Source organism: Mesorhizobium sp. 113-1-2, assembly GCF_016756475.1.
Taxonomy (GTDB): domain Bacteria; phylum Pseudomonadota; class Alphaproteobacteria; order Rhizobiales; family Rhizobiaceae; genus Mesorhizobium; species Mesorhizobium loti_C.
The window spans coordinates 285,290-342,960 of sequence record NZ_AP023242.1 but is presented as its reverse complement, the minus strand read 5'-3'; the positions used below and the strand labels follow the sequence as shown (position 1 = coordinate 342,960).

General features: G+C 64.2%; 51 protein-coding genes, 1 tRNA gene and 1 pseudogene (2 of these 53 running past the window's edge). 29 read left to right on the top strand and 24 right to left on the bottom strand.

Annotation, left to right across the window (positions count from 1 at the left end; all coding sequences use genetic code 11):
- Positions 1-277: the end of a cytochrome P450 gene (locus JN279_RS01570; protein ID WP_096452920.1), read on the top strand. The gene continues 1,097 nt to the left of window position 1, outside the view; 277 of the gene's 1,374 nt are visible here — the last part of the coding sequence; its start codon lies off the left edge, out of view; its stop codon occupies positions 275-277.
- Positions 278-298: 21 nt separating this feature from the next.
- Here JN279_RS01570 and JN279_RS01565 read toward each other — a convergent pair whose 3' ends face one another.
- From JN279_RS01565 to JN279_RS01535, 7 genes are all read right to left on the bottom strand, one after another.
- Positions 299-1,276: a complex I NDUFA9 subunit family protein gene (locus tag JN279_RS01565; protein ID WP_096458386.1), complete on the bottom strand. Its 978-nt coding sequence runs from the start codon at positions 1,274-1,276 to the stop codon at positions 299-301.
- 121 nt (positions 1,277-1,397) lie between these two features.
- Complete coding sequence (locus tag JN279_RS01560) at positions 1,398-1,850, bottom strand: DoxX family protein (protein WP_096452921.1); 453 nt, start codon at positions 1,848-1,850, stop codon at positions 1,398-1,400.
- A gap of 341 nt (positions 1,851-2,191) precedes the next feature.
- The gene (locus tag JN279_RS01555) at positions 2,192-3,193 is read right to left on the bottom strand and encodes an Ldh family oxidoreductase (protein WP_096452922.1); all 1,002 of its coding nucleotides are present in this window, start codon (positions 3,191-3,193) and stop codon (positions 2,192-2,194) included.
- Positions 3,194-3,292: 99 nt separating this feature from the next.
- On the bottom strand, positions 3,293-4,102 hold the full coding sequence (locus tag JN279_RS01550) for an ABC transporter permease (protein ID WP_096458389.1): 810 nt from the start codon (positions 4,100-4,102) through the stop codon (positions 3,293-3,295).
- A complete protein-coding gene (locus tag JN279_RS01545; protein WP_096452923.1) occupies positions 4,102-4,767 on the bottom strand; it encodes an ABC transporter permease in 666 nt (221 codons plus the stop codon). Before JN279_RS01545 ends, JN279_RS01550 begins: the two co-directional genes overlap by 1 nt.
- A gap of 200 nt (positions 4,768-4,967) precedes the next feature.
- Entirely contained in the window at positions 4,968-5,765 is a 798-nt protein-coding gene (locus tag JN279_RS01540; protein WP_096452924.1) for a transporter substrate-binding domain-containing protein, read from the bottom strand.
- Between the two features lie 54 nt (positions 5,766-5,819).
- Complete coding sequence (locus JN279_RS01535) at positions 5,820-6,635, bottom strand: ABC transporter ATP-binding protein (RefSeq protein WP_096452925.1); 816 nt, start codon at positions 6,633-6,635, stop codon at positions 5,820-5,822.
- Positions 6,636-6,848: 213 nt separating this feature from the next.
- Here JN279_RS01535 and JN279_RS01530 point away from each other — a divergent pair, with 213 nt between their 5' ends.
- From JN279_RS01530 to JN279_RS01515, 4 genes are all read left to right on the top strand, one after another.
- Entirely contained in the window at positions 6,849-7,721 is an 873-nt protein-coding gene (locus JN279_RS01530; RefSeq protein ID WP_096452926.1) for a dimethylarginine dimethylaminohydrolase family protein, read from the top strand.
- A complete protein-coding gene (locus JN279_RS01525; RefSeq protein ID WP_244734358.1) occupies positions 7,718-8,365 on the top strand; it encodes a TetR family transcriptional regulator C-terminal domain-containing protein in 648 nt (215 codons plus the stop codon). Before JN279_RS01530 ends, JN279_RS01525 begins: the two co-directional genes overlap by 4 nt.
- Positions 8,362-9,942 (top strand): 5-guanidino-2-oxopentanoate decarboxylase, encoded by a 1,581-nt coding sequence (locus tag JN279_RS01520; protein WP_096452927.1) that lies wholly within the window; start codon positions 8,362-8,364, stop codon positions 9,940-9,942. Before JN279_RS01525 ends, JN279_RS01520 begins: the two co-directional genes overlap by 4 nt.
- Positions 9,943-10,181: 239 nt before the next feature.
- Positions 10,182-10,889 carry an SDR family NAD(P)-dependent oxidoreductase gene (locus JN279_RS01515; protein WP_096452928.1) on the top strand — a complete coding sequence of 236 codons (708 nt, stop codon included), beginning with the start codon at positions 10,182-10,184 and terminating at the stop codon, positions 10,887-10,889.
- Between the two features lie 125 nt (positions 10,890-11,014).
- Here the strand turns inward: JN279_RS01515 and rpsA are convergent, their stop codons facing one another.
- The 3 genes from rpsA to aroA form a co-directional block, all read right to left on the bottom strand.
- Entirely contained in the window at positions 11,015-12,712 is a 1,698-nt protein-coding gene (gene rpsA / locus JN279_RS01510) for a 30S ribosomal protein S1 (protein WP_096452929.1), read from the bottom strand.
- Between the two features lie 207 nt (positions 12,713-12,919).
- A complete protein-coding gene (gene cmk, locus JN279_RS01505) occupies positions 12,920-13,570 on the bottom strand; it encodes a (d)CMP kinase (RefSeq protein ID WP_202351819.1) in 651 nt (216 codons plus the stop codon).
- Between the two features lie 238 nt (positions 13,571-13,808).
- On the bottom strand, positions 13,809-15,167 hold the full coding sequence (aroA, locus tag JN279_RS01500) for a 3-phosphoshikimate 1-carboxyvinyltransferase (RefSeq protein ID WP_202351818.1): 1,359 nt from the start codon (positions 15,165-15,167) through the stop codon (positions 13,809-13,811).
- Positions 15,168-15,373: 206 nt separating this feature from the next.
- Here aroA and JN279_RS01495 point away from each other — a divergent pair, with 206 nt between their 5' ends.
- From JN279_RS01495 to JN279_RS01485, 3 genes are all read left to right on the top strand, one after another.
- The gene (locus JN279_RS01495) at positions 15,374-15,760 is read left to right on the top strand and encodes a TIGR02300 family protein (RefSeq protein WP_095200844.1); all 387 of its coding nucleotides are present in this window, start codon (positions 15,374-15,376) and stop codon (positions 15,758-15,760) included.
- 172 nt (positions 15,761-15,932) lie between these two features.
- A tRNA-Ala gene (locus JN279_RS01490) sits at positions 15,933-16,008 on the top strand.
- Between the two features lie 97 nt (positions 16,009-16,105).
- Positions 16,106-16,471, top strand: a complete 366-nt coding sequence (locus tag JN279_RS01485; RefSeq protein WP_244734679.1) for a 4'-phosphopantetheinyl transferase family protein — start codon at positions 16,106-16,108, stop codon at positions 16,469-16,471.
- Between the two features lie 10 nt (positions 16,472-16,481).
- Here JN279_RS01485 and JN279_RS01480 read toward each other — a convergent pair whose 3' ends face one another.
- A complete protein-coding gene (locus JN279_RS01480) occupies positions 16,482-17,156 on the bottom strand; it encodes a GntR family transcriptional regulator (RefSeq protein ID WP_096452933.1) in 675 nt (224 codons plus the stop codon).
- 308 nt (positions 17,157-17,464) lie between these two features.
- On the opposite strand from JN279_RS01480, the gene ssuD reads away from it, so the two are divergent.
- From ssuD to JN279_RS01425, 11 genes are all read left to right on the top strand, one after another.
- Complete coding sequence (gene ssuD, locus JN279_RS01475; protein ID WP_202351816.1) at positions 17,465-18,637, top strand: FMNH2-dependent alkanesulfonate monooxygenase; 1,173 nt, start codon at positions 17,465-17,467, stop codon at positions 18,635-18,637.
- A complete protein-coding gene (locus JN279_RS01470) occupies positions 18,634-20,145 on the top strand; it encodes an FAD/NAD(P)-binding protein (RefSeq protein ID WP_202351815.1) in 1,512 nt (503 codons plus the stop codon). Before ssuD ends, JN279_RS01470 begins: the two co-directional genes overlap by 4 nt.
- A gap of 115 nt (positions 20,146-20,260) precedes the next feature.
- Positions 20,261-21,364: a dimethylsulfone monooxygenase SfnG gene (gene sfnG / locus JN279_RS01465; RefSeq protein ID WP_202351814.1), complete on the top strand. Its 1,104-nt coding sequence runs from the start codon at positions 20,261-20,263 to the stop codon at positions 21,362-21,364.
- A 121-nt stretch (positions 21,365-21,485) separates the two neighbouring features.
- On the top strand, positions 21,486-22,421 hold the full coding sequence (locus JN279_RS01460; protein ID WP_202351813.1) for an ABC transporter ATP-binding protein: 936 nt from the start codon (positions 21,486-21,488) through the stop codon (positions 22,419-22,421).
- Positions 22,418-23,317, top strand: a complete 900-nt coding sequence (locus JN279_RS01455; RefSeq protein ID WP_202351812.1) for a branched-chain amino acid ABC transporter permease — start codon at positions 22,418-22,420, stop codon at positions 23,315-23,317. Before JN279_RS01460 ends, JN279_RS01455 begins: the two co-directional genes overlap by 4 nt.
- A gap of 3 nt (positions 23,318-23,320) precedes the next feature.
- Positions 23,321-24,361, top strand: a complete 1,041-nt coding sequence (locus JN279_RS01450; RefSeq protein WP_202351811.1) for a branched-chain amino acid ABC transporter permease — start codon at positions 23,321-23,323, stop codon at positions 24,359-24,361.
- An 87-nt stretch (positions 24,362-24,448) separates the two neighbouring features.
- Entirely contained in the window at positions 24,449-25,786 is a 1,338-nt protein-coding gene (locus JN279_RS01445; protein ID WP_202351810.1) for an ABC transporter substrate-binding protein, read from the top strand.
- Between the two features lie 80 nt (positions 25,787-25,866).
- Entirely contained in the window at positions 25,867-26,673 is an 807-nt protein-coding gene (locus JN279_RS01440; RefSeq protein WP_202351809.1) for an ABC transporter ATP-binding protein, read from the top strand.
- A 24-nt stretch (positions 26,674-26,697) separates the two neighbouring features.
- Positions 26,698-27,945, top strand: coding sequence for an SfnB family sulfur acquisition oxidoreductase (locus JN279_RS01435; protein ID WP_202351808.1), 1,248 nt, complete (start codon positions 26,698-26,700; stop codon positions 27,943-27,945).
- A 63-nt stretch (positions 27,946-28,008) separates the two neighbouring features.
- On the top strand, positions 28,009-28,569 hold the full coding sequence (gene msuE / locus JN279_RS01430) for an FMN reductase (protein WP_096452944.1): 561 nt from the start codon (positions 28,009-28,011) through the stop codon (positions 28,567-28,569).
- 99 nt (positions 28,570-28,668) lie between these two features.
- Positions 28,669-29,154 carry a hypothetical protein gene (locus JN279_RS01425; protein ID WP_096452946.1) on the top strand — a complete coding sequence of 162 codons (486 nt, stop codon included), beginning with the start codon at positions 28,669-28,671 and terminating at the stop codon, positions 29,152-29,154.
- Positions 29,155-29,160: 6 nt separating this feature from the next.
- On the opposite strand, the gene JN279_RS01420 is transcribed toward JN279_RS01425, so the two are convergent.
- From JN279_RS01420 to JN279_RS01395, 6 genes and pseudogenes are all read right to left on the bottom strand, one after another.
- Entirely contained in the window at positions 29,161-29,700 is a 540-nt protein-coding gene (locus JN279_RS01420; protein ID WP_096452948.1) for a hypothetical protein, read from the bottom strand.
- Complete coding sequence (locus JN279_RS01415) at positions 29,693-32,578, bottom strand: sarcosine oxidase subunit alpha family protein (RefSeq protein WP_096452950.1); 2,886 nt, start codon at positions 32,576-32,578, stop codon at positions 29,693-29,695. Before JN279_RS01415 ends, JN279_RS01420 begins: the two co-directional genes overlap by 8 nt.
- Positions 32,575-32,841, bottom strand: a complete 267-nt coding sequence (locus JN279_RS01410; protein ID WP_096452952.1) for a sarcosine oxidase subunit delta — start codon at positions 32,839-32,841, stop codon at positions 32,575-32,577. The genes JN279_RS01415 and JN279_RS01410 overlap by 4 nt, the downstream gene beginning before the upstream one ends.
- Positions 32,842-32,849: 8 nt before the next feature.
- Positions 32,850-34,103: a sarcosine oxidase subunit beta family protein gene (locus JN279_RS01405; RefSeq protein WP_096452954.1), complete on the bottom strand. Its 1,254-nt coding sequence runs from the start codon at positions 34,101-34,103 to the stop codon at positions 32,850-32,852.
- 81 nt (positions 34,104-34,184) lie between these two features.
- Positions 34,185-36,517: pseudogene (locus tag JN279_RS01400) on the bottom strand (FAD-dependent oxidoreductase).
- A 417-nt stretch (positions 36,518-36,934) separates the two neighbouring features.
- Positions 36,935-37,594, bottom strand: a complete 660-nt coding sequence (locus JN279_RS01395; RefSeq protein ID WP_202351807.1) for a TetR/AcrR family transcriptional regulator — start codon at positions 37,592-37,594, stop codon at positions 36,935-36,937.
- Positions 37,595-37,868: 274 nt separating this feature from the next.
- Here JN279_RS01395 and JN279_RS01390 point away from each other — a divergent pair, with 274 nt between their 5' ends.
- The 3 genes from JN279_RS01390 (at position 37,869) to JN279_RS01380 (ending at position 41,017) form a co-directional block, all read left to right on the top strand.
- Positions 37,869-39,308: an aldehyde dehydrogenase family protein gene (locus tag JN279_RS01390; protein ID WP_096452962.1), complete on the top strand. Its 1,440-nt coding sequence runs from the start codon at positions 37,869-37,871 to the stop codon at positions 39,306-39,308.
- A gap of 50 nt (positions 39,309-39,358) precedes the next feature.
- On the top strand, positions 39,359-39,934 hold the full coding sequence (locus JN279_RS01385) for a DUF1349 domain-containing protein (RefSeq protein ID WP_096452964.1): 576 nt from the start codon (positions 39,359-39,361) through the stop codon (positions 39,932-39,934).
- 90 nt (positions 39,935-40,024) lie between these two features.
- Positions 40,025-41,017 carry a hypothetical protein gene (locus tag JN279_RS01380; protein ID WP_096458395.1) on the top strand — a complete coding sequence of 331 codons (993 nt, stop codon included), beginning with the start codon at positions 40,025-40,027 and terminating at the stop codon, positions 41,015-41,017.
- On the opposite strand, the gene JN279_RS01375 is transcribed toward JN279_RS01380, so the two are convergent.
- From JN279_RS01375 to JN279_RS01355, 5 genes are all read right to left on the bottom strand, one after another.
- Complete coding sequence (locus JN279_RS01375; RefSeq protein ID WP_096452966.1) at positions 41,000-42,574, bottom strand: glycosyltransferase; 1,575 nt, start codon at positions 42,572-42,574, stop codon at positions 41,000-41,002. The genes JN279_RS01380 and JN279_RS01375 overlap by 18 nt on opposite strands.
- Positions 42,571-43,845, bottom strand: coding sequence for a glycosyltransferase family 4 protein (locus tag JN279_RS01370; RefSeq protein ID WP_244734356.1), 1,275 nt, complete (start codon positions 43,843-43,845; stop codon positions 42,571-42,573). The genes JN279_RS01375 and JN279_RS01370 overlap by 4 nt, the downstream gene beginning before the upstream one ends.
- Positions 43,846-43,962: 117 nt before the next feature.
- The gene (locus JN279_RS01365; RefSeq protein ID WP_202351805.1) at positions 43,963-45,492 is read right to left on the bottom strand and encodes a mercuric reductase; all 1,530 of its coding nucleotides are present in this window, start codon (positions 45,490-45,492) and stop codon (positions 43,963-43,965) included.
- On the bottom strand, positions 45,482-46,831 hold the full coding sequence (locus tag JN279_RS01360; protein WP_096452972.1) for a glucoamylase family protein: 1,350 nt from the start codon (positions 46,829-46,831) through the stop codon (positions 45,482-45,484). The genes JN279_RS01365 and JN279_RS01360 overlap by 11 nt, the downstream gene beginning before the upstream one ends.
- Positions 46,832-47,061: 230 nt before the next feature.
- Positions 47,062-47,814, bottom strand: coding sequence for an SDR family NAD(P)-dependent oxidoreductase (locus tag JN279_RS01355; protein WP_096452974.1), 753 nt, complete (start codon positions 47,812-47,814; stop codon positions 47,062-47,064).
- Positions 47,815-48,013: 199 nt separating this feature from the next.
- Here JN279_RS01355 and JN279_RS01350 point away from each other — a divergent pair, with 199 nt between their 5' ends.
- Together JN279_RS01350 and JN279_RS01345 are read left to right on the top strand one after the other, a co-directional pair.
- Positions 48,014-48,292: a type II toxin-antitoxin system ParD family antitoxin gene (locus JN279_RS01350; protein WP_096452976.1), complete on the top strand. Its 279-nt coding sequence runs from the start codon at positions 48,014-48,016 to the stop codon at positions 48,290-48,292.
- The gene (locus JN279_RS01345) at positions 48,289-48,588 is read left to right on the top strand and encodes a type II toxin-antitoxin system RelE/ParE family toxin (RefSeq protein ID WP_096452978.1); all 300 of its coding nucleotides are present in this window, start codon (positions 48,289-48,291) and stop codon (positions 48,586-48,588) included. The genes JN279_RS01350 and JN279_RS01345 overlap by 4 nt, the downstream gene beginning before the upstream one ends.
- A 45-nt stretch (positions 48,589-48,633) precedes the next feature.
- Here JN279_RS01345 and JN279_RS01340 read toward each other — a convergent pair whose 3' ends face one another.
- A complete protein-coding gene (locus JN279_RS01340; RefSeq protein ID WP_202351804.1) occupies positions 48,634-49,413 on the bottom strand; it encodes a helix-turn-helix transcriptional regulator in 780 nt (259 codons plus the stop codon).
- Positions 49,414-49,523: 110 nt separating this feature from the next.
- Between JN279_RS01340 and JN279_RS01335 the strand changes: the two genes are divergently transcribed.
- The 5 genes from JN279_RS01335 to JN279_RS01315 all read left to right on the top strand — a co-directional run bounded on the left by JN279_RS01335 (position 49,524) and on the right by JN279_RS01315 (position 56,833).
- A complete protein-coding gene (locus tag JN279_RS01335) occupies positions 49,524-51,665 on the top strand; it encodes a hydantoinase/oxoprolinase family protein (protein WP_202351803.1) in 2,142 nt (713 codons plus the stop codon).
- A 14-nt stretch (positions 51,666-51,679) separates the two neighbouring features.
- Positions 51,680-53,884 carry a hydantoinase B/oxoprolinase family protein gene (locus JN279_RS01330; RefSeq protein ID WP_202351802.1) on the top strand — a complete coding sequence of 735 codons (2,205 nt, stop codon included), beginning with the start codon at positions 51,680-51,682 and terminating at the stop codon, positions 53,882-53,884.
- The gene (locus JN279_RS01325) at positions 53,881-54,366 is read left to right on the top strand and encodes an acetone carboxylase subunit gamma (RefSeq protein WP_202351801.1); all 486 of its coding nucleotides are present in this window, start codon (positions 53,881-53,883) and stop codon (positions 54,364-54,366) included. The genes JN279_RS01330 and JN279_RS01325 overlap by 4 nt, the downstream gene beginning before the upstream one ends.
- 69 nt (positions 54,367-54,435) lie before the next feature.
- Positions 54,436-55,263, top strand: coding sequence for an SDR family NAD(P)-dependent oxidoreductase (locus tag JN279_RS01320; RefSeq protein WP_096452988.1), 828 nt, complete (start codon positions 54,436-54,438; stop codon positions 55,261-55,263).
- 256 nt (positions 55,264-55,519) lie between these two features.
- Entirely contained in the window at positions 55,520-56,833 is a 1,314-nt protein-coding gene (locus tag JN279_RS01315; protein ID WP_096452990.1) for an O-antigen ligase family protein, read from the top strand.
- Positions 56,834-57,041: 208 nt separating this feature from the next.
- On the opposite strand, the gene JN279_RS01310 is transcribed toward JN279_RS01315, so the two are convergent.
- On the bottom strand, positions 57,042-57,671 hold the end of the coding sequence (locus JN279_RS01310) for a polysaccharide biosynthesis/export family protein (protein ID WP_202351800.1). Its footprint extends 630 nt past the window's final position; only the last 630 of its 1,260 coding nucleotides appear in the window; the start codon falls outside the window, past its right edge; it ends in the stop codon at positions 57,042-57,044.

Sequence of the window (57,671 nt, the reverse complement as noted above, 5' to 3'; positions counted from 1 at the left end):
GAAGCTGTGGGACAGGCCCGATGCCTTCCTGCCCGAGCGGTTCCACCCGGGAAACCGCGAAAAGATCGACCGCTTCCAGTATCTGCCGTTTGGCGCCGGCCCGCGCGTCTGCATCGGCGCCAGCTTCGCCATGCAGGAGGCGATCATCGCGCTCGCCATCCTGTTGTCGCGCTTCCGCTTCGACACCACGGCCGAGACCAAGCCTTGGCCGGTGCAGAAATTGACGACGCAGCCGCAAGGCGGCCTGCCTATGCAAGTCACGCCCCGCCATCGTTGAGGGGCAGTCCTCTTCTGGAAATTATGCCACGGGTTTGCGCTGCTGGAACTGGCCGGCGGCGCGGAAGCGCCAGAGGTAGCTCGGCAGGATCGTCGCGATCGATTGCGGCTGGATGCCGAGCCCGGCGAGTGTCCGGTTGGCCTTGGCGGCGGCCTCAGAAACGATGTTGTGCTCGCGCAGCTGCATCACCTGATCCTTGGTCAGCAGCGGATTGGGCAACAGGCCGAGGATCGAGGCCTGGATGTTGGCGACCCACCACGGCACCGGAACCAAGAGGCGCTTGCGCTCGATCACGGTGAGCAGCTCTTCCATGCACTCCTTGAAGGTGAGCACATTGGGGCCGCCGAGTTCGTAGATCTGGCCGCCATTGATCTTGCCGTCGACCGAGCGCGCCACCGCCTCGGCGACGTCGCCGACATAAACCGGCTGGAATTTGGTCTGGCCGCCGCCGATCAGCGGCAGCACCGGCGAATAGCGCGCCATATTGGCGAAGCGGTTAAAGAAACTGTCCTCCGGGCCGAAAATGATCGATGGCCGGAAGATCACCGCGTTGGCGATCGTCTCCAGCACGGCCTTCTCGCCAAGCGCCTTGGTGCGGGCGTAGTCCGATTCGGAGTCCGCGTCGGCGCCAAGCGCGGAAATATGGGTCAGCCCTGCACCAACGGAGCGCGCCGCTTCGGCGATGGCGCGGGAGCCGAACTCGTGCACGGCGGAGAATTTCTGCCGGCCGGTCTCATGCAGGATGGCAACCAGGTTGACGACATGGTCAGCGCCTTGCACGGCACGGTCGACCGACCAGCGCATGCGCACATTGGCCTGCACCGGCTGGATCTGGCCGACATTGCCGAGCGGCTGCAGATGGCCGGCAAGGTCGGGCCGCCGGCAGGCGACCCGGATGCGGTAGCCGCGCTTGGCCAGCGCGCGCACGACATGGCGGCCGACAAAGCCAGACCCGCCAAAGACGACGACGAGCTTTGGGGTCTGCAGGATTTCGGTCATGGCTGGCTCCGGCGCACGTTCCAGATGGCTTGGCTGAAGCCGTTTCATAGTCGGTTTTGCGCCAAAGGCAAAGGGTGACGCGTCGTCGCGTCACCCTTGTCTGCGTCAGGACAAAAGCGCTTCAGAACGCCTTGCCGATACGGGCGTCGACCGAGTGACGGTTGCCGCCGCGAATGACGAAGAAGAGCAGGATCGCGGCCCACAAAAGCGACTTTTCGGCACCCGAAAAACCCTGGCCCATGGTGACCCAGTGGAACCAGACCGTCACCAGCAGCACGAACAGGCCGGCAAAGGCGGCCGGGCGCGTCAAAAACCCGATGGCGATGAAAATGCCGCCGAAAAACTCGGTGCAGGCCAGTAGCAACGACCACAAGGCGCCCGGATAGAAGCCGAGGCCTTCGACCATCTCGGCGGCACCGAAAGGATTGGTGATCTTTTGCGAGCCATGGATGGTGAGGAACGCGCCGGCGACGAGGCGCAGCACGGTTTCGCCGGCGTCATGCAGCGACGAATACAGGCGGCCAAGCGCGGGAATGATCAGTCTGCCGCGGGAAGCGTCGGTGGTTACGGACATCGTAGCTCCTGTCTGTGTGAACGTCCCCCCGCAAACGCCCGATGGCCTCCGTCAAGTCAAGTTAACAAAAGTTAACTTCCATAATCATGTTTATTATGTGTTGGACGAAACGCAGAAAACCCCGCCGAAGCGGGGTTTTCCGGGTGAGGTTCATGTCGAAACCAGGGTCCAACGAGGCGGCTGACCTGAGACGGTTCAGCGTGGCGTGAAGCAAGTACGCCCGCCCCAGCCCTGGACGCATCCGACAGAAGACACCGACCGGGCAACCCCGACCCGGACAGCCATTGGTCGTGCGCACGCGCGGGAAGGTTCACAAGGCGCGGAAAAATTCTTCGATTGCTTCAGGAAGAATAACGCTCGGCGAATTCGGAAATGCGCTGCACCACCGCCTTGGGCGCGGTGATGCCGCGCGCCTGTGCCTTCTCGGCGGCTTCCGCCCGGGCTCGGCCCGGCACATGCACGCCATAGCGGCGGCGCAGGCGGTCGAGCTGGTCCTTCATCCGCTGTTCGAAATCCGGATCGAGCAGCTTGGGCTCGACGGCAAGCACGAACAGGCCGGTTCCGGGGCTGTCCGGCCCGCCGCTGAACCATGGCGCGTCGAGCGACCAGTTGGCGCCCGACAGGCCGGCCGCCAGCACTTCGACCATCAGCGCGATGTTGGCGCCGCGCTGGCCGCCAAAGGCCAACATGGCGCCCTTCATGGCGGCCGCCGGGTCGGTGGTCGGGTTGCCGCTCGCATCCAGCGCCCAGCCTTCGGGGATTTTCTTGCCGTCTTCGGCCGCCTTGCGGATGTTGACGAAGGCGGTGGCGCTCGACGACTGGTCGATGACCAGCGGCGCGCCGTCGGCGGCGGGAGCGGCAAACGACATCGGATTGGTGCAGTAGACCGGCTTGACCGAGCCCGAGCCGGCCAGCACGGCCGGGCCGTTGGTCGCGGCGAAGGACACCAGCCCTTGTGCTGCCAACCTGCCGGTGAAATAGCCGAGCGCGCCGCACGTATAGGCGTTCTTCTGCGAGAAGATGGCGACGCCGAACAGTCTTGCCGCCTTGGCAAGGTCGTCGATCGTACGGTCGAAGCCGGTATGCGCCAGCCCGCCGCGTGCGTCGGAGAGATAGACCGCCAGGGCCGGCCTCGTGATCACCGGATCGGCATTGCCGTCGATGCGCCCGGCCTCCAGCGCCTCGAGATAATCGATGAAATGCGACAGGCCGACGCTCGAAAGCCCTTCCGCCTCGGCGGCGATGATCGATGCGGTGAGCGACTGCGCCGCCTCCTCATTGGCGCCGGCGCCGAGTGCTGCCATCCGGCACAGTCCTGTCGCTTGGTCGAGAGAGAGTTGCATCTGGACGCCTTGGTGAACAGTGAATGGTGAATAGTGAATGGCCGTCTTAGACGAGGGCGCGAAAATTGCGACCATTTACCACTTACTATTCACCGTTCACTAGCCGACCTTGACCGGAATCCGCGCCTCGATCCGGCTGAGGGCCAGGACCAGAATGCCGGTGATCGCCATATAGATCAACGCCAGCAGCAGCAAGGGCTCGTAGGTGAGGTAGGTGTCCTGCCGCACCTTGCCAGCGACGGCGAAGATATCGATGACGCTGATCGTCGCCACCAGCGGCGTCGACTTCAACTGCAGCACGGTCTCGCCGGTCAGCGTCGGCAGCGCGCGGTAGAAGGCCTGCGGCAGCCAGATGCGCCGGAAGATCTTCCAGCGGCTCATGCCGAAGGCGCGGGCGGCTTCCAGCTGTCCCTTGGGCACGCCGGCAAAGGCGCCGCGCATCACTTCGCCCTCGTAACCGGCGAAGGACAGGGTCAGTGCCAGAACGCCGTACGGCCAGGCCTGTCTGAGATAGGGCCACATCCAGGAGTCGCGGATCCACGGATATTGCGGGAACAGCGAGCCCAGCCCGTAATAGAGCAGCCATAATTGCAACAGCAGCGGCGTGCCGCGGATGATGGTGCAGAAGACTTTCGCCGGTGCCGCAACCCAGATCGAACCGGCGGCCTGCGCCAGCCCGACCGGCACGGCGATCAGGAAGCCGAGCGCGCAGGTGACGGCCAGGATCCACAGGGCGCGCCAGATGCCCATCAGGCCCATTTCCCAATATTGCGGCAGCCAGTCCCAGCGCATGAAAAAGGCGGCCGACAGCACCAGCCCGAGCGCGATCAGGATGAGGACGATGCGATGCGGCTGCAGCCAGAGCGAGGCGCGCGCCGCCGTGTTGATGATGGCTGCTTCGCCCGCCATCAGCGGGCCTCCTTGATCGAAGGCATGCCGCGCCGCGCCCATTTCTCGGCGCGGCCAAGCAGGAAGTTCGAAAACAGTGTCACCGCGAGATAGAGCACGCCGGCGGCGAGATAGAATATCAGATAGGCCTTGGTGACGCCTGCCGCCTGCCGTGTCGCCAGTGTCAGTTCGAAGAAGCCGACGACGGCCAGAAGCGCGGTGTCCTTGGTCGCGATCAGCCACAGATTGGCGAGACCTGGAATGGCAAAGGGCAGCATCGCCGGCAGCGTGATGCGCCGCAGGAGAAGGCCGGGAGACATGCCGAAGGCGCGGGCGGCTTCGATCTGGCCCTGCGGGATGGCCAGGATCGCGCCGCGCATGACCTCCGTCGAATAGGCGCCCTGGCAGAAGCCGAGCACGGCTATGCCGGCCACCAGCCCGCTAATATCGACACGCTGGTAACCGATCGCGGTCAGCACCTGGTTTATCAGGTCGGTGCCGGCATAATAGAGCAGCAGGATCAGCACCAGTTCCGGCACGGCGCGCACCACGGTGGTGTACACCGCGAGCAGGTCGCGCACGACCGGTCCGCCGTAAAGCTTGCCATAGGCACCGCAGATCCCGATGAGCAGGCCGACGATCGTGGCGCCGACGGCAATCTCCAGCGAATGCAGCAGCCCGAGCATGAGTGTGCCGCCCCAGCCGACGGGCGCGGGCGAGAGGAGTTCGATGATACCGGCCGCCGAGGCCGGAAGAAACGCGTCGATCAGCTTTGCCCCCGAATTGCTGGCTCTATCCGCCGACGGCAGCGGTCAGCGGCAAGCATGCGTGGGAAGGTGGGCATGGCGCCGCCGGCGCCATGCCCTTCGCTCAGGCGTAAGGGTCGTCAGTTCGACTGCGCGTCGGCACCGTAGATGTCGAAATCGAAGTACTTCTTCGAGATCGCGTCATATTTGCCGTTGGCGCGGATTGCCTTGATGCCGGCGTTGATCTTTTCCTTCAGCTCGGTGTCTTCCTTGCGCACGCCGGCGCCGACGCCCGGTCCGAGCACCTCGAGATCCGGAGCCACCATGCCCTTCAGGTCGCAGCAGGCTTTGCCCTGGTCTGACTTGAGGAATTCCCCGAGCGCGATGGAATCGGCCTGCACCGCGTCGAGGCGGCCGGCAGCGAGATCCTGGTTGGCCTCGTCCTGGGTCTGGTATTCCTTGATTTCGGACGCCGTGGCGCCGAAATGCTTCTTGGCGTAGACGGCGTGTACCGTCGACACCTGGACGCCGAGCACCTTGCCCTTGAGGTCGTCAGGCGAGGCGCCGAACTTCTGGTCCTTCGGTCCGATGATCGCCGTCGGCGTGTTGTAGTACTTGTCCGAGAAGTCGATCGTCTTCTTGCGTTCGTCGGTGATCGACATCGACGAGACGATGAGGTCGATCTTCTTGGTGGTCAGCGCCGGGATGATGCCGTCCCAGGCGACAGGCGTGATGACGCAGTCGAGTTTCTCCTCGGCGCACACGGCGTCGATGAACTCGATCTCCCAGCCGACCCATTTGCCCGAAGCGTCCGGCGAGGTGAAGGGCGGATAGGGCTCGGCGGCGACGCCGATCTTGACCGGATCGGCCTTGGCCACGCCCATGGCGGCAACGCCGAGCAGCAGTGCCGCGGCGAATGTCTTCAGAACAGTCTTCATTTCAAACTCCCAGTTTGTTGTTCGTTCCCGGTTTTCTTCCGTCCCGGCCTGTCCCTAGCCGATGTTGCGGATGAACTGCTTGAGCCTTTCGGATTTCGGTGCGCCGAAGATCTGCTCCGGCGGGCCTTCTTCCTCGACCAGCCCGTTGTAGAGATAGACGACGTGGGTCGCGACCTCGCGGGCAAACTTCATCTCATGGGTGACCAGCACCATGGTGCGGCCTTCACGCGCCAGATCGCCGATCACCTTCAGCACCTCGCCGACCAGTTCGGGGTCGAGCGCCGAGGTCGGCTCGTCGAACAGCATGACACGCGGATTGATGGCAAGCGCGCGGGCGATCGCGGCGCGCTGCTGCTGGCCACCCGACAGGTAGGCGGGGTAGACGTCGCGCTTCTCGGCGAGCCCGACGCGCGCCAGCAGCTTTTCGGCCTGGGCGATCGCCTCGTCGCGCTTGACGCCGAGCACATGCACGGGAACCTCGATGACGTTTTCGATCAGCGTCATGTGGCTCCACAGGTTGAAGTTCTGGAACACCATGCCGAGCTTGGAGCGGATGCGCTCGATCTGCCTGCGGTCGGCCGGAACAGTGTGGCCATGGCTGTCCGCCTTGAGCTTGATCTCCTCGCCATTGACGCGGATGATGCCGCTGGTCGGATTTTCCAGGCAGTTGATGCAACGCAGCAGCGTCGATTTGCCCGAACCCGAGCCGCCGATGATGGCGATCACCTCGCCGTCGCGAGCCGACAGCGACACGCCCTTCAGCACATGCAACTGGCCGAATTTCTTGTGCAGGTTTTCGACATGGATGGCTTCGGCGGCGCCGTTCTGCGCCTTGCCGGATTGTGCTGCGGCAGCTTCCACCGCGCTCACCGGCTGGCCTCTGCATCGTCGGCGGCAGTTCGTCGAACGTCTATCCAGCTAATCAACATATACGCTGTACTGCCCCGCTCCAGACTTCAGCATGGACCCAACGGCGCGAGCCCGTCAATCCCGCTCATTACGGCACTTGCGAGCTTGTTGTGCAAGTGTATAAATAGCCTCCCATGAAATTTTTTCGATTTTTTTCAGCTAAAAAGGGCCTCGATGAGCGCTTTCGGATCACAGTCCATGGCTGCGCCGCTGCGACGCGTGCTGATGCGGTCGGCAGCCAACGCCATGCGCAACGCCGACAGAGATGCCTGGCACTATGGCCCAGGATTCAATCCGGCGAAAGCAGCATCGCAGCACGCGCTCCTTGCTGAACTGGTGGCGGCTTCCGGTGCCGAAATCGAATGGATCGAGGACAAGGCCGATGGACTTTCGGATTCGGTGTTCACGCACGACCCATCGCTGATGACCGACCGCGGCGCGCTGATTCTGTCTATGGGCAAGCCTTTGCGAGCCGGCGAGCCCTCGCTGCATGAGGAGACCTATAGAAGACTGGGCATTCCGATCCTCGGCCGCGTCGAGGCCCCTGGCCAGGTCGAAGGCGGTGATTGTGTCTGGCTGGATGCCCGCACGCTGGTGATCGGGCGCGGTGTCCGCTCCAACCAGGAAGGCATCCAGCAGCTTTCCAACCTGCTGACGCCGCTGGGCATTTCCGTCTACGGCTTTGACCTGCCTCTGTGGCAGGGCGAAGAGGCGTGCCTGCATCTGATGTCGGTGATCAGCCCGCTGGCCGACGACCTCGCACTGGTCTATTCACCGCTTTTGCCGGCCCCGTTCTATCAGATGCTGAAGGCACGGGGCATCCGGCTGGTCGAAGGCGACGCCGAAGAGTTCGCGGCTTCCAACGGCCTCAGCCTGAATGTGCTGCCGACCAGCCCACACAAGGTCATTGCCGTTGCAGGCTTTCCAAAGACGAAGGCCGCGATGGAAGCCGCCGGCTGCACGGTCGAAATCTTCGAGGCGGATGCGCTCTGCATCGCCTGCGAGGGTGGGCCGACATGCCTGACGCGGCCGATCCTGCGCCAATGAATGCGCCAACCCGCCGCAGGTTCCGCCGCGAGGGCGAGGAGCGGCGGCGGCAGGATTTGATCGAGGCCACTCTGGACAGCGTGGCCGAACGTGGCCTGCAGGGCGCCACCTTGCGCACCATCGCCTTGCGTGCCGGCGTCACCGCCGGGCTGATCCGGCACTATTTCCCCGGCAAGGAAGAATTGCTGCAGGAAGCCTATATGGCGCTGATGGGCCGCATGACCGAGCAGGCGAAAGCGGCGTTGGTCATGGAAGATGCCTCGCCACGCCAGCGCCTTGCGGCTTTCGTCACCGCCAACCTCAACGTGCCGATCATCGACACGCGGGTGTTTTCGCTCTGGGCAACCTTCATCGGCCGCGCCGGTGCGGATCCGACGCTCGCTCGTGCCCACCGCGAAGGCTACCTTGGCTTTCGCAACGAGGTGGAAGCGGTTGTGGCCGAGGTGCTTGCCGCCGAACGGCGCACGCCGGACGCAAGCCAATTGCGCCACCATGCCATTGCGATCAATGCGATCATCGACGGACTCTGGATTGAAGGCTGTCTGGCCGGCGAGATGTTCTCGCCTGGCGAATTGGCGGCGATTGGCATCAAGACTATCGAGGCCGAACTCGGCCTCGCGCCGGAAAGGGAAAATAATAAATGACGACGCTCGGCGAAGCCCTCATCACCCTGCTCGAAGCGCATGGCGTCGACACCGTCTTCGGCATTCCGGGCGTCCACACGGTCGAGCTCTACCGTGGCCTGGCGCGCTCGAAAATCCGCCACGTCACGCCGCGCCACGAACAGGGCGCCGGCTTCATGGCCGACGGCTATGCTCGCGCCAGCGGCAGGCCGGGCGTCGCCTTTGTCATCACCGGGCCGGGGCTGACCAACACCATCACCGCCATGGGTCAGGCGCGCGCCGATTCGGTGCCGATGCTGGTGATTTCGGGCGTCAACGCCATGCCGACGCTGGGCAAGGGGCTGGGCTTCCTGCATGAGCTGCCGGACCAGCGCGGCATGATGGAAAAGGTGGCGCTGTTGTCGTTGCGCGTCACCGAGGCCAGCGAATTGCCGGGCGCGCTGGCGCAGGCCTTCGCGCTGTTTTCATCCTCGCGACCGGGTCCGGTGCACATCGAGATTCCGACCGATGTCATGGTCAAGCCGGCGGACGATATCGTTGCGCTTCTGAGCAACGCGGCACCGCCGGCGCCGGATGGCGCGGCAATTGCGCGTGCCGCCAAACTTGTCGCCGCGGCGCGCCGTCCATTGATCCTCGCCGGCGGCGGTGCCAAGGGTGCCGAAGCACCCTTGCGGCGTCTGGCCGAGACACTTGGTGCGCCGGTTGTCGAGACCACCAATGCGCGCGGACTGCTGCATCGCCACCCGCTCTGCGTGCCGGCAAGCCCAAGCCTGAAGGCGGTTCGCGCGCTGATGGCCGCGGCCGATCTGGTGATTGCCGCCGGCACCGAATTCGGCCCGACCGATTATGACGGCTATGGCGACGGCGGCTTTGTGCTGCCTTCCAACCTGATTCGCATCGACATCGGCGCCGATCAGCTCGCGCGCCGCCCTGTGACGGTTGGCATCCAGGCCGACTGCACCGAGGCGATCGAAGCCTTGCTGGCCGCGATCGGCCCCGCCCATGCTGCCGCGCCAGACGGTGAGGCACGCGCCGCCGTGGCACGGAAGGCGGCGTTCGCCGAACTCAGCCCGGCCTACGTGGCGCAGGTGCATGCCGTCGAGATGATCCGCGATACGCTGCCGGGCGCGATCATTGTCGGCGATTCGACGCAGCCGATCTACGCCGCGAATCTCTACTACGACCACGACCGGCCGGCCGGCTGGTTCAATGCCGCCACCGGCTTCGGCGCACTTGGCTATGGCCCGCCGGCGGCGATCGGCGCCGCCCTTGCCATGCCCGATGTGCCGGTCGTCTGCCTGACCGGCGACGGCGGCTTCCAGTTCACATTGCCGGAACTGGGTGTCGCACTTGATTCCGACGCGCCGGTCGTCTTCGTGGTCTGGAACAACAGGGGTTATCGCGAGATCGAGACCTCGATGCTCGATGTCGGCGTCGAACCCGTCGGCGTCTCGCCGGCGCCGCCGGATTTCTGCAAGCTGGCCGAAGCCTATGGCATATCAGCCGAACGGCTGGCCGAGATCGACGCCTTGCCGCAAGCCCTGAAGCGCGCCAGGGCAACCGGAATGCCCTGCGTCATCGAAATCGCGGTCGATTGAAGCCTGCAGGCAAGCGTTGATTGTCCAACCTGCGTCGGACCTTTTGCCGGCTCGGCTATTGTGCCGCGACAGCCGCACGGCTGACGGCATCGCCACAATATGCGTTCTGACTCATGCAAAGACGTGACGGCTGCTATGTCGAGATATCAGTTGAGTGATCGCCAGAAAGGCGCGACGCTTCGCGTCGGCGGGGCGCAACAAGCGACAAAATCATAAAAATACGACAGGAGCGGTCCAGGATGACGGAAACACTTCAAGGCAGACATATCGTTGTGACCGGTGGAACCGGCGCGCTCGGTGGTGCGGTGGTTGGCCGGCTGCTGGAACAGGGCGCGATCTGCCATGTGCCGAATGCGCACGCCGCGGCACCCCAGCATTTTCCTTTCGCCGCGCACGACAATGTCAAGCTGGCGCACAATGTCGACCTGTCGGACTCCGCCAAGGTTGAAAGCTTCTATGCCCAGGTTCCTGCCTTGTGGGGATCGATCCATCTGGCCGGCGGTTTCGCCATGGCGCCGGTGGAAAAGATCGAATCGGCGTCCTTTGCCGAGATGATGGACACCAACGCCCGCACCACCTTCCTATGCAGCCGCGCCGCCATCCGCTCGATGCTGGCGTCGGGCACATCAGGCCGTATCGTCAATGTGACCGCGCGCGCGGGCCTCGACCCAAGGCGCGGCGCCGGCATGGTCGCCTACACGGCCAGCAAGGCGGCGGTCGCCGCCATGACGGTGGCGATGGCCGAAGAGCTCAAGGCCAAGGGCATCCTGGTCAATGCCGTGGCGCCGTCGACGCTCGACACGCCGGCAAACCGCGCCGACATGCCGGATGCCGATTTCACCAAATGGGTCAGCCTCGAAGCGGCGGCTGAAGCCATCGCCTATCTCGCCTCGCCGGCCAACCAGGCGATGAGCGGAACGCTGGTGCCGCTCTACGGCCGGGCGTAGCCGCGCCCATCGACCTGGCTTTCGCCAAAAGTCGACCTGGCATTCGCCAAAGAAAAACCCCGCCGGATCGCTCCGGCGGGGTTTTGTTTTCGAGATCACGCGAAGGACTTCGCGTTGCGAAGGACTTAGTTGCCCTGCTTCTTCAGCGCGGCACCCAGGATATCGCCCAGCGAAGCGCCGGAGTCGGTCGAGCCGTACTGAGCGACCGCTTCCTTCTCTTCGGCGATTTCCAGCGCCTTGATCGAGACCTGCAGCTTGCGGGTCTTCTTGTCGAAGGCGATGACGCGGGCGTCGACCTTCTGGCCGACAGTGAAGCGCTCGGGGCGCTGCTCGTCGCGGTCGCGGCTCAGGTCGGAGCGCTTGATGAAGGTCTCGATGCCGCTGTCGACCAGCCGCACTTCCAGACCGCCATCCTTGACGCCGATGACTTCGCAGGTGACGACGGCGTTCTTGCGCAGTTCGCCCGAAGTCGCTGCTTCGCCGACCGTGTCGCGGGCCAGCTGCTTGATGCCGAGCGAGATGCGCTCCTTCTCTATGTCGACGTCGAGCACCTGCGCCTTGACCATGTCGCCGCGATTGTACTCTTCGATGACCTGCTCGCCCGGACGGGTCCAGTCGAGGTCGGAGAGGTGCACCATGCCGTCCACGTCGCCTTCGAGGCCGATGAACAGGCCGAACTCGGTCTTGTTCTTAACCTCGCCCTCGACCTGGCTGCCGACCGGATGGCTGCGCGCGAAGGCTTCCCACGGATTCTCAAGCGTCTGCTTGAGGCCGAGCGAGATGCGGCGCTTGGCCGGATCGACCTCGAGCACCACCACGTCGACTTCCTGGGTCGTCGACAGGATCTTGCCGGGATGCACGTTCTTCTTGGTCCACGACATTTCCGAAACGTGGATGAGGCCTTCGATGCCCGGCTCCAGCTCGACGAACGCGCCGTAGTCGGTGATGTTGGTGACGGTACCCTTGATCTTCTTGCCGATCGGGAACTTGGTGCCGATCTCGGACCACGGATCGCTCTCGAGCTGCTTCATGCCGAGCGAGATGCGGTGGGTTTCCTGGTTGATGCGGATGATCTGCACCTTGACCGTCTGACCGATGTTGAGGATTTCGGTCGGATGGTTGACGCGGCGCCAGGCCATGTCGGTGACATGCAGCAGGCCGTCGATGCCGCCGAGGTCGACGAACGCACCGTAATCGGTGATGTTCTTGACGACGCCTTCGACAACCTGGCCTTCTTCGAGGTTCTGCACGATTTCCGAACGCTGTTCGGCGCGGCTCTCCTCGAGCACGGTGCGGCGCGACACCACGATGTTGCCGCGGCGGCGATCCATCTTGAGGATCTCGAAGGGCTGCGGGTTGTGCATCAGCGGGGAAACGTCGCGGATCGGGCGGATATCGACCTGGCTGCGCGGCAGGAAGGCCACGGCGCCGTCGAGGTCGACGGTGAAGCCGCCCTTGACCTGGTTGAAGATGACGCCTTCGACGCGCTCACCCTTGGTGAATTTCTCTTCGAGACGGACCCAGCTCTCTTCGCGGCGGGCCTTTTCACGGGAAAGCATCGCTTCGCCAAGCGCGTTCTCGATGCGCTCGACATAGACTTCGACGGTGTCACCGACCTTGAGGGTGGTGTCCTTGCCCTTGACGCCGAATTCCTTCAGCGGCACGCGGCCTTCGACCTTGAGGCCGACGTCGATGATGGCCATGTCTTTTTCAATGGCGGTGATGATGCCCTTGACGACCTGGCCTTCGCCGGAATGGCCGGCGGTAAAAGATTCTTCGAGCAGGCTCGCGAAATCATCGCGAGTGGGATTTGCAGCTGACATATTTTCTCCTGGAGTGCCCCGCATCTCTGAGCGGGACGGGCGCCGTGGGTTAGCGTTGCGTTGGCCTGCCGGCGTTCCGGGCTTTAAAAGCCCTGGGCCGCTTTCTAAGCGGCAATTCCGGCGCATGAAGAATGCTGGCAGGCTGGTTCGTGCCCGATATGGGTATTTTCTGCGCTTCCGGCAACGGAAATGCGGAGAAAACCCGGATCAGGCCTTGTTCCTCCTGGCCAGCGCGTCGTCGATGATCGCCATGGCCGCGAGAAACGCGGCTTCTATAGCCATTTCGCTGGTATCAAGCAAGTGCGCGTCGGCGGCCGGCTTCAAGGGCGAGTCGGCGCGGCCCATGTCGCGCTCGTCGCGGCGCACGATATCGGCGAGGATTTCGGCGAAATTGGCGGTGCCGCCGATGCTTTCGATCTCGGCCAGCCGGCGCCTGGCGCGCACCTCCGCACTCGCCGTCACATAGAGTTTGATGTCGGCATCGGGGCAGACGACAGTGCCGATGTCACGACCGTCCAGCACCGCGCCCGGCGGCGTCCTGGCAAAGTCGCGTTGCTTTTCCACGAGAATGCGCCGCACCGTCGGATACACCGCGACCTTCGAGGCTGCCTCGCCGACGGCGTGTGCCGACAGCACCGCCCGGTCGAGCTTGGCCAGATCGACCTGGCGCGCCGCGGTTTCGGCGGCCGAGACATTGTCGAGCGGCAGCGCGTGCTGGATCAGCGCATAGGCCACCGCGCGATAGGTGAGGCCGGTGTCGAGCAGGTTCAGCCGGTAGTGGTCGGCGAGCCGACGGGCGAGCGTGCCCTTGCCGGCGCCGGCGGGCCCGTCGATGGCGATGGTGAAGACGTGGGTCATTGGCGGGCCAGCGAAAGGGTTGGGCGCCGAGATCCTTCACGCCCCTCTCTGTCCTGACGGACATCTCCCCCACGAGGGGGGGGATCGGCCGTTATCGCGGCCTTAGCCAATTGTCTCCGTTGCAGCATTGAGCGAAGCGCCAAAGCTGCCAATCTCCCCCCAAGTGGGGGAGATGTCCGGCAGGACAGAGGGGGGCGCTGGCCCGCCAACGTGCCAAGGCTATTGGTTGCCACGCCCGTCACTCAATCTCCGCGCCCAACCCGGTCATCAGCCCCATGAACTCCGGAAAGCTCGTCGCGATCATCGCCTGGTCATCGATGGTCACCGGCTTCTCTGTCGCCAGTCCCATCACCAGAAAGCTCATGGCGATGCGGTGGTCGAGATGCGTCTTCACGGTGGTGTCCAGACCATTGGGATGCCTGCCCAGCCCCTTGCCGCCCGGCCTGCCGCGCACGGCAAGGGACGCCTCGCCTTCGGTGCAGTCGACGCCGTTGAGCTTCAGCCCGTTGGCGACGGCCGACAGCCGGTCGGATTCCTTCACGCGCAATTCTTCCAGCCCTTGCATCAGCGTCTCGCCCTCGGCGAAGCTCGCGGCGACAGCCAGCACCGGATACTCGTCGATCATCGACGGCGCCCGTTCGGGCGGCACGGCAACGCCCTTGAGCTCGGAATAACGCACGCGCAGGTCGGCGACATCTTCGCCGCCGGCATTGCGCGGGTTCAAGATGTCGATCTGGCCACCCATTTCCTGCAGCGTCAAAAGCAACCCGGTGCGGGTCGGGTTCATAAGCACGTTTTCGATCACGATGTCGGAACCCGGCACGATCAGCGCCGCGACCAGCGGGAAGCCGGCCGAGGACGGGTCGCCAGGCACGGCGATCGTCTGGCCGGTCAGCCTGCCCTGGCCTTCGATGAAGATGTGACGCACGCCGCGTTCGTCGGTCTCGACCGACAGATTGGCGCCAAAACCTTTGAGCATCTTTTCGGTGTGGTCGCGCGTCATGACCGGTTCGATCACGGTGGTAATGCCCGGCGTGTTGAGGCCGGCGAGCAGCACCGCTGACTTCACTTGCGCCGAGGCCATCGGCACGCGGTAGGTGATCGGGGCGGCGTGCTTGGGGCCATGCAGCGTGATCGGCATACGGTCGCCGGGCGTCGCCTTCAGCACCTGTACGCCCATCTGGCGCAGCGGCTCGAGCACGCGGCCCATCGGCCGACCGGACAGCGAGGCGTCGCCGATGAAGGTGGTTTCCATGTCATAGGTGCCGACGAGACCCATGGTCAGCCGCGAGCCGGTGCCGGCATTGCCAAAGTCGAGCGGGCCTTCCGGCTGCAGCAGCGCACCGTTGCCGGTGCCACGGATCACCCATTCGGCACCGCGCTTTTCAATGTGCGCGCCCATCGCCTTCATGGCCGCGCCCGTGCGCATCACATCCTCGCCCTCGAGCAGGCCGGTGATGCGGGTTTCGCCGGAGGCGAGACCGCCGAACATGAAGGAGCGATGCGAGATCGACTTGTCGCCCGGCACGCGGGCGGTGCCGGAAAGGGCTTGAGATTTGCGGGCGGTGGCCGGCTTGGCAGCGGCGGCGTGAGACATGGAATTTCCCTGGACGGAATGCCGGCGGGCCGGCGCTTTTCATTTGTTGCGGCGGTCTCGTATCACGGCGGGGCGAAATGGTCATCCCCATGGTCGTCACTTGGCGCGAGGCCTTTCAGGACTTGGTTTTGTGACGCCGGCTTTTGGCTTTGACAGCGCCGCAAACAGTGGTTAAGGGGACCACTCTTTTATTCACGAGGCTTGCCGTGGCAAAAACCGAACTTGGCACAAAGCGTATCGACCCCGAGACGGGTCGAAAATTCTACGACCTGAACAAGGACCCGATCGTCTCGCCCTACACCGGCAAGACCTATCCGCGTTCCTATTTCGAGGAAGGCAAGATCGCCGCCCTCGAGGAGGAAGAGGAAGTGGCCGAGAAGGAAGTGGACGCCGAGGACGAAGAGGGCGTTGAAGTCGTCTCGCTCGAAGAGGCCGACGAGGACGTCAAGGGCGACGACCTGCCGGATCTCGGCGATGACGAGGACGTTGATCTCGGCGACGAGGAGGATGACACTTTCCTTGCCGATGAAGAAGAAGAAGACGACGACGTTGCCGACATGATCGGCGTCGGCGATGACGACGACGAGGTCTGATCGACCCGGAACGCCAGCGTTTGCAGGCTTTCTCGGCCTGTGAACAAAAAGCCGATATTCAAGGCTTGATATCTTGGAAAGGCGGGGTTAGAAGCCGCCTGCACGTACGGCGCGGTGTTCCAACCCGCGCTGATCTCTTCGCCGGAAACGGCGCCGGCTGACTGCCGGGAGTGGGGCCATAGCTCAGTTGGGAGAGCGCTTGAATGGCATTCAAGAGGTCGTCGGTTCGATTCCGATTGGCTCCACCAAACAGTCTCTTCGGGTCTGCCAACGACAAGCGTCGACGGGCCTGCCCTGCGACAAATCCTCGAAGAAACGCCGCCAGTGACAGCCCAGGCCTCGGTGATGTCGGTCTCACCGAACTGGCCCCGGCGGTCCTTTCACCAAGGGAACGCGCGCGCTTCGAGACCATGGGCGGACAGGCGAGACAGGATTTCTTTTTTCACGCTGTGGACGCTCAAGGAAGCCTATGTGAAAGCGCGCGGCGTGAGCCTCTCCTTGCCGGTGAAGAAGCTTGAACTGGACCTGGAGGTCTCTCCGCCCATTGCCCATTTCGGCGACGAGATCGATGACGATGCCTCGCGTTGGGCATTCCGCAGCCTGCGTCTGACAGACCGGCACATTGTCGGCATCGCTGCCGCCATGCCCGATGGCGAACTTGAGATCGTGCCGAGGCGGACACGGGCCATCAATCCGTCTTTGCATGTCTGATCGTATCGCTTCAGCCGAGCAGCTCGGCGGCGACTTCGAGCGTGTTGCGGAACGACGTTTCGATGTGGTGCTCCATCGCCTGCGCGGCGCCTTCGGCGTCGTGGCGCTTCAGCGCGTCGAGAATGGCCCCGTGCTGCTCAATCGTCTGTTCGCCATAGCCGGGCTTCGGGATGACGAGGTAGCGGCCCCGATCCATCTGCGCCTTGGAGATGTCGACGGCGCGCCAGATTTTCGGCAGGCCGCAGATTTCGGCGATGCTGCGGTGGAAGACGTCGTCGAGCTGGATGGCGGTGGCATATCTGCCGCGCGATATGGCAAGGCGGTGCGCCGCCATATTATCCTCCAGAAGTTCGCCGGCCGACGGCGTGAATTTGACGGCCGCGCGCCTGGCGCTCTCCATCTCCAGGGCACGGCGGATGACATAGGCTTCTTCCAGGTCGACACGATTGATCGGCGCGACATAGGTGCCGGTCTGCGCCAAGATGGTCACGAGGCCCTCGTCACTGATGCGCTTGACCGCTTCGCGCACCGGTGTGCGCGAGACACCAAGGGCTTCGGCGATGGCCACCTCGTTGATGACTTCCCCCGGCTTCATCTGTCCGATGACAATCAGATTGCGGATCTTGTGGTAGATCTGATCGCGGAGCGGAAACGCCCGATTGAGTGTCGAAGGGTCCAGGTCCATGGCAAATCCGCGCTTCGGTCACCAGAATGATCAAGTTATAGTAGGATGTCGGATGAAATGCACTCAACGCGTCGATCGGTGCGCCTTGTCACCAAGGCAGGCATGACAGCATTCAGGCTCGGATTTGAGCGAGCGGAGAGAATTTCCAATTTCGGCGGCGGATTTGGAATAAACTAACTCTACAGAGTTTATAGAATAAGCAAAGTGCGCGGGCGATCTGGTTTTCCCGGACAGGACTCCGCCATGCCCGCCCCACTGCGCCCGTTTTCAACCCTGTCAGGCCGCCGCCGCATTGCGGGGGACCGGCCATGACCAAGGACGTTCCCGACCGCATCAAGGTTCTCTGGTTCCTGCCGACGCATGGCGACAGCCGTTACCTCGGCACCGCCGAAGGCGGCCGATCGGTCGATCTGCCCTATCTGACGCAAGTGGCGAAGGCCGCCGACACGTTGGGTTATTACGGCGTGCTGCTGCCGACCGGCCGCTCGTGCGAGGATTCCTGGGTGATTGCCTCGGCGCTGGTACCGCAGACGGAGCGGCTGCGTTTCCTCGTCGCCGTGCGGCCGGGCCTGCAGTCGCCGACGCTCGCCGCGCGCATGACCGCCACGCTTGACCGCATTTCCAATGGCCGCTTGCTGATCAATGTCGTCACCGGCGGCGATCCGCTGGAGAACATGGGCGACGGCATTTTCCTCTCGCATGCCGAGCGCTACGAGGTGACGCAGGAATTCCTGCGGATCTACAAGCGCGTGCTGAGCGGCGAGACGGTCGAACACCAGGGCAAGCATTTCCACATCGAGGACGGCCGGCTGCTGTTTCCGCCGGTGCAGACGCCCTATCCGCCGCTCTATTTTGGCGGTTCGTCCGATGCCGGGTCGACAGTGGCGGCGCAAGAGATCGACAAATATCTGACCTGGGGCGAACCGCCCGCCGATGTCGAGCGCAAGCTGGACGCCGTTCGAGAGCTGGCCGAGAAGGCCGGCCGAAAACTCTCCTTCGGCATTCGTCTGCATGTCATTGCGCGGGAAACCACCGAGGAGGCCTGGGCCGCCGCCGACCGGCTGATCAGCCGGCTCGACGACGCAACGATCGCTTCGGCCCAAAAGGTCTTTGCCCGCATGGATTCGGTCGGCCAGGCGCGCATGAGCGCGCTGCATGGCGGCGACCGCGCCAAGCTTGAGATAGCGCCCAATCTGTGGGCCGGGGTCGGCCTGGTGCGCGGCGGCGCGGGGACGGCCCTGGTCGGCGACCCCGACACCATTGCCGAGCGGATCGACGAATACCGGCGCCTCGGCATCGATACCTTCATCCTGTCCGGCTATCCGCATCTGGAAGAAGCCTATCGTTTCGGCGAACTCGTGTTGCCGAAGCTGCCGACAGATCATCCGGTCAAATCAGCCAGCTCGTCCGTCAACACCGGACCGTTCGGCGAGACCATCGCCGGCGACCACCGGCCGAAGTCGCTCGCCAGCGCCTCGTGAACGCGCTGCCGCCGGCCCGCCGCTTGCGCGTCGCCATCATCGGCGGCGGCTTCTCCGGCGCGGCCGTAGCCTGGCATCTGGCGCAAGCACATCGGCCGGAGCGTCTGTCGATCTCCGTGATCGAGCCGCGTCCAGCGCTCGGCGGCGGCCTGGCCTATTCCAGCGAAGAGCCATCGCACCGGGTCAATGTCCCGGCTATCAGAATGAGCATGGCTCCCGACGACCCGGAGCATTTTGCACGCTGGTTGGCCGGCAGCGGTGAACTCGAGCGCGACGGGGATGCCATTTGGAAGAATGGCGATGCCTATCCGCGTCGCCGTGTGTTTGGCCGTTACGTCGCCGAGCACCTCGCGCCCTATATCGAGACCGGCGCTGTCAGCCACGTCGAAGGCCAAGCCACGCGGGTCATACGAGAAGCCGACGGTGAGGGCTGGACCGTGCATACCTCCGCCGGTCCCGTCGCCGCCGACATCGTCATCCTCGCCATGACGCATCCTGCCCCCGCAATCCCGGCGGCGCTTGCCTCCCTGGCCGAAGCGCCAGGCTTCGTCGCCGATCCCTACGCCGCGTCGGCACTTGCCGGGATCGATCCAGACGCCTCTGTGCTGATCGTCGGCTCCGGGCTGACCTCGGCCGACATGGTGGCCGAGCTTGATCGTCGCGGCCATCGCGGCCGCATCCTGGCGCTGTCGCGCCGTGGGTTGCGCTCGCGCGGCCATCCCGATGCCAGAGGCGAGCCCTTTGGCGATTTTGCCTCGGCGCCCGCCACATCGACGCTTGGCCTGCTTCGCAACATTCGTGCGACGCTGGCGGCGGCGCGCGACGCCAATGTCAACTGGCAGTCCGTCTTCGACCAGCTGCGTCTGCAGGGGCCGGCGCTGTGGGCCGCCCTTGCTCCATCAGAACGGGCAAGGCTGGTCCGCCAGCTGCGGGTGTTCTGGGACGTGCATCGTTTCAGGATCGCCCCGCAAATTGCCTCCGTGCTCGACCGCCGCCAGGCCGCCGGCACCTTCGACACCATCGCCGCCAGGCTTGTGGCGTCGAACGATGAGGGCGAGAGCCTCGCGGTCAGCTTTCAGCGGCGCGGCCAGACGCGGATCGAGACGGCGCGCTTCGATGTCGTCGTCAACACGACGGGGCCTGCTCACGGGCAGGCGCTTCAGCTCAATCCGGCGCTGCGCTCCCTGGCTGAAGCCGGGCTGATCGGGGTCGACGCCTACGGGCTCGGCATCGCGACAAATCTCGACAGCCGCGCCATCGGCCAGGATGGTGGAGCGGTCGCCGGGCTCTTCGTCGCCGGTCCGCTGGCGCGAGGCACCTTTGGCGAGCTCATGGGCCTGCCGGAGGTCGCTCGCCATGCCCAGCTGGTCGCGGGAGAGATCGCGAGGCTGGTCGACACGCTCCCATTATCCGAGGCTTTCGGCGCCGATGCCGGGGACCTTGCGGTCGCGCGCCGACAGGCGAAAGCCAGCCTGGACAGGGAAAATTGGTATTTCCGTCCCAAGTGAGCGCCAAAAACGGAAAATCCTACTTTGTATATATAATCAGTAGACATAATAAATGTTGGCGAAATCCGGCTGCGCCCGGACCGATCAACGACACGGCCTGAATGGGAGACAGTTCATGGCACACGCAGAAACCGACGCGGTCAAGTTCGCCTACTGGGTGCCGAATGTTTCGGGCGGCCTGGTGATTTCCAACATCGAGCAGCGCACCAACCATTCGGCCGAGTACAACCGCAAGCTGGCGCAGATCGCCGAGAAGGCCGGCTTCGATTATGCGCTGAGCCAGATCCGCTTCACCGCCGGCTACGGCGCCGACGAACAGCATGAATCGGTTGCCTTCAGCCATGATCTGCTGGCGGCCACCACGACGCTCAAGGTCATCGCGGCGATCCTGCCCGGCCCCTGGAACCCGGCGCTGGCGGCCAAGCAACTCGCCACCATCAGCTATCTGACCAACGGCCGTGTCGCCATCAACCTCGTCTCCGGCTGGTTCCGCGGCGAGTTCCACGCCATCGGCGAGCATTGGCTCGACCACGACGAGCGCTACCGCCGTTCGGAGGAATTCATCCGTGCGCTGCGCGGAATCTGGACGGAAGACAGCTTCACCTTCCGCGGCGATTTCTACCGCTTCAACGAATATTCGCTGAAGCCGAAACCGCCGCAGCCGTTGCCCGAGATCTTCCAGGGTGGCTCCTCGCGCGCCGCGCGCGACATGGCTTCGCGTGTCTCGGACTGGTACTTCACCAACGGCAACACGCCGGCCGAGATCGCCAAGCAGGTGGACGACATCAGGGCCAAGGCGAAGGCCAACAACCATTCGGTCAAGGTCGGCGTCAACGCCTTCGCCATCGTCCGTGAGACCGAGGACGAGGCCAAGGCGGTGCTCGCCGAGATCATCGCCAAGGCCAATCCCGAAGCCGTCAACGCTTTTGGCCACGAGGTCAAGAACGCCGGCAAGGCTTCGCCGGAAGGCGAGGGCAATTGGGCGAAGTCCTCCTTCGACGACCTGGTCCAGTACAATGACGGCTTCCGTTCGAACCTGATCGGCACGCCGCGGCAAGTCGCCGAGCGCATCGTCGATCTCAAGCGCGCCGGCGCCGATCTTATCCTGCTCGGCTTCCTGCATTTCCAGGAAGAGGTCGAGTATTTCGGCAAGCATGTCATCCCGCTCGTTCGCGAGCTGGAAGACGCCGAGCAGGCAGCGTCACTCGCAGCGGAATAGCCATTTTCAAAAAAGGCAGGCCGGGTACTCCGGCCTGCAACCGATGAAGGTTCCAGGCGCTCGATGCATCGAGCGTCAACGAGGCCTTGCGCGCCTGCTGAAGCAATCGAGGACGATTGGAATGCCGTTGGCCAGTTATGCCCTTGGAATGATGGAGGCTTCGGTCTATGCGCCGGAGGTCTTTGCGCGCGGCCTGCCGTCGGTACGCCGCCCTGAGCAGTCAACCGAAGGCCAGGCCGAGCCTACGGGGGCGGTCACGACCGCCGCCGCTCCGCTGCTCTCGCTGCAAGGTATCGGCCTGTCGTTCGGCGGCGTCGTCGCACTGGCCGATATCGATCTGTCGGTGAACCCCGGCGAGATCCGCGCCATCATCGGCCCGAACGGCGCCGGCAAGAGTTCGCTGATCAACGTCATCAGCGGCGTCTATCGGCCGGATCGCGGCCATGTTCTTCTCGACGGCACCTCATATGCCCATGTGCCGACGCAGCGCCTGGCGCGTCTCGGCGTCGCCAGGACTTTTCAGAACCTTGCTCTGTTCAAGGGTCTCAGCGTCCTCGACAATGTCGCGTCCGGCCTCGCCTACAAGGTCCGCTCCAATTTCGCCGGGCAGGTGCTCGGCATCGGCCGCTCGCGTGGCGAGCGGCGCGACTCCCTGAGCCGCGCCGACCAGATCTTAGAATTCCTCGACCTCACGGCGGTTCGCGATCGTCTCGCCGGCACGCTGCCTTACGGGCTGCAGAAGCGGGTCGAACTGGCCCGCGCGCTGGTCGCCGAGCCGCGCTTGCTCTTGCTCGACGAACCGATGGCCGGCATGACCGCCGGCGAGAAAAGCGAGATGGCCGGATTCGTCCGTGCCGCGCGCGACCGCTTCGCCACCACCGTCGTTTTGATCGAGCATGATGTCGGCGTCGTCATGGGCCTGTCCGACCGCATCGCCGTTCTCGATTACGGCCGCAAGATCGCCGACGCCACACCCGACGAAGTCCGCAACGACCAGCGCGTCATCGATGCCTATCTCGGCGTCGCCTCCGACAACGAGGACGGGGCAGGCATATGATCGCCGATTTCGACTACCAGTTCTTTATCGAAGTGCTCATCGGCGGCCTGCTCTCCGGCGTCATGTACTCCTTGGTCGCGATCGGTTTCGTGCTGATCTACAAGACATCAGGCGTGCTGAACTTCGCGCAAGGCGCGCTGCTGCTGTTCGCGGCACTCACCTTCGTCAGCTTTGTCGAGCGCGGTGTTCCCTTCGCCCTGGCCTTGGTGGCCACCTTCGCCATCATGGTGGCGATCGGCATCGCCATCGAGCGCACGGTGCTGAGACCGCTGACCAACAAGCCGCCGATCACGCTGTTCATGGCGACACTCGGGCTGTCGTATATCATCGAGGGCGCCGCCCAATTGATCTGGGGCACGCAGGTCCATGGCCTCGACCTCGGCATCGAGGACGTGCCGCTGGAAGTCGGCGGCGTGCTGATCAGCCAGTTCGACATGTTCGCGGCGGTGGTTGCCGCCGGCATGGTTCTGCTGCTGTCGCTGTTCTTCCGCTACACCCGCATCGGCCTCTCCTTCCGCGCCGTTGCCGACGACCAATTCGCAGCACTCGCGGTAGGCCTCAGGCTGCCGTTGATCTGGGGCACCGTCTGGGCCGCGGCCGGGCTCGTCGCGCTTGTCGCCGGGCTGCTCTGGGGTGCTCGCCTCGGCGTGCAGTTCTCGCTGTCGCTGGTGGTGCTCAAGGCGCTGCCTGTGCTGGTGCTCGGCGGCTTCGATTCCATCCTTGGCGCCATTGTCGGCGGGCTGTTGATCGGCGCCAGCGAGAAGCTCGCCGAGGTCTATATCGGCGACTATTTCGGCGGCGGCATCGAGAGCTGGTTCGCCTACGTCGTAGCCCTCGTCTTCCTCTTGATCCGTCCCTCCGGCCTGTTCGGCCAGAAGCTCGTGGAAAGGGTCTGAGCCATGGCCGCGATCACAAGCGATTTCTCCGCGGCGCCGGCCCTGCCGAAATGGATCGTGCCCGTGCTGCTGCTCGCCTTTGCCTATGGCGTCGTGCCGCTGATCGGCTCGAGCTATCTGTTCGAGGCCATCCTGCTGCCGTTCCTGGCGCTCAGCCTTGCCGGCGTGGGCTTGAACATCCTCACCGGCTATGCCGGCCAGGTCTCGCTGGGCAGCGCCGCCTTCATGGCGGCGGGCGCCTTCGCCGCCTATAATTTCAACTTGCGCGTCGAAGGCCTGCCGCTCATCGGCAGCATTTTTTTCGCCGGCATCGTCGCCGCCGCGATCGGCATCGTCTTCGGCCTGCCCAGCCTGCGGCTGAAGGGCTTTTATCTCGCCGTCTCGACGCTCGCAGCCCAGTTCTTCGTGCAATGGGCGCTGACCAAGTTCAGCTGGTTCTCCAACGATTCGGCGTCCGGCGTCATCGACGCGCCGAAGCTGTCGATTTCAGGCTTCGCGTTCGACGGCGCCGTCGGCCGCTATCTCTTCGCGCTGACCATCGTCAGCATCCTCACCTTCCTTGCCTATCGGCTGGTCTCGTCGCAGACCGGGCGCAACTTCATCGCCATCCGCGACAATGAAACCGCTGCCCGCATCATCGGCATTCCGGTGCTGAAGACCAAGCTTCTGGCCTTCGCCATCTCCTCCTTCATCATTGGCGTCGCCGGCGTCATCTGGGCCTTCGCGTATCTGCGGACCGTCGAGCCGGACGGCTTCGATCTTGACCGCTCCTTCCAGATCCTCTTCATCATCATCATTGGTGGCCTCGCCTCGATCCGCGGCGCCTTCTTCGGTGCCGCTTTGATCGTCGTCTTTCCGCTTGGCTTGTCGCGTCTTGGCGGCTTCCTGCTCGGCGACGTCTTTGACTCCGGCGTGCTCGACATGAGCCAGCGCATCGTGCTCGGCGCCCTCATCATCCTGTTTCTGATCCTCGAACCGGACGGGCTGGTGGCCCTGTGGGACAGGGTCCGAAGACGGCTCCTGTTCGCCTGGCAGTCGACCTGAGCCCTGCGGGGCAACCCGCACCGAACTGAAATCCGAAAATGAACCAGAGGCCGAACCAAGACGGCCCATACCGGGAGTACCCTGACAATGACCTTCTTCAGCACCATCAAGGCGGCGGCGCTGTCCGCGGCGATGATCGTGTCGGTGGCCTTGCCGGCCGCCCACGCCGACGAACAGTATTTCCCGCTGCAAAGCTATCGCGTCGGACCCTATGCGGCCGGCGGCACCGGCTTCTTCGGCGGCTTCATCGACTATCTCAACCTCATCAACATCCGCGACGGCGGCGTCAACGGCGTCAAGCTGACCTGGGACGAATGCGAGACCCAGTACGAGGTCGAGCGCGGCGTCGAATGCTACGAGCGGCAGAAGAGCCATGCCGGTGCCGCCGCCTGGAATCCGCTTTCGGTCGGCATCGCCTATGCCATGATCGACCGCATCACTGCCGACAAGGTGCCGCTGATCACGGTCAACCACGGCCGCACCGATTCCACCGACGGTCGTGTCTTCCCCTATGTCTTCCCGCTGCTGCTCAACCCCTACAGCGAGACGTCGGGCATCGTGAACTACATCGCCTCGAAGGAAGGCGGCATCGACAAGCTCAAGGGCAAGAAGATCGTCGTGCTCTATCACGGCTCGCCCTACGGCAAGGAGACCATCCCGATCTATGAACTGCTGGCGCAGAAATACGGCTTCACCGTGCAGCAGATCGAAGTGCCGCATCCCGGCAACGAGCAGCAGTCGCAGTGGCTGACCATCCGCCGCGCCAAGCCGGACTTCGTCGTCCTGCGCGGCTGGGGCGTGATGAACCCGGTGGCGCTGAAGACGGCGGTCAAGATCGGCTATCCCGTCGACCACATCGTCGGCAATGTCTGGTCGAATTCGGAAGAGGACGTCATCCCGGCCGGCGACGCCGCCAAGGGTTACACCGCCATCACCACCCAGGCTTCCGGTAACGCCTATCCGGTGGTGCAGGAGATCGTGAAGACGGTCTACGGCGCCGGCAAGGGCAATCTGGAAGACAAGTCGCGCATCGGCTCGGTCTACCACAATCTCGGCATCGTCAACGGCATCCTGAATGTCGAGGCAATCCGCGTCGCGCAGGAGAAGTTCGGCCATCGCACGCTGACCGGCGACGAAGTCCGCTGGGGCTTTGAACACCTCAAGCTCGATCCGGCCAAGGTCGAGGGGCTCGGCGCCAAGGACCTCTTCCACTCAATCAACGTCAGCTGGGACAACCACGAGGGCGAAGGCTACGTGACCTTCCAGCAGTGGGACGGCAAGAAGTGGAACGTCGTCTCCGACTGGATCGCGCCGGACTGGGCGCTGCTGCGGCCGATCATCGAGAAGTCGGCCGAGGCCTATGCCGCCGAGAAGGGCATCAAGCTGCGCACCGCCGATGATGCCAACGCCGTGACCACCAACTGATCAGCCAATGCCGGGTGCCGCGGATCGGTTTCCGCGGCGCCTGGCCCTTTACGGTTCCTCGAACCGCGGAAGAAGAGCCCATGCCGGACAATGACGTCATCCTTGCGGTGGACACGGTCCATGCCACCTACAATCACGCCATCACGGCGCTGCATGGCGTCAGTTTCGAGATCCGGCGCGGCGAGATCCTGGCGCTGCTCGGCGCCAACGGTGCCGGCAAGACCACAACGCTGAAGGCCGTCTCCAACCTGCTGCCGGCCGAGCGCGGCCAGGTCAACGCCGGCACCATCCGCTATGACGGCGCCGATGTCTCGCGCCGCAAACCGGGCGACCTCGTGCGCGCCGGCCTGGTTCCGGTGCTGGAAGGCCGTCACTGCTTCAAGAGCCTCACCGTCGAGGAGAATCTGGTCGCCGGCGGCATCGGCCGCAGCGGCCGCCGTGCCGAGATCAATCAGGATCTTGAGCGGATCTATGGCTATTTTCCCCGGCTGAAGGAGAAGCGCCGGACATCATCCGGCCTGACCTCCGGCGGCGAACAGCAGATGACCGCCATCGGCCGGGCGCTGATGTCGCGGCCGCGCCTGCTGGTCCTCGACGAACCGTCGATGGGGCTGGCTCCGCTTATCGTCCAGGACATCTTTCAGACGCTGAGAAAGCTGAACCGCGAGTCCGGCCTGTCGATCCTGGTCGCCGAGCAGAACTCGGCGGTCGCGCTGCGCTATGCCGACCACGCCACGGTGCTCGAAAACGGCGTCTCCGTTCTCTCCGGCGCCGCTGCCGATCTTCGCCAACGCGAGGATGTGCGCGCCTTCTATCTCGGTCAATCGACCACCGGCCAACAACCATCGCCGGCTGCGAAGCCAACCCATCTCCATGCCGTTGCCTGAAACGAAATCTCTAGGAGCAGCAATATGACCGTCTCGACCGTCAAGACAGACCACGCCTCCGCCGCCGTGCCGCCCGTCGCAAGGCCATCGGCGCCGGCTCACATCATCAAGGACGATGCCGAGGCGATTGCGGTCGCCCACGCGCTCGCCGCCGAATTCGTCAAGGACTCCTCCAGGCGCGACCGTGAGCGCATCTGGCCGGTTGCCGAGCTCGACGCCTTCTCGCAAAGCGGCTTGTGGTCGATCAATGTGCCCAAGGCCTTCGGCGGGCCGGAAGTGTCCTACGTGACGCTGGCCAAGGTGATCGAGATCATCTCGGCGGCGGATTCCTCCATCGGCCAGATCGCGCAGAACCATCTCGGCGTCGTCGCCGCCATCCGCACCGTTTCCGACGCGGAACAGCAGAAGCTGCTGTTTGCCGAAGCGCTGAAGGGCACGCGGTTCGGCAACGCCTTTTCCGAGTTCGGCTCCAAACGCGCCGCCGATTTCGAGACGCGCTTCACCGATGCCGGCGACCATGTCGTCGTCAACGGCCGCAAATTCTATTCCTCCGGCGCGCTGCTTGCGCATCTGGTGCCGATCGTGGCGCTCGATGACGAGGGCCGTGCCTGGTATGCGATCGCCGACCGTGGCGCGCCCGGCCTGACCGTCATCGACGACTGGTCGAGCTTCGGCCAGCGCACGACCTTGTCGGGCACCGTCATCATCGACAACGTCAAGGTGCCGAAGACGCATCTCGTGCCCGGCTACAAAGGCTACGACAAGCCGACCGCCGACGGCGCCATCTTCCAGATCATCCAGGTGGCGGTCGACACCGGCGTCGCCCAGGCGGCGATCGACGAGACGGTTCACTTCGTCAGGACGAAGAGCCGCGCCTGGATCGACAGCGGTGTCGACAAGGCATGGGACGATCCCTACACCATCCAGGCGATCGGCGACCTGACGCTGCGCCTGCACGCCGCGCAGGCGCTGCTGGAAAAGGCCGGCTTGGCGATCGACAAGGCGGTGGCCGAGCCGACGGCGGAGACGGTGGCGCATGCGCAGATCGTCACCGCGGAAGCAAAAATCCTGTCGACCGAGATCGCGATTGCCGCGACAAACAAGCTGTTCGAACTGGCCGGCACGCGCTCGACGCTGGCCGAGCACAATCTCGACAGGCACTGGCGCAATGCCCGCACCCACACGCTGCACGATCCGGTACGCTGGAAGTACGCGATCCTCGGCAAGTATTTCCTCAACGGCGAAAACCCGCCGCTGCACGCCTGGAGCTGATTCCCCATCGGCGGGCCGGGTGGCCCGCCACTTCAAACTTCGACATCCAAGAGGCCCACTGCCATGTCAAACCCCACAGTCGTCGGCTTTTCCGGCAACATCACCCGGCCGTCAAAGACGCGCGCCTTCGTCGACCTCGTCACCAGGGACATCGCCGCGCGCCATGGCCTTTCGGCTGTCACCTACGACATCGAGGATGTCGGCCCTTCGCTCGGCACGGCACGGTGGGCGCGCGACCTCGACGGCCAGGCGCAGCCGATCCTGGCGCAGATCCTCGCGGCTGACGTGCTGGTGGTCGGCTCGCCGACCTACAAGGGCAGCTATACCGGCCTGTTCAAGCACTTCTTCGACCTCATCGATCCCTCGGCGTTGCGGGGCAAGCCCATCGTGCTGACGGCGACCGGCGGCGGCGAACGCCACGCTCTGATCGTCGAGCATCAGCTGCGGCCGTTGTTCGGTTTCTTCGAGGCTTTTGCCTTGCCGACCGCTGTCTACGCCACCGACAAGGATTTCACCGACGGCGTGCTGCGCTCCGAGGCGATCCTGAAGCGCGCGGCGCAGGCGGTGGACGAGGTCGGCTTCGTGCTGGCCAACCGATCGGCAGGCAGGGTCGCCGCCGAGTAGCAGCCGATCGAAATCCGCACCGGCGGCACCCTCGCTTACGTGCAATTTACGGCCGCCCGTTACAAAGTTCCTGTCTGATTCGCCCGGGACAGGAACACCATGAGCAAAGCCCTCACGACCTTCGCACTTGTCGCCGTCCTGACCGCTTTGCTGATGGCGCTGAGCCTGGCAGTGGCGCGCCACGGCTATCCCTATGGCGCGATCGGCGTCAGGCGTCTCGACGGCATCGCCGATGCCGGAACCTTCATTCCGTTGGCTGCCGTCTTTTTCTTCAGCGCCCTGTTGATGATGATCCTGCCGATCAGGGCGGCCAGCATCGTGCTGACCCATTGCGCCGACGCGATTTTCTGGACGGTGATCGTGCTGTTCGCCACCATCGTCGGCGGCCTGCTCGCCCGATGGGCGTTCGGTCAGGGCAGCGCAATGCTCGCATTGCTGAACTGGCGGTTCCTGTTCGCCGTCGCGGTCGTCGGCTGTCACTTCGTCATGAACGAACTGCGCCGCAACGTGCTGTTGCGCAGCCTCTTCTTTGTGATCTTCGCCGCCGCGACGCTGGCCTGCCTGTTCTGGTCGTTCAGCCTCTGAGCGTGATCACGGCTGGTTGCCGGCCGCGATGTGGCCGGCAGCCTGCTCCATCCACGTCCAAAGATAGGCCGCAAGACCACGGTCAACCTGGATGCGCAGCTTGCTTTCATGGCGATAGACGATGGCGCCGATGCCGGCGAAGGAAAGTGCCGCGCTGGCGCTTGGCTGCCTGGGATCAAGCGTCGTCCCGCGTGCGATGACGGCTTCAAGCGCTGGGCCTTCGACCTCGAACACCTGCAGCCCGGCGCTGATCTCCGTCACGGCGAACCCCTCGGGCGACCACCCGGTGGCCATGCCGATGGGCGTGGTGGACACGGCAAGCAGGCGGTCGCGTGCCAGGCGCACCGAATAGCGTATGCCTTCCGCCAGGCCGAATGCCCCGACGGCCGGTCCGTCGAAGCCGGAAGCCTCGGCCCACGCGGGAAGATCGCCACTGACTAGGCGTTGGTGCAGCCCGGTAACGGCGCCTATTTTGAGCCCCGGCACTTCGATCGTGGCGGTTCGCCAGTCCGGCGCGACCGACCATTTTTCCGCGAGATCACGCATGGAGCCGCTCTCCTGCCAGGTCGAAGGCGCAAGGCGCGGCGATCGTCGCCGTGCGGACCTTGCCGAGATGCTGGATTTCGATCGTCTCGCCATGGCGCGCCGCGCCGCGTTCGATCAGTCCGAGAGCGATGGGCCGGCCAAGCGTCGGGCTCTGGTAGCTCGAGGTGACGAAGCCCTGGCTGTGCAGCCTGCCATCCTCCCGCTTGATGCCATGTGCGCCGGTTGGCAAAGGCGCTTCGCCTTGCGGCACCGTCAGGCCGACAAGCTGCAGGCGATCGCCGCGCGAAGCCTCCTCGGTGAACAGCGAGCGGCGGCCGACATATTCGCTCTGGCGTTTGACGCGGGGCCCTTCGGAGCCGAGGTCGTGCGGCAGCGTGGTGCCGTCCGTGTCCTTGCCGATGACGATGAAGCCTTTCTCTGCGCGCAGGATCATCAGCGCTTCGAGGCCGATGATGACAGCGTCGAACGCCTGGCCTGCCCGGCGCAGACGTGCCCAGAGCGGCTCGGCGCGATCCGCAGGGACGGAGACCTCATAACTCCTGTCGCCGGTGAAGCTGACGCGGGCGATGCGCACCGCGTCACCGCCATAGCTGCCATGGCCGACCGCCATATGTGGCAGGTCGGCCTCGTCGAGCGAGAGGCCAAGATCGACCGTTTCGAGCAGCTTCCTTGCATTCGGTCCGGAGACGGTCAGCGTCGCCATGTCCGAGGTGGCGTTGTGGATATAGACGGCGTCGCGGCCGAAGCGATCCTGACGCCATTCCTCCAGCCGCGCATGCACCGCCGCGACATGCGAGGACGAGCAGGAGACGACGAAGCGATGCTCGTCGAGCCGCACCAGAACGCCGTCATCGAAGACCACGCCGTTTTCCGACAGCATGAAGCCGTAGCGGCAGCGGCCCGGCTTCAGCGTCGACATGGTGTTGTAATAGAGGAAATCGACGAATGCGGCGGCCTGCGGGCCGATCACCTCGATCTTGCCCAGCGTCGAGCCGTCGAACAGCGCCACCGACCGGCGCGCGCGCAACGCCTCGTCCTGGATGGCGCGATCCGCATCGGCGTCCCGGCCACCATAGTGAGCCGGCCGCAGCCAGCCGCCATATTCCTGGAAGACCGCGCCGCTGTCGCGATGCACATTCTCCAGCGGCAGGCGGCGCACCGGCGCCATCAACTCGCCAACGCGCGCGCCGGCAAAGCTTGCCAGCGGCACCGGCGTGAAGGGTGGGCGGTATGTGGTGGTGCCGACCTCCGGCACCGTGCGTCCGGTAATCCCGGCCATCAGCGCCAGGCCGAGCAGGTTGGAGGTCTTGCCCTGGTCGGTCGCCATGCCGAGCGTGGTGTAGCGCTTGAGATGCTCGACCGAGACGAAGTTTTCGCGCGCCGCCAGTTCGACATCCTTCACCGTCACATCGTTCTGATAGTCGATCCAGATGCGCCCTTTCGAGCCGGGCACCGGCCACGCGGCCGTTATGCCGCCCGTCGCCTCCGGCCCCGTGCTGCGCGGCACTGCGGCTTTCGTTTTGCCGAGCGAGGCAACAGCCTTCTCCGAAGTAGCGAACACCTCCGACAAGGAAACCGCGCCGGCGGCGGCGCCGGCCACGGAAATGCCATCGACCGGATCGCCCGGCAGGAAGGCGGCACGTGCCTCGCTCCAGGCAAGCTTGCCCCTGGCCTGGCCGAAGAGATGAATGGTCGGCGTCCAGCCGCCCGAGACCAGCACGCAGTCGGCATCGAGCCTGGTGCCGTCATCCAGCGTCACGCCCTCGACGCGCAGCCTGCCCTTGGCGGCGGCAAGCGCCCGCCCTTTGACCAGCCGCACTTTGGTTGGCGCGTCGGGCATGCCGTCAAGCCTGATGTCGACCAGCGTGATGTCGGATCCAGCTTCGGCGAGTGCTCCTGCGACCTCGTAGGCACTGTCATTGTTGGTCGCGACGACGACGCGGCGGCCGACCAGCACCGCATGGCGCCCGAGATAGGCGAGCGCCGCATCCGCCGACAGGATGCCCGGCAGGTCGTTATTGGCGAAGGGCAGCGGCCGCTCGATGGCGCCGGTTGCCAGCACGATCTGGCGCGGCCGGACCCGCCACAGCGTGTCGCGCCGGCCATCGAAATGACGCTGGTTCAGCCCGACCAGATTGTGGTCGTAGATGCCGAAGGCGGTGGTCGCAGGCAGGATCAGGTGACCGCCGGCGGAAAGTTCGGCAACCGTCTCCTCGACCCAAATCGCCGCCGGCTTGCCGTCGATCTCGCCGGCACGATGGCCGAGCGATCCGCCCGGCTTCCGCTGGTCGTCGACCAGCACGACGGATAGACCAGCGTCGGCCGCCAGCCTGGCCGCCGCCAGTCCGGCCGGTCCCGCACCCACCACCAGCACATCGCAATGATGGTTGACCTGGTCCGCCGTACCCGGCGCGGTCCATTCCGTATCGACCTTGCCCAGCCCGGCCATGGCGCGGATGCGCGGCTCGAACATGTGCCAGTCCGGCCACATGAAGGTCTTGTAGTAGAACGCCGCCGGAATGAAGCGCGAGAAACGGTCGAGGAAGGCGTTGCGATCGGTCAGCGCGCTCGGCGTCGCGTTGACGCTTTTCGCCACCAGCCCGTCGCGTGCCGGCTCGGTCGTGGCCCGCGTGTTCGGCGTCGCCTGCGGGCTGCCGACATCGACCAGCGCGTTCGGCTCCTCGACGCCGGCGCCCCAGATGCCGCGCGGCCGGTGATATTTGAAGCTGCGGCCGACCACCGCGACATCGTTGGCCAGCAGCGCGGAGGCGATGGTGTCGCCGGCAAAGCCTTGCACGGTGGCGCCATCGAAGCTGAAGCGGATCGGCTGCGAGCGGTCGATGGCGCTGCCGCCTGTGGCGAGACGCGAGGCGGTCACGCCGCGTGCTCCCCGCCAAGCGCTGTCGAGGACAGCACCTTGTGCGTAACCGTGTCGCGTTCCATGACAAAGAACTCGCCGCAATTCATGTGCACCCAGATTTCGCGCGCCGTGCCCTTCGGGTTGCTGCGCAGGTAGAGATATCCGGCCCAGCGCTCGATCGGCACATCGGCGCCCTCCGGCCTGGCATTGCCGGCATCGCCGCCATAGTGGAATTCGGTCTCGTCGCGCGGGCCGCAGAACGGGCAAGGGAAAAGCTGCATAAGGACCTCTAATGCGCGATGCCGGAGCCGGCCGCTTCGTCGATCAGCCGTCCGGTGGCGAAGCGGTCGAGATCGAAGGGCCGGCTGATGTCGTTGTGCTTGCCCGTCGCCAGCAGATTGGCCAGCAGCGTGCCGCCGGCCGGAATGGCCTTGAAGCCGCCCGTGCCCCAGCCGCAGTTGAGGAACAGATTGGGCAGCGGCGATTCGCCGATGATTGGCGAGGAGTCCGGCACGACGTCGACAATGCCGGCCCACTGTCGCATCAGCTTCAACTGGCCGAAGATCGGGAACATTTCCAGCAGCCCTGCAATCACCGTTTCCAGCGTCGGCAGATTGCCGCGCTGCGCGTATGAAGGAATACGGTCGAGCCCACCGCCGATGACGATCTCGCCCTTGTCCGACTGGCTGACATAGACGCCGCAGCCGGGCGACAGCACCACCGTGTCGAGGATCGGCTTCACCGGCTCGGAAACGCAGGCCTGCAGCGCATAGGAATTGATCGGCAGCCGGAAACCGGCCTTGGCCGCCAGCACCGAGGAATGCCCGGCCACCGCCATCCCGATGCGCTCGGAGCGGATGGCGCCACGGCTCGTCTGGACACCGCGGCAGCGGCCGCCCTCGATGATGAAATCGGTGATCTCGCAATTCTGGATGATGTCGACGCCGAGCCGGCTCGCCGCCCGCGCATAGCCCCAGGCGACTGCGTCGTGGCGTGCAGTGCCAGCGCGGCCCTGCCAGATGCCGCCGAAGACGGGGAAACGCGCGTCAGGCGAAAAATTGTAGATCGGCGCCACGCGGCGCACATCCTCGGGTGAAAACAGTTCGGCATCGATGCCGTTGATCTGCATGGCGTTGACGGTGCGCGCGCCGATTTCCATTTCGGCGGTCGAGTGGCAGAGATTGACCATGCCGCGCTGCGACAGCATGACGTTGTAGTTCAAATCCTTCGCCAGGCCTTCATACAGCCGGTGCGCCAGCCCGTAGAGCTCGACGCTTTCGGGATAATAATAGTTGGAGCGCACCACGGTGGTGTTGCGGCCGGTGTTGCCGCCGCCGATCCAGCCCTTTTCCACCACGGCCACCCTGGAAATGTTGTGGTTCTTGGCCAGGTAATAGGCCGTCGCCAACCCATGGCCGCCGCCGCCGATGATGATCGCGTCATAGGACGGCTTCGGCTCGGGCGAGCGCCAGGCCTGCTTCCAGCCGGTCTGGCCGGCCAGGCCCTCCTTGAATAGCGACAGGGCGGAATAGCGTCTGGTCATGGTGTACCGGACAGGCCTGATTTCGGGCAAGGGGCTTGGATCATGGCAGGGTCTTCCGCAGGATGGCAGCGGTTCGTTCGGTCATGCCCGCATCGCCTTGCCCAGCGGATCGTAGGGCGACGAAGCGATGACGCGCGCACTTCTTTCGACGCCGACGATATGGGTTGTCAACTCGGTATCGGTTCCGGCCGCATCGCGCTCGACAAGCGCCATGGCAAGGCTTTTGCCGACCGTATGGCCATAACCGCCCGAGGTGACGAAGCCGGCAAGCTTGCCTCTGCTCCAGACCGGCTCGTAGCCGCTGGCATCGGCATCCGCTGCGTCGATTTCGAGCGTCACCAGCTTGCGCCTGGCGCCGGCCTGCTGCTTTTTCCGCGCCGCATCGCGTCCGATGAAGTCGCCCTTGTCGAACGCGATCCAGCGATCCATGCCGGTTTCATCAGGCGTATAGTCTTGCGTGAACTCGCGCGACCAGATGCCGAAACTCTTTTCGAGCCGCAGCGAATTGACCGCGCCAAAGCCGTATTCGGTGATGCCGAGGTCGCTGCCTGCCGAAAGCAGCGCGCGGCGCAGCCCGGCATGCTCATTGGCGCCGCAATGGATCTCGTAGCCGAGTTCGCCGATGACAGAGAGCCGCCCGACCTTGGCCCGCACCAGGCCGACATCGAGCGTCTTGCAGGCGAGGAAGCCGAAGGCTTCGTGCGAGACATCCTGGTGCGTCAGCCGTTCCAGCAGCCGGCGCGCATTGGGGCCGGCCAGCGAAAAGCCGACGACCGCGTCCGAAATGTCACGAACGCTGACACCGTCGGCGAGATGCTGTTCGAACCAGCGCATATGCCATTGCCGCAGATAATAGGACCCCATGATCCACCAGCAGCCGTCGCCCCAGTTGAAGACGGTGAGGTCGCCCTTGAGCTTGCCGTTCTCGCCCAGCATCGGCGCGAGTTTCGCGCGGCCGGGCTTTGGCAGCGCACAGGCGAGCAGCCGGTCGAGCCAGGCTTCCGCTTGCGGTCCGCTGACCTCGTAGCGCGAGAAGGCGGTGATATCGAGCAGGCCGACGCCTTCGCGCACCTTGCGGCATTCCCGGGCGACGATGTCGAAGGCGTTGGAGCGCTTCAGCGTCGGTGTTTCGACGAAGCCTTGCGGCGCGAAATAAAGCGGCACTTCCATGCCCCAGGAACTGCCCCAGCGTGCGCCGGCGGCATCCATGGCGTCACGCGCGCCTGCGGTTTTCAGCGGACGCCCCGCCGGGAGGCGAAGTCGCCGTAACGGGCGATGTCCATGCCGTAGACGTCCGCTTCCGGCTCGCCATGGATCATCCATTCAGCCAGCGACTTGCCGACGCCACCGCCTTGCAGGAAGCCGGCCATGACGCCGCAGGCCACCCAGTAGTTGGGGACGCCGCGCACCGGGCCGACCAGCGGATTGCCGTCGGGCGAGAAGGTGAAGGCGCCGTTCACCCAGCGCTTGATGCCGGCGGTCTCCAGGCAGGGGTAACGGTTGAAGCCGAGCGCCAGCTCGTTGGCGATGCGGTCGGTGTCCTCCTGGATAAGCTCGATGCCGTAGTTCCACGGCGCGCCGTCCATATTCCAGTGCTTGTGGTTGATCTCGTAGATGCCGAGCAGCAGGCCCTTCTGCTCCTGGCGCATATAGGTGAAACCTTCGAGGTCGACGACCAGCGGCAATTCCCGGTCGAGCGCCTGGATCTCGGGCAGCGCATCGGTGACGAGGTAATGATGCTCCATCGGCGAAACGGGCAGGTCGATGCCGGCCATCCGGCCGACCTGCTTGGCCCACAGGCCGCCGGCATTGACGACGTGCTCGGCAATAACCGTGCCTCTCTCGGTGACCACGTCCCAGCTGCCGTCGGCACGCCGGTTGAGCTCCAACACACGGTTGTGCTCGATGATCTCCGCGCCGCGCTTCCTTGCCGCCTTGGCATAGGCATGGACGACGCCCGAGGGGTCGATATGACCTTCGCGCGCCGCATAGAGGCCGCCCAGCATGCCGTCGGTGTTGAGGATCGGGCAGCGCTGCTTGATCTCGTCGACGCCGACCAGATGGACATCGTCTATGCCCATGGTCTGAAAAATGCGGTAGGAGGCCTTGAGCCATTCCCAGCGCTCCGGCGCGGAAGCGACCGAGATGCCGCCGGTCATGTGCATGCCGATGTTCTGGCCCGATTCCGTCTCGACCTCCGACAAAAGGTCGATCGTATAGGCCTGCAGCGCGGCGATGTTGGGGTCGGCGTTCAAGGCGTGGAAGCCGCCCGCCGCGTGCCAGCTGGAGCCGGCGGTCAGCACCTCGCGTTCGATCAGCGCGACATCGCTCCAGCCGAACTTCGCCAGATGATAGAGCACCGAGGCCCCAACCACGCCGCCGCCGATAACGATCGCCCTGTATTGGGATTTCATCCTGCCGCACTCCATCAGGTGATGACGCGCACCTTAATGGCGTTGTACACATGTGTCTAGTACATTGCGGGGAGCAGATTGCATGGTCACCAAGGAGGTTTTTACGGGTCGGATGTGTCTGCGTTGAGAGACGAAGATGAGCAGGAGCGCCCATCGCTTCGTCATCCTGGGGCGTAGCAAGGAGCGCAGCGACGCCGCGCAGACCCCAGGATCCATGCCGGGACTCGGAAGCGTCGCCACGGTGCAGAATTCCCGCTCCGCTGCAGTGCTTGTTGAAGGTCACGGAATGGATCCCAGGGTCTCCGCGACGGCGCTTCGCGCCTGCTTCGCCCAGGGATGACCACGTGGGGGAGGCTTCGGCCAATCTTGCATGGCGTCGGGCGGGATTATCAGGCCGAGGCGGCCCATGCCTGGCGTCTACCGTTTGCCGGAAAGCGTCTTCTCGACGTAGCGCGCAAAATCCTCGACATCCTCTGCCGGAGGTTCCTGGCCGGTGAAGCTGCGCAGATAGGAGGCGACCTGGGCCAGGCGGGTGCTCATCGGCTCGTTGAGCTCGAGCGAGTAGTAGCCGATCTGCATGAAATAGAGCACGCGGGCCCGCACGAACGCATCTTCGTCCTCATAGCCATGGCGCTTGAACATGTCGCGTATGGCATTGACGCGTTCTTCGTCGGCCTCATCGAGCGCGCGCCGGATGGCGGGCGAACGGCGGGCCCAGGCCCTGATGGCGAAATCCAGCCGTGGGTCGAACAGTTTCTCGTCGACCCAGCATTCGAAAATGCTCATCACGCCGCGGATGACGGTCGCGGAAGGCCGGTTGGCGCGCTCGACGATGAACCTGGTGTTGGTCTGCCGCCAATAGTCCAGCAACTGGTCGAGCAGATCCTGCCGGCTCTTGAAATACCAGTAGAAGCTGGAGCGCGAGACATCGAGCTGCTGGCCAAGCGTCAGCACGCGGACGCGTTCGACACCATCCGAGATCAGTGTTTCAAGCGCCAGCTTCAGCCAGTCTTCACGCGTGGCCTTGATGTTGCCGGTGGCGCCGGCGCGCTGGATCGTCGTTTCGATTGCTGCCATCAGCACGACGCATGACACGCCGGATCAGGCAAATCAAGGCTATGGACATGTCTGTACAGGGCAATTCGTTTGGGCTTGGAGAACGTCTCGCGGACATTAGCCGGTCAGCTATCGATGGGCGCCATCGCCGCCGCACGATTTGGCGTAATGGCAGGCCTGGGGATTTTTGTCGCGGCCGTTCGGCCAGTGCGTGCTTTCCCGCAAGGCATTTGTCTGGCAAATACCAGTTCAGACAGATGCCGCCGCGCGGCCAACCAGCAGGAAAGACCAGGACATGGCGCAGTTTCGAAAGAACCTCATCGATGGTGAATGGGTTGGCGATGCCGGCTCCCGCAACATCAACCCCTCGGATACCGGCGATGTCGTCGGCGAATATGCCTCGGCGGGTGTCGAACAGGCCAAGCAGGCGATCGCGGCGGCCAAGGCGGCGTTTCCGGCATGGTCGCGCTCCGGTCCATTGGCGCGCCATGCGGTGTTGAAGAAGGCGTCCGACGAGATCATGGCGCGCAAGGACGAGATCGGCCGCAATCTGGCGCGCGAAGAAGGCAAGACGCTGGCCGAGGGCATTGGCGAGACCATTCGTGCCGCCCAGATATTCGATTTCTTTGCCGGCGAAACATTGCGCCTGACCGGGGAGATGGTGCCGAGCGTGCGGCCGGGCGTCGGCGTCGAGATCACCCGCGAGGCCGTCGGCGTGGTCGGCATCATCACGCCGTGGAATTTCCCCATCGCCATTCCGGCCTGGAAGATCGCGCCGGCGCTCGCCCATGGCAACACCATCGTCTTCAAGCCGGCCGAGCTGGTTCCGGAGAGCGCCTGGTCGATCGTCGACATCCTGCATCGCGCCGGCCTGCCCAAGGGCGTGCTCAACCTCGTTATGGGCAAGGGCTCGGTGGTCGGCCAGGCGATGCTCGACAGCCCCGATGTCAATGCCATCACCTTCACCGGCTCGGTCGGCACGGGAAAACGCGTCGCGGCGGCAAGTGTCGAGCACATGCGCAAGTTCCAGCTCGAAATGGGCGGCAAGAACCCGCTGGTCGTGCTTGACGACGCCGATCTCGCGGTCGCCGTCGACTGCGCGCTCAACGGCGCCTTCTTCTCGACCGGCCAGCGCTGCACCGCCTCGTCCAGGCTGATCGTGACCGAAGGCATCCATGACCGTTTCGTCGACGCGCTGAAGGAGCGGATGGCCAAGCTGGTGATCGGCGATGCACTCGATGCGCAGACCCAGATCGGCCCGGTCGTCGACGCGACCCAGCTGAAGCAGGACGAGGATTACATCGCCATCGGCGTCAGGGAAGGCGCCACGCTCGCCTTCGGCGGCGAACGGCTCGATCGCAAGACGCCCGGCTTCTATCTCAGCCCGGCCCTGCTGACCGAAGCCACCAACGCCATGCGCAGCTCGCGCGAGGAGATTTTTGGCCCTGTCGCCAGCGTCATCCGCGTCAAGGATTACGACGAGGCGCTTGCCGTCGCCAACGACACGCCGTTCGGGCTCACCTCGGGCATCTGCACCACGAGCCTCAAGCACGCCACGCACTTCAAGCGCAATTCGGAGGCCGGCATGGTGATGGTCAACCTGCCGACGGCAGGCGTCGACTTCCATGTCCCCTTCGGCGGCCGCAAGGGCTCGAGCTACGGCCCGCGCGAACAGGGCCGCTATGCCATGGAGTTCTACACCACGGTGAAGACCGCTTATACATTCGCAGGCTGATCGGGCGCCGGCTTATCGGGCCGGCGAACCTTCACCACGGAACCGAGGCAATGACGTTGCAGGACCTGACCTGGCTCAACCCGCCGCCGCATCACGCCATGTCAGGCGATGCGGTGCGCGTTCGCACCGGCAAGGAGACCGATTTCTGGCGCGAGACTTTTTACGGTTTCTGGCGCGACAACGGCCATTTCCTGCATCGGCCGGTCGAGGGCGATTTCACCGCCGAAGTCACCGTCAGGGGTGATTACAGGGTGCTTTACGACCAGGCCGGGCTGATGGTCCGGCTCAGCGAAACGCATTGGATCAAGGCCGGCATCGAATACACCGACGGCCTCGCCTATTTCTCCGTCGTCGTCACCAACGACACGTCGGACTGGTCACTGGTGGCAATTCATGCCGATCCGAACGGCGTGAAGATCCGCCTGACCCGTCATGGCGAGGCGATCCGCGTCCAGTATCTCGATGCTTCGGACGGCCAGTGGAAACCGGTGCGGCTCGCCTATTTCCCGGTCTCGAAGACGGTCGCTGTCGGCATGATGTGCTGTTCGCCGCAGCGCGAGGGTTTCGAGGTCACATTCTCCGGATTTTCGGTCGGCCCGCCGATTTCACGGGAACTCCACGACTGACATTCCGGCCGGGACCGGGCTTGCGTGGCCCGCGCGCGCCGCAGGTCATTGCGGCCGCGACGGCGTCTGGGCTAAGCGTTGCCGATGGGCATGTCGCGTTGGCGGGCAAAACTCAAAAGGGCGGTCCGTTCCGGGGCGCTGAGATTCCTCGGCGTTCCTTCCGTGCTGTGGTCGCAAGGCATCGCTCACTTCTGCGACTTCGCCGGACCCGATTGGTATCGCAACGCGCCGACCGAATCGACGCAGAGCGAGGCCTTTTTCCGCGACCACTATAGTGGCGCGCATGGCATCGTCTGGGTTCGGCTGAGCACATTGGCCAGGGAGCGGCGAAACTGCGACCTCGATACGTTCGCCAGGGTTGCCTTGCCGACCATCAAGGCCCCCTTCATCCTGCTGACGACCGACGGCGATGCCTCGGTTCCGTCGGACTTGGCGAAGGACACCGTCGAGCGGCTTCTCGCCAACCCCTATCTGGTGTCCTGGTACAGCCAGAACAGCGATGGTGGTCACCCCAGGATCAAGCCGTTCCCGATCGGGCTGGATCTCCATACGCCGCGCTCCCTTGCAACGCCTGCCGGTCTGGTGCGGCAGCTGCAAACCCTGCGGGACCGGCAAGGCAATGCGGATCACCGTCAGCCCAGGATATTCTGCGATTTCAGCGTCAGCAGGGGCTCCAGCCAGCGTCGGGAGCTGCTTGATGCGCTGGACGGATGCCCGCATGTCGACTTCCTGAAGAGACGCGTTTCGCAGCGCGGCATCTGGCAGCTGTATGCGCAATATCCGCTCGTGCTTTCGAGCACGGGAAACGGCCTCGATTGCCATCGCACATGGGAGCTGCTCTATCTCGGCTGCATCGTGGTGACCAAGACCTCGCCGCTCGACCCTCTCTACGAAGGCCTGCCGGTCATCATCGTCGAGGATTGGCACGAGGTCAGGGATCCGCAAGCGCCACAGCGCTGGATCGGCAAGGTCGCGCATCTGACGGAGCGGGACTATTTGTGGCGGCGTCTGCGGCCACAGGCCTATCTGGAGCCCCTCAGGCTGGAACTTCGGCAAGCTGCCGCTTCACCAGGGGACGTGTAGGATCTCCAGCTTCGGCAGGCCGACCGGCCGGATGCCGAGATCGTTGGCGAGCACCCCAAAGGCCTCGGTCTCGATCAGGTCGCGGTAGGGAATTTCGGGGAAGCGAAGGCCGCCGCGATGCAGAGCGGCATCGACCAGAAGCATGGTTCCGCCGACCGCGTCGAGGCCGATGATGTCGAGATGCCTGACATCGCTCAGGTGATAGCGATACGGTGTCTGCTTGGGAGGCTGGTGCAGACCGCCGCGTATCTCGCGGTAATAGCGATAATCCCTGGTCTGCCGTCGGATAACGAAGCTGTTGAGGTCGAAGCTGTCGCCGCCGGCGATCTTCACGCAGTTGGGCACCGCGATGCGATGCCGCGTGGCGATCAGCCGGTTCAGCACATCGCCGGGAAAGCGCCAGACGTCGATATCGATCCACAGCGCCCAGTCGTCGTCTTCCTTCAGCCCATGGTCGATCAGGCAATTTCGTACCTTGGCAATCGCGCCGCGCCTGACGCGTTGCATCCTCGGCTTGGCCCGTCTTGCCCTATCGAGCCTGGTGCCGATATGTCTTTGCAGAAGCACAATGTCGCGATATTTGCCGGCCAGTCCCGCCGTCGCGGCCCGCAGCCGTTCCCAGCTGCCATCCAGGCTGTCGCCTTCGCAGAACACCAGCTTGATCCTGTCCTTGGGGTAGTCGAGCCCGTCCAGCGCATCGAGAAAGGGTTGGATGAGGTCGGCGGCGTCGCGAAGTGGCACCAGAACAGCGATGTTTTGACCCGAAGGCGGCGGCGCCGCCAGAACAACCTTGTCGACGCCGGCTCTCGCCACGGCCTCATCCAGATACGCCCCGCGCGTCATGTGGTACCAAAGCCCATAGGCGCGGTTGCGCAGCCTGGTCGTCCATTTCGGCGGCGGTTCGGGGATCCACCATGTGCCGGCCCAGTGATGGATCGACAGTGCTGCCGTATCGTCGCTGCCCTCGCGCTCCATGCTCCCGGCGGAGGTCACCGGCGTGAACAGGCCGGAAGGGTGAAGGGCGAAGGCTTCTTGATCGCTATAACCGCGCTGCGCGGAGGTCAAAAGGCAAGGGCCGGTTGCGTCGAGCACATCCTTGGCGCCGGCGAGCCCGGGCATCATGGACAACAGATGCATCCAGAAGGGATGCCCGGGCGGGCTCGCGATTGTTCCGTTGAACAGAAGATAGGGCAGGCCCCGGAAATCCGCCTGGACGGCCGCATGCGACGCCGGCTCCTTGCACAGCACGATCCGGGTTTCGTCCATGATCGGATCGAAGGCTGCGACGCATTCGCAGTCGATGTCGGCATAGACCCCGCCAAAATGATGCAGCAGCATGTAGCGGGCCGCATCCGAGCGCTGCACGCCCATCGTGTAGCCGCAGAACATCGGCAGGAAATCAGGGTAGTGCTCGGCCACGAATTCGAGGAGTATCCGGTCGCTCCAGAACATCACCGTCCAGTGCGGATTGTGCCGCTTCCAGCTGTCGGCATATGGCTGGAAGCGCGCGGGAATGGTGTCGCCCTTCCAGGTCTGGTGCAGGATCGCCGGAATCATCCGGCGGCGCCGTTTGGTCCAAGCCCGTCGCGAACGGCGTCGCGGATCGCTTGCGGGCCGAACCTTGCCCATACCGCCTGATGCGCTCGAAGGCGTTGCCGTGCCCTGCGTTCGGGATCGAGACAGAGTCCGATCGCCATCTCGGCAAGCGTTCCGTCGGATTGAGACAGCAGCACCTCGTCGTTTTCGATCAGGTCCAGGCCTTCGGCCGCGATCGGCGTGGCGACCACCGGCACGCCGGCGGCCATGGCTTCAAGGATCTTGATGCGTGTGCCGCCGCCCGCCGTCAGCGGGACGATGGTGAGATGCGCGCTGGACAACAGCGGCGCCACATCCGCGGGATCTTCGATGAGCTCCACGCCAGGCAATCTGGCCAATGCCTGCACCTCCGGTTTTGGGGTGCGTCCAGCCAGGATGAGCCTGGCACCCGGCAGGGCGTTTCGGATACGGGGCAGTATGAAACTGGCCAGGCGCTGGGCGGCATCGACGTTTGGCGGATAGGCGAGATGGCCGATGAACACGATCACCGGAAAGCCGTTGCCGGTCGACGGTTCGGCGGGCAGGCGCCCGAGACCATCCCCGGCTTGCGGAATTCCGTTCGGAACAACGTCGATCGGGATCTCGTGCCGGGAAAGCGTCATCAGCTTCTGGCGATCCGGGTTCGAACAAACCCACACCCTGTCGACAAGGGACAGCGCTTTTCTTTCAAGGTACCGGACGCCGAATGCTGCTGCGCTTCGCCTGGCGCTGAGGCGCCTGATCTGTCCGGCCAGGTCGGACTCGACATTGTGCATGTCGAGAATGAGCTGCGCCGCCAGCGGCCGCAGGGGCCGCAGCAGCTTGAACAGGCCGACACCCTCGACAATGATGGTGTCAGGGCGGAATTCACGGGCGAGCGCCTCAAGCCGCGGCAGCGCGGAACGCGGTATGCGATTCTCTAACCTTGAGCGCCACCAACCGATCGAGGCCGTGCGGGGCTCCCCCTCGATCGACAGGGCCTCGACCCGGATCAATGGATCAGGCGCATTCTTTACTTTGTTCGGCTTGACCGAAACCAGGCAGACCGGTCCGAACCTGGCGGCCGCTTCGGCGTTGCGGTAGTTTCTCAGATCCGAACCTGAAGCCGGCGGAAAGCCCGGGTCGTGCGACACGATCAGCGTGCGCCTCTGGGCCGCCCGCTCAGGCTTGCCGACAGCCGGTTGCGCGCCTGTGCCGTTCAATGCGGATGGCTGGGGCTTTGCGCCAGGCAGGGGGCCCAATTCAGATGGCATTCAGTACGATTCCGTGATCACAAGCATCAGCGCCACCTTGTTTAGCTGAACAAGGCTTTCGTCAAGCACTGTATCTTTTGAATACTGTCGCTTCGAGTCCTCGGCGCGCAGCCAGGCTCATCGCCTCGACCAGGCCAGCCAGCGCGCCGCCAGACGCCGGCGCAAGGAGGTGAACCGGGTTCGCCTGTAGGCGTCTCCCGCCATCTTGATGCCTTGTGCCTGCGTCGGAAAGGGATGGATGACATCGGCCAGGGCATGCAATCCCATGCCCGACCTTATGGCGAGCGTCACCGCATTGATCATCTCGCCGGCATGGGCGGCGACGACCGTCGCCCCCAGGATGCGGTCGGATCCCTCCCGGACATGGATCTTGACGAACCCTTCCTCCTCGCCGTCCATCACGGCGCGGGCGACATCATGCATCAGCACCGTATAGGTCTTGACCGGGATGCCGTTCCGCCGTGCCTCGATCGGATAGAGCCCGACATGCGCGATCTCCGGATCGGTATAGGTGCACCAGGGAACGACGAGGTCGCTGAGCCTTTCGCGGCCGCGAAACAGGGCATTGCGCACGACGATGCGTGCCGTCGCTTCGGCGGTATGGGTGAACTTGTACTCCAGGCACACATCGCCCGCCGCGTAGATGTGCGGATTTGTGGTTCTCAGGTGATCGTCCACCTTGATGCCGTTGGCATCATACGCCACCCCGGCCTCTTCCAGGCCGAGACCCCTGACATTGGGCGAACGGCCGACGCCGGTGATGATCTCGTCGACGGAGATCGTCGTCGTGTCGCCGTCCCGCAAAAGGTCGGCGAACTTCTTGCCGCCTTCCCTGCGCACCGCCACCACTTCGGTGTTCAGGCGCACCTCGATCCCTTCGCGTGCCAGCGCGTCCGAAAGGATCTGCGCGGCGTCACGTTCCTCGCCGGGCAGGAACATCGGATCGCTCTGCGCCAGGATGACCTTCGACCCGAGCAGGCAGAAGGCCTGCGCCGTCTCGCAGCCAAGCGGCCCGCCGCCGATGACCAGCAGCCGCTCAGGACATTTTGTGAGGTTGAACATGCTCTCATTGTCGAGATAGCCGGCCTCGGCAAGTCCAGAGATCGCCGGCCCGCTCGGATGCGCACCGGTCGCGACCAGTGCCTTCGTGAACCGCAGCGTCTTGCCGGCGACATCAACCGTGTCCGGCCCACCAAAGCGCGCTTCGCCGAAATAGAGGTCGATGCCTTCTGAAGCGATCACCGCGGCCGAATCGGCGCGGCTGAGCCGCTGCCGGATCTGCCGCATCCGCATCATCGCCCGCTCGAAGTCGACAGGAAGACGCGTCGGCGTGTCGCCGCCGAAATTCTCGGCATCGCGCATGTCGGCATAGAGCCTGGCCGTGCGGATGATCGACTTCGACGGGATGCCGCCGACATTGATGCAGGCGCCGCCGATCAGCCCGCGCTCGATCAGCGCGACTTTGGCGCCAAGGCTCGCGGCGTCACGCGCCGCGGTCAGCCCGGCCGGCCCGGCGCCGATGACGACGAGATTGTACTGGCCGTCGGGGGTCGGGTTCTTCCAATGCGGCGGATGCGCGGCCCGGACCAGGTCGACGTCGTTGCGGTCGACAGGGAAAGCGGCGGCCTTTGTCCGTTCACGCGACATTATGGGCCCCCGATGCGGAGCCTGAAGGCTGTGCCAGCCAGCCGCCGGTGAAGCCCGCCTTGCCCAGGCCGCGGCGGATGTGGGGATTGGAGCCCATCAGCTCCCAGATCAGGCGCGAGCGGTGGTTCTCGATCATCATCACCACGATGCCCTGGTCCAGCCCGTAGTGGCCCTCCGACACCCAGCCGTTGCGGCCGAATTTTCGCCGGTTGGCCAAGGTCGGATTGAAGCCGCTCGGCAGGCGGAAATTGTCGATCACCTCGGGGTAGCGCTCGCCGAGATGGCGCAAGGCGGCGAGGCAGATGTCGGGCGCGAAGGGCAGCGACGCCGGATAGGACCATGGCGCGATCGTCCCGTCATCCGGCCCGAACGGTGCGCCACGCGCCGCATAGCCGGAAAACCGGTGCCGCCGTCGCTCGACACTGGCGCGGAAGCCGCCCGGCCCGTCTCCCGCCGAAAGCCCCCAAAGGTTTTCACCATAGCCGTCAAAGCCATAGGGGTTGTGGCGGGCATAGTCGCGGTGCAGATAGGTCGAACGGCGGCTGTTCTCGAAATAATCCGAGTTCTTCTCGCGCATGAAGGCATCGCGGATGCCGGCGAAATCGATCCAGGCATGCGAGAACTGGTGCATGAACAGCGGGCCGCCATAGAGCACGTCATGGCCGTAGATGTTTTCCCACTGGTAGGTCGCCGTCCAAGCCTCGTAACTGTCGTTGGAGGTCGGGCTGTCGGGTGAAGCCATCGACAATACGTAGAGGATGGTCGCCTCGTTGTAGCCTTCCCAGCCATAGTGGAGGAAACCGCTCTTCGGCTTCCAGCCTTGCCGCAAGGTGGGGCTTTTGCCTTGCGCCCAGCGCCAGTCGACGCGCCGGTAGATCGCTTCGGCCAGTTGGCGGATTTCGGCTTCCTGTTCATTCTCGCCGGAGAAATAGGCGCCGGCCACCAGCATCCCGGCCAACAGCAAGGCGGTGTCCACCATCGACAACTCGCAGCGCCAGACGCGCAGCCCGGTGCGCATGTCGAGGAAGTGGTAGTAGAAACCCTTGTGGCCGGTGACCTCGTCACCACCGCCTTGCGTGCTGGTCGAGAAGAAACGCAGCGCCGCAAGCGTAAGCTCCTTCGCCGCCGCGCGCGTCATCCAGCCGCGCTCGACGCCGATCGGATAGCAGGAGAGGGCGAAACCGACGACGGCGATGCTGGCCGGCGAATTCGGCCGCGACGTGTCGGCGACCAGACCGTTGTCGGGGTTCACAGTCTCCAGGAAATAGCCGAAGGCCGCGCGCTGATAGCGGTCCAGAAGCTCGTCATCAGAGAGTGCTGCAGGATCTGCTTCAGGCAAGCGATACGATCTCCAGCCTGATGGCCGCGACTCCTGTCGATCGCGCGGCGCCGGTGCGGTGGCCATGGGTCATCGCCAAATTGTCTCGTCGTGTCATGGCTTTCCCGCAAATCCTGTTCTGTCGCCGCCCATACAGACATCGGCGACTATACGCCTGTCCAGTTCCGATGGTTGCCTCGTCACGCGGAATTGTAGTTGCACCGGCCAATGTGGGGATGTTCCGGCCCGGATCAATAAGTGGCGCGGCCGCCGGAAACGTCGAAGACGGCGGCGGTCGTGAACGAGCATTCTTCCGAGGCGATCCAGCAGATCAGCGCCGCCACTTCCTCGACTTCGCCAAAGCGCGCCATCGGAATCTTGGACAGCATGAAGTCGATGTGCTCCTGTTTCATCTGCTTGAAGATCGCCGTGCGCACGGCCGCCGGCGTCACGCAATTCACCGTCACCTTGGTCTTGGCCAGTTCCTTGCCGAGCGACTTGGTCAGGCCGATCACCGCGGCCTTGGACGTGCTGTAGGCGGAAGCATTGGGATTGCCTTCCTTGCCGGCGATCGAGGCGATATTGACGATGCGGCCGTAGTTGCGTTCCAGCATGTGCGGCACCAGCGCCTTGTTGCAGTAGAAGACGCCGTTGATGTTGATGTCGATGACCTTTTGCCAATCCTCGACCGAATAGGCCCAGGTCGTCATGTTCGGTCCGGTGATCGCAGCGCTTGTGACCAGGATGTCGACACCGCCAAGCGCTTCAATCGTTCGTACGGCGGCGCCTTGAACGCCGGCGGCGTCGGCGACGTCAATGGCAACACCGTGCAGGCCAGGGATGACAGCCTTCGCCTGTTCGATCTGGGCCGGATCGCGATCCCAGACGCTGACGCGCCCGCCTTCCTCGACGATCCTTTGCGCAACCGCCATGCCGATACCCGAGGCCCCGCCGGTGATGACCGCCGATCGGCTGGCGAAGCGTCCCGCGAAGTTCATCGGCATCTCATTCTCCCTGCATGTCGGCTGATGGCGCCTTCGTGGAGACTGTGGGGGCACGGTCGATCGAGTTCAAGCCGACATGCAGATCGATCGTCTGGGCCAATGAGGCTATGGCGATTCCCTCGATCTGGGACGGACCTCAGATTTCAGGTGCGATCCCTGGTCGGTATGATATTATCACACCACGCTCGCAGGAGACATCATGGCCGCCACCGAAAAACGCACCTTCAGCCTGCCAACGGAGCAGGCTGCCTTCATCGATCGTCTGGTTGAATCAGGTACCTATGCGACGAGCAGCGAAGTGATCCGCGCCGGGCTTCGCGCCCTGCAAGAGCGCGACGCGGCCGTCGAGCGTTGGTTACGCGAGGAGGTCGTGCCGACCTATGACAGATGGAAGGCGGACCCTAACGGTATCTCGCGAGAAGAAATGGCAGAGCGGGCGCGCAAGCGTCACCAAGCGCGTTTGCAGAGGGATGCGTGAAGCAACGGGCTATCATTTATGCCGCCAAAGCCGGCGACGATCTCGACTGGATCTATGACACCATTGCGGACGCTAGCAGCGCCTCCACGGCCGATCGCTACGACCAACGCATCAGGGCATTCTGCGAAAACCTTGAATACGGCTCTGAGCGAGGCTCGCGTAGGAACGACCTGCGGCCGGGGCTTCGCGTAATCGGATTTGAGCGCCGCGTCACCGTTGCTTTCATCGTGGAACCCGACCAAGTGGTAATATTACGCGTGTTCTATGGCGGGGCCAATTGGGAGGATGAGCTGTAAATTGCCACGGGAAAGCCACAAACCGGGTAGGTGCGTAGAGCCTGGTTATCCATCCACCCGATGCTGAAAAAACTGCAAAAACAGCTCCCGCTCGGTGGTGATGTCGAGCTTCTCATAGATGCGCCGGCGATGGTTTTTGACGGTGCCGACCGTGATGCCGAGACGCTCGGCGATGTTGGCGGTCGGATGGCCGGCGAGGATCAACTGGACGAGTTCCCGCTCGCGCAGCGACAGATCCGGCCACAGGCTCATAGGGATGGTGGGTTCCTGCCGCGGCGAGGCGCCGGGGCCAGTCGGCGCCGACGTGCGGAAGAACTCGCGCCCGCGTGCCTTGATGTCCAGCGCGTGCAGCGCCTCGAACACCGGCAGCCGTTCGTCCAGAAGGGCGATCTCGCTGTCCTTGAACGAACTGGTCGAGCGGTCGAGGAAGATGCCCAGGCACCAATCGCCGCCATCGGCCAGCAGGATGCCGACCTCGTCGCAGATTTCCGACTGCGCCAGGAAGCCGGCTATGTACTGGCCGCGTTTGGCTTCTTCGTCCGCCAATCCCTTGAGTGGCAGGATGCCCAGCCTGCGCTCGCGCCGCCACGAGGCATAGAACGGGTCGAAGACATAGTAATTGTCGAGATAGCGTCGCACCATCTCGTCCGAGAAGCGCCGGTGCTTGACGAATTCGGGCGTCTTGGTCGCAGAATATCGGGTGACCGTCACCAAATCATGCACAATGTCGGCGCCGATCAGGTCGATCAGGCAGTCGACATGCCGGTCGGTGCCGGTGGCGGCGATCGCTTTGGCCAGCGGCGCCCAGATATTGCCCATGCGCATGCCCTTTTCTCGGCGAACCGCGCCTGCCCGTCATTGTGCCTTTAGGCATATGGCGCGATCCGACCCCGAGAATCTAGCCTGCGGTCATTCTCGAAGAGGGAAAGCGACCCGTGGACCAGATCACTACAAACCCCATTGTCATCGGCATCGACGCCGGTGGCACCATGACCGACACGATCCTTGTCGATCAGGACGGCCACTTCAAGATCGGCAAGTCGGCGACGACGCCGAAGAACGAGGCCGAGGGCTTCCTCGCCTCGGCGGAGGACGCGGCCGATGCCTGGGGCATCTCGCTGGAGCAGCTGTTTTCCGGCGTCAACGTGGTGCTCTATTCCGGCACCGGCATGCTCAATACGCTGTTGTCGCGAACCGGCCGCCGGCTTGGCCTGATCACCACCAAGGGCCTGGAAGACATGATCCTGATGGGCCGCGGCCTGCAGGCCTGGGCCGACTATTCCTATGCCGACCGCCTGCACGCGGTGACGCATCAGCATCCCGATCCGCTGGTGCCGCGCCGCCGCACCCATGGCGTCACCGAGCGCATCGACCAGTTCGGTGACATCATCCTGCCGCTCTACGAGCATGAGGTCGCGATCGCCGCCAGGAAGCTGATCACCGACAAGGTCGAGGGCATCTGCATCATGACGATCTTCTCGCACGTCAATCCGGTGCACGAGAAGCGTATTGCCGAGATCTGCCGCGAGGAGATCGCCAAGGCCGGCGCCGACATCCTCGTCTACACCAGCCACGAGGTCCGTCCGGTCATCCGCGAGCAGTCGCGGCTGAACTCGGTGCTGATCGAGGCCTATGCCACCTCGCGCGGCCGCAAGCAGCTCAAGGGCATCGAGGACGTCGCCAAGAAATACGGCTTCAAATATGGCGTGCAGACGCTGCTGTCCTTCGGTGGCCTGACCTCGATCAACCATCCGCGCCTGCATGAAACCATGATCTCCGGCCCGATCGGCGGCATTCTGGGCGCGGCCTATGTCGGCAAGCTGATCGGCAACGACTCGCTGATCTGCTCGGATATGGGCGGCACCTCCTTCGACATGGGCGTCATCACCCGTGGCCAGACGCGGATCGAGAACGAGCCGCTGATGGACCGCTTCAAGCTCAACGTGCCGACGCTGCATCTCGACACGATCGGCGCCGGCGCCGGCATGATCCTCAAGGTCGACCCGCTGACCAAGAAGGTCTCGCTCGGGCCGGAAAGCGCCGGTTCCGATCCTGGCCCGATCTGCTTTGCCAAGGGCGGCACCGAACCGACCATCGCCGATTGCGACGCCATCCTCGGCCGCCTCAACCCGCATTATTTCCTCGGCGGCAAGGTCGTGCTGCAGGTCGAGAAGGCCAGGGCAGCCTTCGAGGAGAAATGCTCGCGCCTGCTCGGCGTCGGTGTCGAGGAAGCCGCCGAAGGCATGATCGACATGCTGGAGGCCGACGCCAACAACGCGTTGCGCCGCGTCATCTCCGGCCAGGGCATCCACCCCTCGGAATTCACGCTCCTCTCCTATGGCGGCTCGGGTCCGTTGCATCTGGCCGGCTGCTCCAGGGGCATCGGCTTCAAGGACATCATCACCTTCCAGTTCGCGGCCGCCTTCTCGGCCTTCGGCTGCACCACGGCCGATTTCATGCGCCGGCATTCGGTGTCGACGCAGCACGACATTGGTGCACGCGCCAGCGACGATGAACTGCTCGCCTTCGGCAAAAAGGTCACCAATGTCTGGAATGATCTGACCAAGGCCGCGGTCGACGAGATGATCGAGGACGGCCATGCGCGCGAAAAGATCAAGACCGTGCCGTTCCTGATGATGCGCTACACCGGCCAGCTCGAGGACGTCGAGGTGATGGCGCCGCTGTCGGCTATTCAATCACCCGACGACATGCGCAGGGTTATCGACGAGTTCGAAGCGGTCTATGCCAAGGTCAACCACCGCGTCTCGCGCTATGGCGAAGCCGGCTTCTCGATCACCGAGCTTGGTCTCATCGCCACGGCCGACAAGGTCAAGCCGGTGCTCTTGAAGCGGCCGCTCGGCAAGTCGGATCCGGCATCCGCCCACAAGGGCGTGCGCGACGCCTATATTGGCGGCCGCTGGCACAAGGCCAATCTCTACGAGATGGACTTGCTGCAGCCCGGTCACGAAGTGATCGGGCCGGCCATCATCGAACATCCCGCCACGACGCTCGTCGTTCACCCGCAGGACCGTGTCCATGTCGATGAATGGACGCTGCTGCACTACACCCACGCTTGAGAAGGGCGAACGCCATGCTGGACAAACCCGCCTCCGCCCTGCGCATCCGCGAACGGTTGATCGAATCCGAACGGCTCATGGAAGAGACCGGCTGCTATGACGGCATCACCGAATTGCAGCTGCGCAACCAGGATCCGCTGAAATTCGAGACGCTGCACACCAAGCTGCGCGCCTATTGCGTCTCGGCGCGCGAAATGGCCCGCCGCATCTCGGCGTCGCCGGGTGTCCGAGAAGTCGGCGAAATGGTCGTTGCCATCTACACGCCAGAGGGTGACGCGATCGCGCTCTCCAACGGCATCATGGTGCATGTGCACACGATGAGCCGCTTCATCAAATGGATGATCCGCAACGGCTACGAGGAAAACCCCTGCATCCGCGACGGCGATATCTTCGCCAACAACGACGCCTTCATCGGCACCGTGCAGGTGCCTGATGTGATGGACGTCGTGCCGATCTTCCATTCGGGCAAGCTGGTCGGCTGGGCGGGCGCGGTCTGCCACGAACTCGAGGCCGGCGGCATCACCCCCGGCGGCGACGTGGCCCTGGCCCAGGAGCGTTTCACCGAGGGCCTGTTCGTCTGCGCCGAAAAGGTCGGCGAGAACGACGAGATCCGCCGTGACTATGTCATCCGCTGCGAGCGCAATCTCAGGATGCCGATCTACTGGGTGCTCGACGAGAAGGCCAAGGTCGCCTCCTGCATCGACATGCGTGAAAGCGTCAAGGCGCTGATCGACGAGATCGGCTTGGACTACTGGATGCAGGTGTCGAAGGAGTTCATCGAGGAAGGCCGCCGCGCCCAGCTCGCCCGCACCCGCCAGCTCACCGTGCCAGGCATCTATCGCGGCCACACTTTTTACGGCCATGTCACCAAGGGCAAGCCGGGCTACCAGCCGCTCGGCGATCCCGACTGGCTGTACAACATGCCGATCGAGATGGAGATCACCACCGATGGCAAGATCATCATGGATTTCGAGGGCACGCAGCCCTGGGGCTACCATTCGATGAACTGCACGCCGGCCGGCATGGATGGCGGCATGTTCGTGACGCTGACCCAGCACATGAACTTCGAAGGCCTGGTCAATGACGGCGCCTGGATGGCGACCGAGCTGAAACTGCCGCACGGCACCTGGACCAACCCGGACAATGAAATGGTGGCGACCGCCACCTCATGGGCACTGCTTTTGCCGGCCTATGGTGTGTTCCAGCGGCTGTTGTCGCGCGCCTTCATCGGGCGCGGCTTTGTCGAGGAAGCCTTCGTCGGTCAGGTCAACAGCCCGATGATCGAGATGGGCGGCACCAGCCAGTATGGCAAGCTGTTCGGTATGGCGCATTTCGAATGCGCGGCCGCCGGCTCCGGCGCGCTGGCGATCAAGGATGGGCTCGACACCGCCTATGTCGGCTGGAACCCCGAATCCGACATGGGCAATATCGAGATCTGGGAACAGAACATGCCGATGCTCTATATCGGCCGCTCCATCGTTCCCAACTCCGGCGGCGCCGGCAAATATCGCGGCGGCTGCTCCTTCGTCTCGACCTGGCTGGTCAGCAAAACCGACCATCTCAGGCTGGTTACGTCGGAACATTCCTCCCGCGTGTTCGACAATGGCGGCATGTGCGGCGGCTATCCGGCGCCGACCTGCCAGAAGCACCGCGCGGTGCGCAACTCCAACATCTTCGAACTCGCCGAAAAGCGGGCGCCGCTGGCGCATCACACCGGCACCAACCCGCATCGTTCGGAGCTCGAACTGCGGTTGCAGGGCGAGCATGTGACCATGGAAGGGCCCTACATCACCGCCCCGCACAAGACCGGCGACGTCTTCACCCATTCCTACAATGGCGGCGGCGGTTACGGCGACGTGCTGGAGCGCGATCCGCTCAAGACGGCCATGGATGTCGAGAACGGCTATCTCACCAAGGAAGCGGCGGAGGGCATCTTCGGCATCATGCTGGATGAGGATGCGGACGGCTATCCCGTCGCCAACCTCGAGGCCACCAAGCGTCACCGCGCCGAAATGCGTGCCAGGCGCCTCGCTCAAGCACAGCCCGTCTCGGAATGGATCGCCAGCGAGCGCAGCCGTGTCGAGAAGGCCGATTTCGCCCCCGAAGTGAAGAAAATGTATGCCAGCGCCATCAAGCTGTCGTCGCGCTTCACCAGGGAATTCAGCGAATTCTGGAACGTCGACGCCAAATCGATCTTCATGCCGGGAGCAAAGCCATGACCTCGTACAGCAAGGAAGTCATTGCCGATCTGGTCGCGGGCACGCTGCCCTGGCCACAGACGCGCCGCGTCATGAGCGCCTACAAGGACGACGACCGCTTCTTCAAATATGTCGCCGTGCTGCAGGATCGTGTCGGCTGGAAGGATCCGATCCTGCTGCCGGTCTCGGATCATCTGTTCATCTGCCAGAGCGGCGACAAGCGGGTGACACGCTGCGAGTGCGGCCATTCCTTCGGCGACTATCGCAAGAACTGGAAGCTGAAGGCCGCGATCATCGTGCGCAACACCGAGGAATCGCTGCGCGAGATCTATCCCAACAGCGATATCCCCGACCCGCAATGGATGGAAATCCGCGAATTCATCTGCCCGGAGTGCGGCACCATGCACGAGGTGGAAGCGGCAGCGCCCGGCTATCCCATCGTGCACGACTTCCAGCCGGATCTCGAAGGCTTCTATCGTGAATGGCTGGGCAAGCTGCTGTAGGGGAAGGGAACCGCGTCGACAAAGACTCCGGAACCTGATTGCCTGCCCCAACCATTGGAGAAGCACGCGATGACAAACCTTGCTGGGCGCGCTGCAATCGTCACCGGCGGCTTTTCGGGCATGGGCTTCGCTATTGCCACGGCCTTGGCCGAAGCCGGCGCCAATGTCGCCGTCGGCTCCTACATCGCGCCTGCCGGCGCCGACAGATCCGACGCCGCCTATTATCCGGGCGTCGACGAAATCGAGCGCGTACGCTCGACCCTCTCGGCCCATGGCACCGGGGTGCACGCTGCCCACCTCGACGTCCGTGACAGCGAGGTCACCAACCGTTTCGTCGCCGAAGCCGAGGCCGCCATCGGTCCTGCCGACATCCTGGTCAACGCGGCCGGCACCACCGCCGAGCAACCGGTCTGCGGCCATTCCGACGCGCTGTGGGACAAGATCGTCGACACCAACCTGACCGGCGCCTTCCGCGCCACCCGTGCGGTGCTGCCCGGCATGATCGGGCGCGGCTGGGGCCGCATCGTCAACATCGGCTCGACCGCGGCCTCCGTCGGCTGGAAGGACAACCCCGCCTACTGCGCCTCCAAGGCCGGCCTGCTCGGCCTCACCCGCTGCGTGGCGCTGGAGGGGGCCGCACACGGCGTCACCTGTGTCATGATCAGCCCGACCTGGGTCGAGACCGAACTGATGCGCCGCAACGTGGCGCAGGTCGTCGAGCGCGAGGGCAAGGGGCGCACCGCGGAGGAAGCGATGGCCGAGATCGCAAGGGGCAACCCGCAGCAGCGCATGCTGCAGCCGCAGGAAATCGCCGCCCTGGCCGTGTTCCTGTGCTCGGACTTGGCGAAGGGCATCACCATGGAAAACATCCAGATCACCGGCGGAGCGTTGTGGTAGCGTATTTCGCAGGATGGTCGCGGCCTTCATGAGAAGCGGCGGCGTGGATGAGGTCCTGGCGGGGCGGGCCACCGGTTGATCTCTCCCCGTTCGCGTTCCTGTAAGACAAGGTGACCGGATTTGCCATTGAGCATGCGGTGCGATAGGTTATATTGCACTGCACAATGGAGATGCCGTTTATTGCACGCCCCTGTTTGCGGACATGCCGGCCGGCTTGCGGCCTACCGGGCCTGGGTTGCGTCGGCGGGACTCTGAGATGAAAATTCCAAAGTCCCTGCTGGTCGATCCCGAGAAGAACTCGGTCTATGGCGCCTTCGCCGTGGCCGTCTCGATCTGGGCGTTCTCCTACTCGGTCATTTTCGGCCAGGTGCTGATCCTGGCCTACTACGCCGTCTGGCTTCCGCTCATCCTTGTCGACTACCGGCGCTTCCTGCGGCAGCTGTCCAGCGCCTGGCTGCCGCTGCTGTTCGCGGCTTATATCTGTTTTTCCATCTTCTGGTCGCAGGCGCCCGGCGTCACAGCCAGAACGGCGGTCCAATATCTCTCCCACATCGCCTGTGCCTATGTCGCGGCGCGCACCGTCAGCGTGCGCACCCTGACGCTCGGCGCGCTGATCGGGATCTTCTTCGTCATGCTCTATTCGCTCAAGGTCGGCGCCTATTCCGAGGACGTCCTTGATGGCACCTACAATTTCGTCGGCGCCTTTGCCTCCAAGAACCAGATCGGCTTCGTCGGCTCGCTCGGCATCTATTTCTCCGTGGTGTTCCTCGCTTTCCTGCGGCGTGGCCGGCTGAGTTTCATGCTGACCGTGCCCGTCGTGCTGTTGTCGGCCTACCTGCTGGTCATTTCGCATTCCGCCACCTCGATGGCCTCGATACCGGCGGTCCTGGCGCTGATCGCGCTTCTTGCCATGACCAAGCTTTTGTCGCGGCGCTATCGCCGGGTGATCTTCGTGGTCGGCGCCGGCCTGATCGTGGTGGTGGCCTTTGTCGCCCTCAATCTCGGGCTCATGGACTTCGTGCTTGGCATCTTCGGCAAGGATTCGACGCTGACCGGGCGGACCTATCTATGGGAGCAGGGCTGGAACGCAGCGCAGCGTTCGCCGATCCTCGGCGTCGGCTATGCCGCCTATTGGGTGCAGGGTTTCGCCGAGGCCGAGCGGCTGTGGAATGAATTCTACATCACCACCCGCACCGGCTTCCATTTCCACAACACCTATGTCGAGGCGCTTGTCGAACTCGGCTTCACCGGAGCGGTGATGATCTCGCTGATCATGCTGCGCACGCTCTACGGCCATGTCTCGACGGTGATCTTCAAGGCATGGCAGGCCGAATCGGTGGTGCTCTTCGGCGTGATGGTGCTGCTGCTCATCCGTTCCTTCGTCGAGGTCGAAATCCTCAACCCCTACATCATGGGCTCGTTCCTGATGTATTTCAGCTACTTCAAGCTGGCGCGGCTGCCGGTCACCCGCACGCGCTGGGCGCCGGCCTTCGACCCGGCGGATGCGGCAAGGGGCGAGCCAGCCTGGCCCCGGCATATCGGTCGTCCTGCGGCCGCCGACCCGTCATGAGCCCAGACAAGTCGTCCAAAAGCGCATAGGCCTTTGGGCCAACGACATTCGCGTAAGCTCCTTCGAGGGTGGTGTGTTTTATCGTTTCGCGACCTGAAATCGCACATAGCAAAACCTCCGCCAGGCGGGCCTGGCGGAGGTTGAAATTCTCTGCGCTACGGATCGAAAGTACGGATCGAAAGCGCCGAATCGTACCGAAGCCCGAGATCTATTGGCTGGCCAGCGGCGCCAGCTTGACCTTGATCACGTCGCCGGGCAGCACCGGCGTGTCTTCCTTGGCGGCGATTTCGCTGGTCTTGCCGTCGACATTGCGCACCAGCGAATAGAGCAGGGTAGGCTGCTGGTCGTTGGTGATGGCGGCCGTCGTCGCGGGATCGCTGGCCTGGGCGATCAGGCCTTTCTGCATATTCACCTTCAGCGCGGCCTCGTTCAGGTCGGCTTCGGTCTGCTGCCGGTCGGCGGCGAGGGTCGAGCTCAACGTATTCTGTGCATCGATGGCGTCCTGCGTCGCCTTGCTGATCGCCTGCTTGGCGGTGAGGATGGCCGTCTCGTAGTCGAGGATTTTGCCTTGCAGGTCGGTGACGGACTGCTGCGAATCCAGAAGCCTGGCATTGGCGACCAGGCCCTTCTGCGCCAGCGGACCGATGCTGGCGAGCTGCTGCTGCGCCAGGTCGACCTGCTTTTGCTGGTTGACGATCTTCTTCTGCAGCGATTCGATTTCGGACTGCAGGACACCCTTGAGATCGTCGAGCGCCTCGAGCTTCAGCTTCAGCGCCTTCTGGTCTGCCGTCAGGATCGTCATCTCGTCGGCGACGATGGTCGGCAGTCGCGGATCGCC

Coding starts and splice junctions, on each gene's coding strand:
- JN279_RS01385 (WP_096452964.1), top strand. CDS start 39,359: ATGACGTTGCAGGACCTGACCTGGCTCAACCCGCCGCCGCATCACGCC.
- JN279_RS01485 (WP_244734679.1), top strand. CDS start 16,106: ATGTCGGTCTCACCGAACTGGCCCCGGCGGTCCTTTCACCAAGGGAAC.
- JN279_RS01550 (WP_096458389.1), bottom strand. CDS start 4,102: ATGGCGGGCGAAGCAGCCATCATCAACACGGCGGCGCGCGCCTCGCTC.
- JN279_RS01330 (WP_202351802.1), top strand. CDS start 51,680: ATGCTGGACAAACCCGCCTCCGCCCTGCGCATCCGCGAACGGTTGATC.
- JN279_RS01355 (WP_096452974.1), bottom strand. CDS start 47,814: ATGCCGATGAACTTCGCGGGACGCTTCGCCAGCCGATCGGCGGTCATC.
- JN279_RS01525 (WP_244734358.1), top strand. CDS start 7,718: ATGAATGCGCCAACCCGCCGCAGGTTCCGCCGCGAGGGCGAGGAGCGG.
- JN279_RS01530 (WP_096452926.1), top strand. CDS start 6,849: ATGAGCGCTTTCGGATCACAGTCCATGGCTGCGCCGCTGCGACGCGTG.
- JN279_RS01480 (WP_096452933.1), bottom strand. CDS start 17,156: ATGGACCTGGACCCTTCGACACTCAATCGGGCGTTTCCGCTCCGCGAT.
- JN279_RS01420 (WP_096452948.1), bottom strand. CDS start 29,700: ATGCGTGATCTCGCGGAAAAATGGTCGGTCGCGCCGGACTGGCGAACC.
- JN279_RS01560 (WP_096452921.1), bottom strand. CDS start 1,850: ATGTCCGTAACCACCGACGCTTCCCGCGGCAGACTGATCATTCCCGCG.
- JN279_RS01545 (WP_096452923.1), bottom strand. CDS start 4,767: ATGCTCGGGCTGCTGCATTCGCTGGAGATTGCCGTCGGCGCCACGATC.
- JN279_RS01540 (WP_096452924.1), bottom strand. CDS start 5,765: ATGAAGACTGTTCTGAAGACATTCGCCGCGGCACTGCTGCTCGGCGTT.
- cmk (WP_202351819.1), bottom strand. CDS start 13,570: ATGACCCACGTCTTCACCATCGCCATCGACGGGCCCGCCGGCGCCGGC.
- JN279_RS01440 (WP_202351809.1), top strand. CDS start 25,867: ATGCCGGACAATGACGTCATCCTTGCGGTGGACACGGTCCATGCCACC.
- JN279_RS01390 (WP_096452962.1), top strand. CDS start 37,869: ATGGCGCAGTTTCGAAAGAACCTCATCGATGGTGAATGGGTTGGCGAT.
- JN279_RS01555 (WP_096452922.1), bottom strand. CDS start 3,193: ATGCAACTCTCTCTCGACCAAGCGACAGGACTGTGCCGGATGGCAGCA.
- JN279_RS01370 (WP_244734356.1), bottom strand. CDS start 43,845: ATGCCATCTGAATTGGGCCCCCTGCCTGGCGCAAAGCCCCAGCCATCC.
- JN279_RS01425 (WP_096452946.1), top strand. CDS start 28,669: ATGAGCAAAGCCCTCACGACCTTCGCACTTGTCGCCGTCCTGACCGCT.
- ssuD (WP_202351816.1), top strand. CDS start 17,465: ATGACCAAGGACGTTCCCGACCGCATCAAGGTTCTCTGGTTCCTGCCG.
- JN279_RS01455 (WP_202351812.1), top strand. CDS start 22,418: ATGATCGCCGATTTCGACTACCAGTTCTTTATCGAAGTGCTCATCGGC.
- JN279_RS01515 (WP_096452928.1), top strand. CDS start 10,182: ATGACGGAAACACTTCAAGGCAGACATATCGTTGTGACCGGTGGAACC.
- JN279_RS01380 (WP_096458395.1), top strand. CDS start 40,025: ATGTCGCGTTGGCGGGCAAAACTCAAAAGGGCGGTCCGTTCCGGGGCG.
- JN279_RS01435 (WP_202351808.1), top strand. CDS start 26,698: ATGACCGTCTCGACCGTCAAGACAGACCACGCCTCCGCCGCCGTGCCG.
- rpsA (WP_096452929.1), bottom strand. CDS start 12,712: ATGTCAGCTGCAAATCCCACTCGCGATGATTTCGCGAGCCTGCTCGAA.
- JN279_RS01410 (WP_096452952.1), bottom strand. CDS start 32,841: ATGCAGCTTTTCCCTTGCCCGTTCTGCGGCCCGCGCGACGAGACCGAA.
- JN279_RS01350 (WP_096452976.1), top strand. CDS start 48,014: ATGGCCGCCACCGAAAAACGCACCTTCAGCCTGCCAACGGAGCAGGCT.
- JN279_RS01320 (WP_096452988.1), top strand. CDS start 54,436: ATGACAAACCTTGCTGGGCGCGCTGCAATCGTCACCGGCGGCTTTTCG.
- JN279_RS01325 (WP_202351801.1), top strand. CDS start 53,881: ATGACCTCGTACAGCAAGGAAGTCATTGCCGATCTGGTCGCGGGCACG.
- JN279_RS01375 (WP_096452966.1), bottom strand. CDS start 42,574: ATGATTCCGGCGATCCTGCACCAGACCTGGAAGGGCGACACCATTCCC.
- msuE (WP_096452944.1), top strand. CDS start 28,009: ATGTCAAACCCCACAGTCGTCGGCTTTTCCGGCAACATCACCCGGCCG.
- JN279_RS01450 (WP_202351811.1), top strand. CDS start 23,321: ATGGCCGCGATCACAAGCGATTTCTCCGCGGCGCCGGCCCTGCCGAAA.
- JN279_RS01445 (WP_202351810.1), top strand. CDS start 24,449: ATGACCTTCTTCAGCACCATCAAGGCGGCGGCGCTGTCCGCGGCGATG.
- JN279_RS01405 (WP_096452954.1), bottom strand. CDS start 34,103: ATGACCAGACGCTATTCCGCCCTGTCGCTATTCAAGGAGGGCCTGGCC.
- JN279_RS01565 (WP_096458386.1), bottom strand. CDS start 1,276: ATGACCGAAATCCTGCAGACCCCAAAGCTCGTCGTCGTCTTTGGCGGG.
- sfnG (WP_202351814.1), top strand. CDS start 20,261: ATGGCACACGCAGAAACCGACGCGGTCAAGTTCGCCTACTGGGTGCCG.
- JN279_RS01365 (WP_202351805.1), bottom strand. CDS start 45,492: ATGTCGCGTGAACGGACAAAGGCCGCCGCTTTCCCTGTCGACCGCAAC.
- JN279_RS01340 (WP_202351804.1), bottom strand. CDS start 49,413: ATGCGCATGGGCAATATCTGGGCGCCGCTGGCCAAAGCGATCGCCGCC.
- JN279_RS01315 (WP_096452990.1), top strand. CDS start 55,520: ATGAAAATTCCAAAGTCCCTGCTGGTCGATCCCGAGAAGAACTCGGTC.
- aroA (WP_202351818.1), bottom strand. CDS start 15,167: ATGTCTCACGCCGCCGCTGCCAAGCCGGCCACCGCCCGCAAATCTCAA.
- JN279_RS01520 (WP_096452927.1), top strand. CDS start 8,362: ATGACGACGCTCGGCGAAGCCCTCATCACCCTGCTCGAAGCGCATGGC.
- JN279_RS01460 (WP_202351813.1), top strand. CDS start 21,486: ATGCCGTTGGCCAGTTATGCCCTTGGAATGATGGAGGCTTCGGTCTAT.
- JN279_RS01395 (WP_202351807.1), bottom strand. CDS start 37,594: ATGGCAGCAATCGAAACGACGATCCAGCGCGCCGGCGCCACCGGCAAC.